52 protein-coding genes and 2 pseudogenes (1 of these 54 only partly in view) are annotated in these 56,142 nt (G+C 73.4%); 31 read left to right on the forward strand and 23 right to left on the reverse strand.

What is annotated here, in order from left to right:
- Positions 1–231 precede the first annotated feature (231 nt).
- Entirely contained in the window at positions 232–1,470 is a 1,239-nt protein-coding gene (locus ABT026_RS14595; RefSeq protein ID WP_351114678.1) for an AI-2E family transporter, read from the forward strand.
- A 117-nt stretch (positions 1,471–1,587) separates the two neighbouring features.
- Here the strand turns inward: ABT026_RS14595 and ahpD are convergent, their stop codons facing one another.
- Together ahpD and ABT026_RS14605 are read right to left on the reverse strand one after the other, a co-directional pair.
- Entirely contained in the window at positions 1,588–2,124 is a 537-nt protein-coding gene (ahpD, locus tag ABT026_RS14600) for an alkylhydroperoxidase, AhpD family (protein ID WP_351114681.1), read from the reverse strand.
- Between the two features lie 3 nt (positions 2,125–2,127).
- A complete protein-coding gene (locus tag ABT026_RS14605; protein ID WP_351114682.1) occupies positions 2,128–2,682 on the reverse strand; it encodes a peroxiredoxin in 555 nt (184 codons plus the stop codon).
- A 307-nt stretch (positions 2,683–2,989) separates the two neighbouring features.
- On the opposite strand from ABT026_RS14605, the gene ABT026_RS14610 reads away from it, so the two are divergent.
- The 3 genes from ABT026_RS14610 to ABT026_RS14620 are packed head-to-tail and all read left to right on the forward strand — an operon-like array spanning position 2,990 to position 5,137.
- Positions 2,990–4,249, forward strand: coding sequence for a hypothetical protein (locus tag ABT026_RS14610; RefSeq protein ID WP_351114683.1), 1,260 nt, complete (start codon positions 2,990–2,992; stop codon positions 4,247–4,249).
- Between the two features lie 48 nt (positions 4,250–4,297).
- Positions 4,298–4,702 carry a roadblock/LC7 domain-containing protein gene (locus ABT026_RS14615; protein ID WP_351114684.1) on the forward strand — a complete coding sequence of 135 codons (405 nt, stop codon included), beginning with the start codon at positions 4,298–4,300 and terminating at the stop codon, positions 4,700–4,702.
- A 9-nt stretch (positions 4,703–4,711) separates the two neighbouring features.
- Positions 4,712–5,137, forward strand: coding sequence for a hypothetical protein (locus ABT026_RS14620; RefSeq protein WP_502967976.1), 426 nt, complete (start codon positions 4,712–4,714; stop codon positions 5,135–5,137).
- 28 nt (positions 5,138–5,165) lie between these two features.
- On the opposite strand, the gene ABT026_RS14625 is transcribed toward ABT026_RS14620, so the two are convergent.
- Both ABT026_RS14625 and ABT026_RS14630 read right to left on the reverse strand, forming a co-directional pair.
- Positions 5,166–5,501, reverse strand: coding sequence for a type II toxin-antitoxin system antitoxin (locus ABT026_RS14625; RefSeq protein WP_351114685.1), 336 nt, complete (start codon positions 5,499–5,501; stop codon positions 5,166–5,168).
- The gene (locus ABT026_RS14630) at positions 5,498–6,463 is read right to left on the reverse strand and encodes an SPFH domain-containing protein (protein ID WP_351114686.1); all 966 of its coding nucleotides are present in this window, start codon (positions 6,461–6,463) and stop codon (positions 5,498–5,500) included. The genes ABT026_RS14625 and ABT026_RS14630 overlap by 4 nt, the downstream gene beginning before the upstream one ends.
- 298 nt (positions 6,464–6,761) lie before the next feature.
- On the opposite strand from ABT026_RS14630, the gene ABT026_RS14635 reads away from it, so the two are divergent.
- The gene (locus ABT026_RS14635; protein WP_351114687.1) at positions 6,762–9,002 is read left to right on the forward strand and encodes a transglycosylase domain-containing protein; all 2,241 of its coding nucleotides are present in this window, start codon (positions 6,762–6,764) and stop codon (positions 9,000–9,002) included.
- Between the two features lie 121 nt (positions 9,003–9,123).
- Here the strand turns inward: ABT026_RS14635 and ABT026_RS14640 are convergent, their stop codons facing one another.
- The 3 genes from ABT026_RS14640 to ABT026_RS14650 form a co-directional block, all read right to left on the reverse strand.
- Positions 9,124–11,265 (reverse strand): ATP-binding SpoIIE family protein phosphatase, encoded by a 2,142-nt coding sequence (locus ABT026_RS14640; RefSeq protein ID WP_351114688.1) that lies wholly within the window; start codon positions 11,263–11,265, stop codon positions 9,124–9,126.
- 192 nt (positions 11,266–11,457) lie between these two features.
- The gene (gene fomD / locus ABT026_RS14645) at positions 11,458–12,150 is read right to left on the reverse strand and encodes a cytidylyl-2-hydroxypropylphosphonate hydrolase (protein ID WP_351114690.1); all 693 of its coding nucleotides are present in this window, start codon (positions 12,148–12,150) and stop codon (positions 11,458–11,460) included.
- A 191-nt stretch (positions 12,151–12,341) separates the two neighbouring features.
- Positions 12,342–13,793: a class II fumarate hydratase gene (locus ABT026_RS14650; protein ID WP_351114692.1), complete on the reverse strand. Its 1,452-nt coding sequence runs from the start codon at positions 13,791–13,793 to the stop codon at positions 12,342–12,344.
- Positions 13,794–14,083: 290 nt separating this feature from the next.
- Between ABT026_RS14650 and ABT026_RS14655 the strand changes: the two genes are divergently transcribed.
- The gene (locus ABT026_RS14655; RefSeq protein WP_351114693.1) at positions 14,084–15,547 is read left to right on the forward strand and encodes a ricin-type beta-trefoil lectin domain protein; all 1,464 of its coding nucleotides are present in this window, start codon (positions 14,084–14,086) and stop codon (positions 15,545–15,547) included.
- Positions 15,548–15,626: 79 nt separating this feature from the next.
- Here the strand turns inward: ABT026_RS14655 and ABT026_RS14660 are convergent, their stop codons facing one another.
- Positions 15,627–17,291, reverse strand: a complete 1,665-nt coding sequence (locus tag ABT026_RS14660) for a fumarate hydratase (protein ID WP_351114694.1) — start codon at positions 17,289–17,291, stop codon at positions 15,627–15,629.
- Positions 17,292–17,535: 244 nt separating this feature from the next.
- Here ABT026_RS14660 and ABT026_RS14665 point away from each other — a divergent pair, with 244 nt between their 5' ends.
- Positions 17,536–18,237 (forward strand): DUF1707 SHOCT-like domain-containing protein, encoded by a 702-nt coding sequence (locus tag ABT026_RS14665; protein ID WP_351114696.1) that lies wholly within the window; start codon positions 17,536–17,538, stop codon positions 18,235–18,237.
- A 108-nt stretch (positions 18,238–18,345) separates the two neighbouring features.
- Positions 18,346–18,735 carry a WhiB family transcriptional regulator gene (locus tag ABT026_RS14670; protein ID WP_351114697.1) on the forward strand — a complete coding sequence of 130 codons (390 nt, stop codon included), beginning with the start codon at positions 18,346–18,348 and terminating at the stop codon, positions 18,733–18,735.
- A 101-nt stretch (positions 18,736–18,836) separates the two neighbouring features.
- On the opposite strand, the gene glpX is transcribed toward ABT026_RS14670, so the two are convergent.
- Complete coding sequence (glpX, locus tag ABT026_RS14675) at positions 18,837–19,871, reverse strand: class II fructose-bisphosphatase (RefSeq protein ID WP_351114699.1); 1,035 nt, start codon at positions 19,869–19,871, stop codon at positions 18,837–18,839.
- A 124-nt stretch (positions 19,872–19,995) separates the two neighbouring features.
- Here glpX and ABT026_RS14680 point away from each other — a divergent pair, with 124 nt between their 5' ends.
- Entirely contained in the window at positions 19,996–20,523 is a 528-nt protein-coding gene (locus tag ABT026_RS14680; protein ID WP_351114700.1) for a DUF4245 domain-containing protein, read from the forward strand.
- A 151-nt stretch (positions 20,524–20,674) separates the two neighbouring features.
- On the opposite strand, the gene ABT026_RS14685 is transcribed toward ABT026_RS14680, so the two are convergent.
- From ABT026_RS14685 to xseA, 3 genes are all read right to left on the reverse strand, one after another.
- On the reverse strand, positions 20,675–21,271 hold the full coding sequence (locus ABT026_RS14685; protein ID WP_351114702.1) for a malonic semialdehyde reductase: 597 nt from the start codon (positions 21,269–21,271) through the stop codon (positions 20,675–20,677).
- 118 nt (positions 21,272–21,389) lie between these two features.
- Positions 21,390–21,656, reverse strand: coding sequence for an exodeoxyribonuclease VII small subunit (locus ABT026_RS14690; RefSeq protein ID WP_351114703.1), 267 nt, complete (start codon positions 21,654–21,656; stop codon positions 21,390–21,392).
- An 11-nt stretch (positions 21,657–21,667) separates the two neighbouring features.
- A complete protein-coding gene (gene xseA / locus ABT026_RS14695; protein ID WP_351114704.1) occupies positions 21,668–22,981 on the reverse strand; it encodes an exodeoxyribonuclease VII large subunit in 1,314 nt (437 codons plus the stop codon).
- Between the two features lie 194 nt (positions 22,982–23,175).
- Between xseA and ABT026_RS14700 the strand changes: the two genes are divergently transcribed.
- Positions 23,176–24,180: a 4-hydroxy-3-methylbut-2-enyl diphosphate reductase gene (locus tag ABT026_RS14700; RefSeq protein WP_351114706.1), complete on the forward strand. Its 1,005-nt coding sequence runs from the start codon at positions 23,176–23,178 to the stop codon at positions 24,178–24,180.
- Between the two features lie 420 nt (positions 24,181–24,600).
- On the forward strand, positions 24,601–25,350 hold the full coding sequence (ppgK, locus tag ABT026_RS14705; RefSeq protein ID WP_351114707.1) for a polyphosphate--glucose phosphotransferase: 750 nt from the start codon (positions 24,601–24,603) through the stop codon (positions 25,348–25,350).
- Between the two features lie 203 nt (positions 25,351–25,553).
- Here the strand turns inward: ppgK and ABT026_RS14710 are convergent, their stop codons facing one another.
- Positions 25,554–26,195 carry a DUF6542 domain-containing protein gene (locus ABT026_RS14710; protein ID WP_351114708.1) on the reverse strand — a complete coding sequence of 214 codons (642 nt, stop codon included), beginning with the start codon at positions 26,193–26,195 and terminating at the stop codon, positions 25,554–25,556.
- Positions 26,196–26,524: 329 nt separating this feature from the next.
- Between ABT026_RS14710 and ychF the strand changes: the two genes are divergently transcribed.
- Positions 26,525–27,613: a redox-regulated ATPase YchF gene (ychF, locus tag ABT026_RS14715; RefSeq protein WP_351114710.1), complete on the forward strand. Its 1,089-nt coding sequence runs from the start codon at positions 26,525–26,527 to the stop codon at positions 27,611–27,613.
- A 109-nt stretch (positions 27,614–27,722) separates the two neighbouring features.
- On the opposite strand, the gene ABT026_RS14720 is transcribed toward ychF, so the two are convergent.
- Together ABT026_RS14720 and ABT026_RS14725 are read right to left on the reverse strand one after the other, a co-directional pair.
- The gene (locus tag ABT026_RS14720) at positions 27,723–28,115 is read right to left on the reverse strand and encodes a type II toxin-antitoxin system VapC family toxin (RefSeq protein WP_351114711.1); all 393 of its coding nucleotides are present in this window, start codon (positions 28,113–28,115) and stop codon (positions 27,723–27,725) included.
- Positions 28,112–28,393 (reverse strand): hypothetical protein, encoded by a 282-nt coding sequence (locus ABT026_RS14725; protein ID WP_351114713.1) that lies wholly within the window; start codon positions 28,391–28,393, stop codon positions 28,112–28,114. Before ABT026_RS14725 ends, ABT026_RS14720 begins: the two co-directional genes overlap by 4 nt.
- 208 nt (positions 28,394–28,601) lie before the next feature.
- Here ABT026_RS14725 and ABT026_RS14730 point away from each other — a divergent pair, with 208 nt between their 5' ends.
- Complete coding sequence (locus tag ABT026_RS14730) at positions 28,602–28,985, forward strand: VOC family protein (RefSeq protein WP_351114715.1); 384 nt, start codon at positions 28,602–28,604, stop codon at positions 28,983–28,985.
- A gap of 338 nt (positions 28,986–29,323) precedes the next feature.
- Positions 29,324–30,313 (forward strand): ArsR/SmtB family transcription factor, encoded by a 990-nt coding sequence (locus ABT026_RS14735; protein ID WP_351114716.1) that lies wholly within the window; start codon positions 29,324–29,326, stop codon positions 30,311–30,313.
- A gap of 45 nt (positions 30,314–30,358) precedes the next feature.
- On the opposite strand, the gene ABT026_RS14740 is transcribed toward ABT026_RS14735, so the two are convergent.
- A complete protein-coding gene (locus tag ABT026_RS14740) occupies positions 30,359–30,811 on the reverse strand; it encodes a VOC family protein (RefSeq protein ID WP_351114718.1) in 453 nt (150 codons plus the stop codon).
- A 211-nt stretch (positions 30,812–31,022) separates the two neighbouring features.
- Between ABT026_RS14740 and ABT026_RS14745 the strand changes: the two genes are divergently transcribed.
- The 5 genes and pseudogenes from ABT026_RS14745 to ABT026_RS14765 all read left to right on the forward strand — a co-directional run bounded on the left by ABT026_RS14745 (position 31,023) and on the right by ABT026_RS14765 (position 38,542).
- On the forward strand, positions 31,023–31,604 hold the full coding sequence (locus ABT026_RS14745; protein WP_351114720.1) for a P-loop NTPase family protein: 582 nt from the start codon (positions 31,023–31,025) through the stop codon (positions 31,602–31,604).
- A 634-nt stretch (positions 31,605–32,238) separates the two neighbouring features.
- Positions 32,239–32,580 (forward strand): annotated as a pseudogene (locus ABT026_RS14750) (DUF3662 domain-containing protein); the annotation flags it as partial.
- A gap of 924 nt (positions 32,581–33,504) precedes the next feature.
- Positions 33,505–34,637: pseudogene (locus tag ABT026_RS14755) on the forward strand (MinD/ParA family ATP-binding protein); the annotation flags it as partial.
- Between the two features lie 165 nt (positions 34,638–34,802).
- Positions 34,803–35,399 (forward strand): NAD(P)H-dependent oxidoreductase, encoded by a 597-nt coding sequence (locus ABT026_RS14760; protein ID WP_351114721.1) that lies wholly within the window; start codon positions 34,803–34,805, stop codon positions 35,397–35,399.
- A 395-nt stretch (positions 35,400–35,794) separates the two neighbouring features.
- Positions 35,795–38,542, forward strand: coding sequence for a helix-turn-helix transcriptional regulator (locus tag ABT026_RS14765; RefSeq protein WP_502967983.1), 2,748 nt, complete (start codon positions 35,795–35,797; stop codon positions 38,540–38,542).
- Positions 38,543–38,634: 92 nt separating this feature from the next.
- Here ABT026_RS14765 and ABT026_RS14770 read toward each other — a convergent pair whose 3' ends face one another.
- Positions 38,635–40,041 (reverse strand): DUF2252 domain-containing protein, encoded by a 1,407-nt coding sequence (locus ABT026_RS14770; protein WP_351114723.1) that lies wholly within the window; start codon positions 40,039–40,041, stop codon positions 38,635–38,637.
- A 218-nt stretch (positions 40,042–40,259) separates the two neighbouring features.
- Here ABT026_RS14770 and ABT026_RS14775 point away from each other — a divergent pair, with 218 nt between their 5' ends.
- The 11 genes from ABT026_RS14775 (at position 40,260) to ABT026_RS14825 (ending at position 48,857) form a co-directional block, all read left to right on the forward strand.
- Positions 40,260–40,688, forward strand: coding sequence for a DUF7144 family membrane protein (locus ABT026_RS14775; protein ID WP_351114724.1), 429 nt, complete (start codon positions 40,260–40,262; stop codon positions 40,686–40,688).
- 123 nt (positions 40,689–40,811) lie between these two features.
- Complete coding sequence (locus tag ABT026_RS14780; RefSeq protein WP_351114870.1) at positions 40,812–42,152, forward strand: diacylglycerol/lipid kinase family protein; 1,341 nt, start codon at positions 40,812–40,814, stop codon at positions 42,150–42,152.
- A gap of 21 nt (positions 42,153–42,173) precedes the next feature.
- Positions 42,174–42,677 (forward strand): hypothetical protein, encoded by a 504-nt coding sequence (locus tag ABT026_RS14785; protein ID WP_502967984.1) that lies wholly within the window; start codon positions 42,174–42,176, stop codon positions 42,675–42,677.
- Between the two features lie 131 nt (positions 42,678–42,808).
- Entirely contained in the window at positions 42,809–43,006 is a 198-nt protein-coding gene (locus ABT026_RS14790) for a DUF8691 family protein (RefSeq protein ID WP_351114726.1), read from the forward strand.
- Between the two features lie 156 nt (positions 43,007–43,162).
- Positions 43,163–43,630, forward strand: coding sequence for an SHOCT domain-containing protein (locus ABT026_RS14795; RefSeq protein ID WP_351114728.1), 468 nt, complete (start codon positions 43,163–43,165; stop codon positions 43,628–43,630).
- A 54-nt stretch (positions 43,631–43,684) separates the two neighbouring features.
- Entirely contained in the window at positions 43,685–44,101 is a 417-nt protein-coding gene (locus ABT026_RS14800) for a DUF7144 family membrane protein (protein ID WP_351114729.1), read from the forward strand.
- Between the two features lie 166 nt (positions 44,102–44,267).
- Complete coding sequence (locus ABT026_RS14805) at positions 44,268–44,573, forward strand: chorismate mutase (protein WP_351114731.1); 306 nt, start codon at positions 44,268–44,270, stop codon at positions 44,571–44,573.
- Positions 44,574–44,672: 99 nt separating this feature from the next.
- Positions 44,673–45,614: a MerR family transcriptional regulator gene (locus ABT026_RS14810; RefSeq protein ID WP_351114732.1), complete on the forward strand. Its 942-nt coding sequence runs from the start codon at positions 44,673–44,675 to the stop codon at positions 45,612–45,614.
- A 96-nt stretch (positions 45,615–45,710) separates the two neighbouring features.
- Positions 45,711–46,589, forward strand: a complete 879-nt coding sequence (locus ABT026_RS14815) for a metal-dependent hydrolase (RefSeq protein WP_351114733.1) — start codon at positions 45,711–45,713, stop codon at positions 46,587–46,589.
- A 65-nt stretch (positions 46,590–46,654) separates the two neighbouring features.
- Complete coding sequence (locus tag ABT026_RS14820) at positions 46,655–47,821, forward strand: PDR/VanB family oxidoreductase (RefSeq protein ID WP_351114734.1); 1,167 nt, start codon at positions 46,655–46,657, stop codon at positions 47,819–47,821.
- 139 nt (positions 47,822–47,960) lie between these two features.
- Positions 47,961–48,857, forward strand: a complete 897-nt coding sequence (locus ABT026_RS14825; protein WP_351114735.1) for an alpha/beta fold hydrolase — start codon at positions 47,961–47,963, stop codon at positions 48,855–48,857.
- A gap of 60 nt (positions 48,858–48,917) precedes the next feature.
- Here the strand turns inward: ABT026_RS14825 and ABT026_RS14830 are convergent, their stop codons facing one another.
- Positions 48,918–49,976: a phosphotransferase family protein gene (locus tag ABT026_RS14830; protein ID WP_351114737.1), complete on the reverse strand. Its 1,059-nt coding sequence runs from the start codon at positions 49,974–49,976 to the stop codon at positions 48,918–48,920.
- Between the two features lie 187 nt (positions 49,977–50,163).
- Between ABT026_RS14830 and ABT026_RS14835 the strand changes: the two genes are divergently transcribed.
- On the forward strand, positions 50,164–51,549 hold the full coding sequence (locus tag ABT026_RS14835; RefSeq protein WP_351114738.1) for a M28 family metallopeptidase: 1,386 nt from the start codon (positions 50,164–50,166) through the stop codon (positions 51,547–51,549).
- Between the two features lie 95 nt (positions 51,550–51,644).
- Here the strand turns inward: ABT026_RS14835 and efeU are convergent, their stop codons facing one another.
- From efeU to ABT026_RS14860, 5 genes are all read right to left on the reverse strand, one after another.
- Positions 51,645–52,511 (reverse strand): iron uptake transporter permease EfeU, encoded by an 867-nt coding sequence (efeU, locus tag ABT026_RS14840; protein WP_351114739.1) that lies wholly within the window; start codon positions 52,509–52,511, stop codon positions 51,645–51,647.
- A gap of 61 nt (positions 52,512–52,572) precedes the next feature.
- A complete protein-coding gene (efeB, locus tag ABT026_RS14845) occupies positions 52,573–53,811 on the reverse strand; it encodes an iron uptake transporter deferrochelatase/peroxidase subunit (RefSeq protein ID WP_351114740.1) in 1,239 nt (412 codons plus the stop codon).
- Between the two features lie 46 nt (positions 53,812–53,857).
- Complete coding sequence (efeO, locus tag ABT026_RS14850) at positions 53,858–55,021, reverse strand: iron uptake system protein EfeO (protein WP_351114741.1); 1,164 nt, start codon at positions 55,019–55,021, stop codon at positions 53,858–53,860.
- Positions 55,022–55,283: 262 nt separating this feature from the next.
- Positions 55,284–55,745, reverse strand: a complete 462-nt coding sequence (locus ABT026_RS14855; RefSeq protein ID WP_351114742.1) for a hypothetical protein — start codon at positions 55,743–55,745, stop codon at positions 55,284–55,286.
- Positions 55,746–55,881: 136 nt separating this feature from the next.
- A protein-coding gene (locus ABT026_RS14860) for an aminotransferase-like domain-containing protein (protein WP_351114743.1) crosses the window boundary here: on the reverse strand, positions 55,882–56,142 show its 3' portion. Its footprint extends 1,215 nt past the window's final position; 261 of the gene's 1,476 nt are visible here — the last part of the coding sequence; its start codon lies off the right edge, out of view — the gene reads right to left on this strand; it ends in the stop codon at positions 55,882–55,884.

Here is a 56,142-nt window from a genome sequence, read left to right on the forward strand (position 1 = left end):
GTGGATCCGTCCGGGCTCGCGGTGTCCATGTCCATGTGCTGGATGCCGGTGCCGTCCTCGGTGAGGTCGAGGCGGGCCACGTGCGGGCCCGGGGGCTTCGCTCCCGGGTCACCGCGCGTTCGTGTGGCAGCCCTTCACCGTCCGACGGTGGGGGGCTGCGGCCATGTACGGTCGTCCACATCAAGCTGACACGCCCGGAGTGACGGGGAGAGACGGGGGCAGAGGACGACCATGGCGCGACTTCCTGACTGGGCGGGCCGGCTCGGCGCCGGACTCAACGCCGCGGGCAAGCGGTGGGAGGAGCGGCGGGCCGAGGTCCGCCGCGACGAGGGCAACGAGTCCGAGCACGAGCCGATCGTCGTGCAGCAGGTCGTGGTGCGGCCCGACCCGGCCCAGGTGGTGCCGTGGGGCCTGCGCGTGGCCGCCGAGGCCGGCTGGCGGCTGCTCGTCCTGGCCGGCACCGTCTGGGTGCTGATGCGGGTGATCAGCTCCGTCCGGCTGATCGTGCTCTCCTTCGCCGGCGCCCTGCTGGTCACCGCACTGCTCCAGCCGCTCGCCGCCCGCCTGATACGCCACGGGCTGCCGCGCGGCGCAGCCACCGCGCTCACCGCCGTGTTCGGCTTCGCGGTGCTGGGCCTGATGGGCTGGTTCGTCACCTGGCAGATCATGGAGAACGCCGACAACCTCTCCGAGCAGGTCCAGGGCGGCATCGACGACCTGCGGCGGTGGCTGCTCAACTCCCCGTTCCACGTGACGGAGGACCAGATCAACGGCATCGCGGAGAACCTCCGCGAGGCGGTCGGCTCCAACACCGAGTCCCTCACCTCGGCCGGGCTCGAGGGCGTCACGGTGGTCGTCGAGGCGCTCACCATGCTGCTGCTGATGATCTTCTGCACGCTGTTCCTGCTGCACGACGGCAAGAAGATCTGGGGCTGGACGCTGAAGCTGGTCCCGGCGGCGGCCCGTTCGGGCGTCGCGGGCGCCGGCCCGATGGCCTGGCGGACGCTCACCGCCTACGTGCGGGGCACGGTGGTGGTGGCGCTGATCGACGCCGTCTTCATCGGCCTGGGCATCTACTTCCTCGACGTGCCGATGGCGGTGCCGCTGGCCGTCGTCATCTTCCTCTTCGCCTTCATCCCGCTGGTCGGCGCCTTCGTCTCCGGGGCGCTGGCGGTGCTGGTCGCGCTGGTCACCCAGGGTGTGTTCGTCGCGGTGATGACGCTGCTGGTGGTGCTGGCGGTCCAGCAGATCGAGGGCCACATCCTTCAGCCGTTCATCCTCGGCCGCGCGGTGCGGGTGCATCCGCTGGCCGTGGTGCTCTCCGTGTCCGCCGGCGGCATGATCGCCGGCATCGGCGGCGCGGTGGTGGCCGTCCCGCTGGTCGCCGTGCTGAACACGGTCGTCTCGTACCTGCACCGGCACGCCCACCGGGCGAGCGGACCGTCCGCCGGGTCGACGGTGGCTCCCTGACCGGGACGGCGGGCGGCGGAAGGACCTGACGGTCTCCTGGCGGGGACCGCTGAGGATTCCGAACGAGTGAGGGGCGGGCGCCGTGTGGCGCCCGCCCCTCCGCGCGCGGGGGACGCGTCAGGAGGACGACATCACGGCCTCGGCCTCGAGGGTGACGGCCACCGCCTGGAGGACCGCCGCGATCTTGGTCGCCTCCTGCACCACCTCGCGGGAGACCCCCGCCTCGCGGAGCTTGTGCTCGTGCGCGTCCAGGCACGCGCCGCAGGCGTTCACCGCGGACACCGCGAACGCCCACAGCTCGAAGTCCGCCCGGTCCACGCCGGGGTCGCCCAGGACGTTCATCCGCAGCCCGGCGCGCAGCGAGCCGTACTCCGGGTCGGAGAGCAGGTGCCGGGTGCGGTAGAAGACGTTGTTCATGGCCATGATGGCCGCGGCCGTCTTCGCCGCCCGGTAGGCCTCCGGCTTCAGGTTCTCCCGCGCCTCCGGCTCGAGTTCGCGCAGCACGAGCGGTGAGCGCGAGGCGATGGCGCAGGCCAGCACCGTCCCCCACAACGCCTGGGCGGGCAGCAGGGAGTTGCCGATCACCGTGCCCAGGTTGAGCCGCAGGTCCTTGGCGTAGTCCGGTATGGCCGACTTCAGTTCCGCGAGCGCCATCGGTCACTCACCCGCCAGCAGGGTGGCCGCGTCCAGGGTGGCCTCGCCCTTGTTCCAGTTGCAGGGGCAGAGCTCGTCGGTCTGGAGGGCGTCCAGCACGCGGAGCACCTCCTGCGGATTCCGGCCCACGGAGCCGGCGGTCACCATCGTGAACTGGATGTCGTTGTTGGGGTCGACGACGAAGACCGCCCGCTGCGCGTACCCGTCCTCGTCCTCGATGCCGAGCGCCCGCATCAGCTCGTGCCGGGGGTCCGCGAGCAGCGGGAAGGGCAGTTCACGCAGGTCGGGGTGGTCCTTGCGCCAGGCGTGGTGGACGAACTCCGAGTCGCCGGAGAAGCCGAGCACCACGGCGTCGCGGTCGGTGAACTCCTCGTTCAGCCGGGCGAAGGCGGCGATCTCGGTCGGGCAGACGAAGGTGAAGTCCTTCGGGTAGGAGAAGACGACCTTCCACTGACCCTCGTAGGTCTTGTGGTCGATCCGCTGGAACTCCCTGCCCTTCTCCAGCGAGACGCAGGCGGTGAGTTCGAATTCAGGGAACTTGTCACCGACAGTGAGCACGGACTCTCCCTTGCGCGGGGGTGGACGTTCCCCGTGATCGTGGCACAGACGGGGGCGTTTCAGGAAATAGGCCAACTCGCGGATTTTGGGGCGTCGGTGTGCCGTGGGGGCGGTGTGAAGATTCCGGTCCCCGATCGGTCGGATGAGCGAAGCATGACGGGTCTCGACTGGCGCGAGCGGTCATCTCGCGTCACCTGACGACAGCTTCGGTCGCATGCGGCCGGTATGCGCCGGGCGGCTGTAGACATTGCCCCCTCAGGGCGACGTGTCAGGCAGATGTGCGACGGCGTATCGGGTCGGGGGTGTGATGACGGGCGTTCTGGACGGGGTGATGGGCGGGGTCCTGGAAGGCGGTGCGCGCGGATCGCTCGACCGGGCCGGCTACGAGCGGCTCTCCCGGTCCCTCGCGGGGTGCGGACGCGAGGAGTTCACCGGGGAGCTGCGCGTGCAGGGCAGACCCGGCGGCAGCTTCCATCTGCGCGGCGGACTGGTCGTCGGGGTGGAGAGCCCCGGCGCGCCCGGCCCGGAGGCGCTGCTGCTGCGGTCCGGCCGGGTCACCGGCGAGCGCTGGACGGAGCTGGTGCGCAGCTCCGGCGGACGGCGCTGGCCGGAGGACGAGCTCGTCGCGGACGGATGCGTGGGGGCGGCCCAGCTGCGGGTGGTCTGCATGCTGGCGCTGCAGGACGCGGCGTTCGCGATGGTGGCGGGGCGGGTGGAGGAGTGCGAGCGGTACGCCCGTGGGGAGGGCGCGGCGGAGCCGGTGGCTCCGGTGGGGGTGGGGGAGACGGCAGGCCGGCTGCTCCAGGAGGCGGTGCGCAAGCTGACCGCCCTGGACGGCATGGCCTGTCCGGTCCGCCCCGAACGCGAGACCCCGGCGGTGACGGCCGGGGCCGAGGCGGCCCTGCGCGAGAGGCTCCTCACCCCGCTGCGTCGTGAGGTCCTGGCCGCCGCCGACGGCCGCAGCACCGCGCGGGACCTGGCCTTCCGGCTGGGCCGCGGGGTCTTCGTCGTCACCGTGGAGGTGGCCCGGCTCCTCGAGGAGCGCCTCCTGCACTGTCCCGGCGGCCCGGCCCCGGTCCGCGTCGGGCCCCTCCCCGGCCTGGGGGTCCTGCCCCGCGTCCAGCTGCCGCCCGCGGGTGTCGCCCCGGTCCCGCCCGCGGACGTCGCCCCGGTTCCGTCCGTGGGCGTTGTCCCGGTCGCGGCTCCGGACCCGGGCCCCGGCGGGTCCCCCACGGCCGCCGGTGCGACGGGTGACGCGAAGCCGCCCGGCCCCGGCGGCGAGGGCACGGCCGGACCACCGTGGGCCCCGGGACCGGTGGGCGGCGGCGACGGGACCCCGGAGGAGGGCGACGGGGACGGCGGCGGGCCCGGGTGGGAGGGCGTGGTGACGCTGGCGCCGGTCACCGAGCCGTCGGGGGTGCGCGCCCGGGCGGACCCCGCGGCCCCGTCCCAGGGGCTGCCGCGGCGCAGGCCCGGGGCCAGCGGGATCACCGAGGCCCTGGGCCGCGGCGGCCGCGGGACGGGCTGGAAAGGGTTCTTCCGCATGGGTGACGAACCCCCGCGATGACGAGACGCGAGACGACGACCACCGGCAACGGGGACAAGGGGAGCGGGCATGGACCACGAGGCGTTGGCCAGGGAGATGCAGGACCTGCGTCGGCAGGTGACCGGCATCACCGACACGGCGGTGGCCGCCGCCGACGGGCTGCTGATCGCGGCGGACACCGCCGCGTCGATCGAGCCGGAGGGCCTCGCCGCCCTAGCGGCCGCGGGCCTCGGCCTCGCCCGCCGCACCACCGACGCCACCGACCGCGGCGTGCTCCGCCGCACGGTGACCTACGGCAGCCACGGCTGCGCGGCCTTCTACGCCGTGGGGGACACGGCCCTGATGGTCGTGCTCGGGGACGAGGGGGTGGACGTCGACCGCCTGAACGCGGCGGTGCTGCCCGCCCTCGACAGGATCGAGTCGATCCTCACCGGCACCACCCGTACCAGCCATTCCACCAGCGCGAGGATGTGACGGAAGAGCATGACCACCAGAACGACGGCAGGCTTCTCGGACCAGGTGATGGGCCTGGTCAAGACCCTGCGCAACGAGGCACCCGAATGCGTCGCGTCCGGCGTCGTCGACATGGCGACCGGCATGTTGCTGGCCTACGAGACCATCGACAACCACCCGCCGGAGGTGCTGGACCTGCTGGCCGGCGCCACCCTGGACCTCTTCCAGGGCCGCACCGTGGTGATGATCGAGGACATCTTCAAGGAGCGCCGCGGGGTCCAGAGCGACAACCACTTCTTCCAGGAGATCCTGGTCAACAGCGACAACCTCACCCACCTGTTCGTGAGGATGACCGAGCAGCAGGACGTGGTCGCCGTCGTCGTCTGCCGCAAGGCGGTCAACGTCGGCATGCTCTTCGCCCAGACCCGCCGCGTCGTGCGCGAGCACGGCCTCTGACCGCCGCCCCGGAGGGCGGCGGCCGCGGTCACTCCCCGCGCGGCCGCCCCCGCCGGGGCATCGGCCCGGCGCCCTTCGGCAGCCGGCCCGCCTCCGCCAGCGCGCGGCGCAGCAGGAACTCGATCTGCGCGTTGGCGGACCGCAGTTCCTCGCCCGCCCACCGCGCCAGCGCGTCGTGCACCAGCGGGTCGAGCCGCAGCAGGACCTGCTTGCGCTCGGCGGTCCGCCGGCGCCGTGCCGGTGGCCGGTCCCCGGAGCCGGACTCCCCGGAGCCGGACTCCTCGGAGCCGGACTCCTCGGAGCCGGACTCCTCGGGGGCGGCTCCGGGCGGCTCCGGCGGACGTTCGTCGTCGCCTTCGCTCACTGGTACAGGGTCCCCGTGTTGAGCACCGGCTGCACGGAGCCGTGGCCGCACAGGACGACCATCAGGTTGGAGACCATCGCGGCCTTGCGCTCCTCGTCGAGCTCCACGATGTCCTGCTCGGCGATCCGGGCGAGCGCCGACTCGACCATGCCGACCGCGCCGTCGACGATCTGCCGCCGGGCCGCGACCACCGCGCCGGCCTGCTGCCGCTGGAGCATCGCGGAGGCGATCTCCGGCGCGTAGGCGAGGTGCGTGAAGCGGGACTCGATGATCTGGACGCCCGCCGCCTCGACCCGCGCGTGCAGCTCCAGGGCCAGCTTCTCGGTGATCTCCTCGGCGTTGCCGCGCAGCGAGAGCTCGCTCTCGCCGTGCGCGTCGTAGGGGTACTCGATCGCGATGTGCCGGACGGCGGCCTCGGTCTGCGTGGAGACGAACTCCAGGAAGTCGTCCACCTCGAACCGGGCCTGCGCGGTGTCCTCGACCCGCCAGACGACCACGGCGGCGAGCTCGATCGGGTTGCCGTAGGCGTCGTTGACCTTGAGGACGGCGGTCTCGTGGTTGCGCACCCGGGTGGAGATCCGGGAGCGGGTGGTGAGCGGGTTCACCCAGCGCAGGCCGTCCTCACGGACCGTGCCGCGGTAGCGGCCGAAGAGCTGGACGACCCGCGCCTCGCCGGGGGCGACCATGTTCAGTCCGGCCATCGCGGCCAGCGAGAGCAGGGCCAGCAGCAGCGCGACCACGATCAGCGCGGCCTGGGCGCCGCCGGAGGCGTTCTCGGCGCCCAGGTAGCCCAGGCCGACCGCGACCAGCACGCCGAGCAGGCCCAGCAGCAGCGCCAGGCCGCCGCCGAGGGAGCGGGCCGGGAACTCCCGGACGCTGGGCCGGGGCATCTCGGGTACGTCGACCGCGCCGAGCGGCGACGGGGCGGGAGGAGGAGTGCCGGGACCGGCGGAATCGGACATGGGAGCCCCCGTTTCGTGTGTGCGTCGCCGAGCGGCGACGATTGATGTTCTATCTAAGTGATATCACTTTTTGCGCGTGACGAAACCCTCCCCGGACCGTCCCGGGCAACCGTTCGGCCGCGTGGGACGTCAGAAACGGTGGAAGTTGAAAGATTCGGGTGCTGATTCTCACGTCCCCAAAAGACCGGATCGACACCCCTTTGTCATGGGGTGCGGGGTACCTTTCGGGACTGGCCGTGCCACCGGCGACCGCCGGGGCCAGGACGACGAACGACGCGAAGCGGGGCGAAAGAGGACCATGGGGCGAGCTGATCTACGACGTGCGCGCCGACCACGGGGCATACGCAGGTTCTTCACCTGGCGGAAGCTGCTCGGCACGTTCCTCGGCGTCTGCCTGCTCGGCATCGGCTCCCTGATAGCCCTGTACCTGCTGGTGGACGTCCCGGACGAGGGCAACGCCCTGGCGGAGAGCCAGAGCAACGTCTACCGCTACAGCAACGGCAAGGTCCTCGCCCAGCGCGGCGAGGTCAACCGGGACGTCGTCGACATCGACGTGGTGCCCGAGCCGGTCCAGCACGCCTTCGTCGCCGCCGAGAACAAGACCTTCTACAAGGACCCCGGCGTCGACATCAAGGGCACCCTCCGCGGCCTGCTGAACACCGCGCAGGGCAAGGGCAAGCAGGGCGGCTCGACGATCACCCAGCAGTACGTGAAGAACTACTACCTCACGCAGGACCAGACCGTCACCCGCAAGATGCGGGAGGTCGTCATCGCGCTGAAGGTGGACCGGCAGATGACCAAGGACGAGATCCTCGCCGGGTACCTCAACACCAGCTACTACGGCCGCGGCGCCTACGGCATCCAGGCCGCCGCCCAGGCCTACTACCGCGTCGACGCCAAGGACCTCACTGTCCGGCAGGGCGCCTACCTGGCCGCGCTGCTGCAGGCGCCCAACCAGTACGACTGGGCGATCGCCTCCAAGACCGGCAAGCGGCTCGCCGAGGACCGCTGGAACTACACGCTCGACAACATGGTCGAGATGAAGTGGCTCGGCGCCTCCGACCGCGCGGGCATGAAGTTCCCGGTGCCCAAGGAGCCGCGCCCCGCGGCCGGCCTCCAGGGCCAGTCCGGCTACCTGGTGCAGCTGGCCAACAAGGAGCTCCAGCGGCAACTGATGGAGACCGAGGGCATCTCCGCCGCCGAGGCCGAGGCCAAGGTCGAGGGCCAGGGCTGGGACGTCACGCTCAACGTCGATCCGAAGAAGCAGCAGGCGCTGGAGAAGGCCGTCAAGCGGCAGCTCACCGGCAAGCTGGACCCCAAGGAGCGCAAGGTCGACGCCGCCGTCCAGGCCGGCGCGGTCTCCGTGGACCCGAAGACCGGACGGATCGTGGCGCTCTACGGCGGCCAGGACTACCTGGAGCACTACTTCAGCAACGCCACCCGCACCGACTACCAGCCCGCGTCGACCTTCAAGCCGATGATCTTCGCGGCGGCGCTGGAGCGGGGCGCGACCACCCAGGACGCCCGGCAGATCACCGCGAACACGATCTACGACGGCACCAGCAAGCGACCTGTCGTCGGCAGCAACATCGCCTTCGCGCCGCCGAACGAGGACGGCGTGAACTACGGCGACATCCCCGTGCAGACCGCGATGAACAAGTCGGTCAACTCCGTGTTCGCCCAGATGGGCGTGGACGTCGGCATGGAAGAGGTGCTGGAGACCGCCGGCCGGGTGGGCATGAACACCGAGAAGCTCAAGCCGCTGCCCGCATACACGCTGGGCTCCATGGGCGCGAGCCCGCTGGAGATGGCCGGGGCCTACGCGACGCTCGCCCGCCACGGCCTGGAGGTCACCCCGACCCTGGTCAAGAAGGCGGAGCAGGGCGGCACCACGGTGGAGATGCCCGACGCCGTCGGTGAGCGGGTCCTCACCCGCAACACCGCCGACACCGTCACCTCGGTCCTGACCGGCGTGGTCGACGACGGCACCGCCCGCACCTCGGTGCGCGACAACCCGGCACGCGCCGGCCAGCAGGTGGCGGGCAAGACGGGCACCTCCGACGGCAACCGGTCGGCCTGGTTCGTCGGCTACACCCCGGACCTGGTCACCTCGGTCGGCCTGTTCGGCGAGGACCCGAAGACCAACGAGCACACGTCGCTCAGCGGGGCCACCGGACTCATCCCCGGCAAGGGACGGATCAACGGCGGCGGCTACCCGGCGCAGATCTGGGCCGACTACACCTTCGGCGTGACCGACGGCTCCGCGCGGTTCGACCTGCGGACCGACCAGGGCGCGGCGGTCGCCCCCACGCCGACCGCGACGCCCTCGCCCACCCCGAGCGAGACGCCGACCGAGACCCCGTCCCCGACCCCGAGCGAGACGGTCACCGAGACGCCGACCGAGACGCCCACCACGGAGCAGCCCTCCGAGCCGGGCCGGCCGACCGACGACGAGACGACGGCCGATCCGCGCCCGGGCCGTCCGACGGACGACGCGGAGGGCCCGGCCGCGGAGGGCGACCTCGGGTTCCTGAGGTAGTGCTCCACAAGCTCCGGCACGACGAGAAGGGCCCCGCCGCGGACAGCGGCGGGGCCCTTCTCGTCGTGCCGCGCAGCCGTCCCGTCAGGGCGGCCGAGCCGGTCAGGGGTGGTTGAGCCGGTCAGGGGTGGTTGAGCTCGAACCAGACCGCCTTGCCCGCGGACAGCCGGGTGGCGCCCCACCGGCGGGCCAGCCGACTCACCAGGTACAGGCCGCGGCCGCCCTCGTCGGTGGCCCGCGCCTGCCGCAGCCGCGGCAGCTGCGGGACGTCGTCGACCACCTCGCAGCGCAGCACGTCGGTGCGCAGCAGCCGCAGCGTGATCGGCCGGTTCGAGTACCGGACGGCGTTGGTCACCACCTCGCTGACGAGCAGCTGGACCGAGTCGGTCAGCGCCTCCAGCCCCCAGTTCTCCAGGGCCGTCCGGGCCAGCCGCCGCGCCTGGCCCGGCGCCGCGTTCTCCGGGTACAGCTCCCAGGACGCCACGTCGCTGGGAGCGATCCCCTCGAACCGCGCGGCGAGCAGCGCGATGTCGTCGTCGCGGTCCCCGGGACCCAGCATGTCCAGCACCTCGTCGCACAGCGCCTCCAGCGGCGGTGCGTGGTCCTGGCCGGTGAGCCGGGCGGTGGCCTCCAGCTTGTCCCGCAGCTGCTCTATGCCGGTCCACACGTCGCGCAGCCGCGACTCGACCAGGCCGTCGGTGTACAGCAGCAGCGTCGCCCCGGCCGGGGCGTCCAGCTCGACGGCCTCGAAGTCGACCCCGCCCACGCCGATCGGCGCACCGGCCGGCACCTCCAGCACCTCGGCCCGGCCGTCCATGTGCAGCAGGACCGGCGGCGGGTGGCCGGCGTTGGCGATGGTGATGCGGTGCGCGACCGGGTCGTAGACCGTGTACAGGCAGGTCGCCATCCGGTCGGTGCCCAGCCGCTGCGCCTGCTCGTCCAGGTGGTGCAGGACCTCCTGCGGCGGCAGGTCGAGCCCGGCCAGGGTCTGCGCCGTGGTCCGCAGCTGGCCCATGATCGCCGCGGAGGTCATCGAGTGGCCCATCACGTCGCCGACCACCAGGGCGACCCGGCTGCCGGGCAGCGGGATCGCGTCGTACCAGTCGCCGCCCACCCGGGCGGTCTGGGCGGCCGGCAGGTAGCGGGAGGCCAGGCGCACCCCGGTCGGGCGGGGCAGGGTCTCCGGGAGCATGGTGCGCTGGAGCTCGTCGGCGATGTACGCCTCACGGCCGTAGAGCACCGCCTTGTCGATGCCCAGCGCGCTGTGCGTGGCCAGCTGGGCGGCGACCAGCAGGTCGTCGCCCTCGAACGGGATGCGCTCGGGGCCGCGCAGGAACACCGCCGCGCCGATCACCCGGCGGCGGCCGCGCAGCGGGGCCAGGATGGCGTGCTGGCCGGTGGCCACCGCGTCGGCGCCCTCGCCGAGCAGCCCGGACAGCGCCTCACGGGCGGACGGCGAGTCGGCGAACACGGGGCGGACCCCGCGCAGCACCTCGTCCAGCGGGCTGCCCGGCGGCACCTCCGCGTCCGGCGCCTCGCCGGTGGCCAGCGCGGGAAGCGCGGGCAGCGGGTCGGGGGCGCCGGACACCCGGTCGGGCGGGATGCGGTCGGTGCGGCGCAGCCGCAGCACCACCGGACCGGCGGGCCGCTCGTCGCCCACCGGCAGCGGCTCGCGCAGGTGGACCAGGATGGCGTCGGCGAAGGCGGGCACGGTCGCCCGGCACAGGCCCATCACGATCTCGTCGAGGTCCATGCCGCGCGCGATGCGCCTCGTGGCCGCGCCGACGAACCGCAGGCGCTCGCCGTCACGCCGCATGGGGACCGGGCCCGAGCCCGGCCCGGCCGCGCGGCCGCTGCGGCGGTCCTTCCCGGCGGGCGCGCCGGAGCCGCCCGGGCCGCCGGACGGGTCGGGCGCGCCGGACGGGGACGACGCGGGCGGAGCCGCCTTCGCCGCCGTGGTCTTCACCGGCGGGACGCCGCGGCCGCTGCCCCGGCCGCCGCCCTTGCCCTTGCCGCCGGAGGCCTGCTTGGCGGACCGGCGGCGGGACGGCTTGGGCTGCGCGGGGATGGAGTCGGGTGCGGGGCGTGGACGCGGAGCGTCGGCGGGGTCGGCGCCCGTCTCCGGCTGACTGTGCTCGGACCGGGCGTCGGCGGCGCCCTGGCGCCGGTCGCGCGGCGCCGTGGACCGGGCCGGGCCTGCGCCGGGGCGCACGGAGGCCGGGGTGTCGGGTGTGGAGTGCTCCGTCACGCTTGTCGAATCCATCCGTCCGGGGCCGCCAAAGGCCAATCCCGTGCTCGCCGGCCCTCACCGGCGCCGCCCTCGCGAACCTTCTCCCTCGTCCCTGCCACCTGGGCCTGACCTGACGTCAACCCCCGGGAAAACACTTGCCGTTGCCCGCCGGGCGCGTACCGGAGGACGATCCTACGGTTCGGCCCCCACGATGCATCAAGGGTCTCACGAGGAGACGTGCGCGGGCGTGCGGTCCCAGTCATCCGGCAAGGACGGAACCGTCCAGGCCGGGTCGGGCCGCCAGTTCTCCCACCCGTCGCAGAACGGCGAGCCCCAGGCGCGCACCACCTCCACCGCCTGCCGCCCCGCCTCCCGGACGCGCACCGCGGTGCCCGCGTCCATCAGCCCGGCGCGCTGCGCCTCGGCGAACTCGTCCTCGTCCTGCCACGCCCAGGCGCGGTCCGGGCCGACGACGACGTCCAGGAAGTGGTCCTCGGAGTCCACACCGCCCGCCCAGCGGGCCAGCGGCTCCTCCAGGTTGACGTACCAGTTCTTGAACCGCCAGCCCGATTCCCAGAACAACCACACCGACCAGGGACGCCCGGGCTGCGCCAGCTTCAGCACCCCGGTGCCGAACCAGTGGGCGCGGCGGGTGGCACGGGGCTTGGTGTAGCGCGACTCCAGCGGCTCCCGGTGGACCGGGGTGCCGTCGGCCAGCACCGGTCTGACGCACTCGGTGTCCGGGGCCAGCCAGACCGCCAGCAGTTCGGCGTCGTCACGGACCACGGTGACGGGCCGGCAGATGTGGAAGCCGCTCCCGGCGTTCTCCCGGTACCGCCACAGGATGTGACTGCCGGGGGACCAGTACTCCGTCGCCCCGCTCCCGTCCCGCCGTGCCGCTCCGCAGTCTGCTGTCATGGGCCGATCCTAGGCGTCGTCCCGGCCCGCCCGCTGCGGTGCGGATCACGCGCGTTCACGCGGCGCGCCGGGGAGCGGCACCCCGGGACGCGCCGCAGGGACGGTGCCTGCGGCGCCGTCGGAGGGGCGGTGCCGGCGGCCCGGGGACGGTCCCTGCCGTCCGGCGGGACCGTCCCCGGGCCGCCGGGAGGTCAGGGACGGGTCATCCGCAGCACGTCCAGGGCCTCGTCCAGCTGCTCCAGCGTGAGGTCGCCGCGGTCCACGTAACCGCCCTCCAGCACCACCTGACGGATGGTGCGCCGCTCCGCGAGCGCCCGCTTGGCCACCTTCGCCGCCTCCTCGTAGCCGATGTACCGGTTGAGCGGCGTGACCACCGACGGCGAGGACTCGGCGTACTCCAGGGCGCGTTCGCGGTGCGCGACGATCCCGTCCACCGTCCGGTCGGCCAGCAGCCGGGAGGCGTTGGCGAGCAGCCGCACCGACTCCAGCACGTTCTTGGCGATCACCGGCAGCATCACGTTCAGCTCGAAGTTGCCCGCGGCGCCCGCCCAGGCGACGGTGGCGTCGTTGCCGACCACCTGCGCGGCCACCATCAGGACCGCCTCCGGCACCACGGGGTTGACCTTGCCCGGCATGATCGACGAGCCGGGCTGGAGGTCGGGCAGGCTGATCTCCGCGAGGCCGGTGCGGGGTCCCGAGGACATCCAGCGCAGGTCGTTGCAGATCTTGGTCAGGCTCACCGCCACGGTCCGCAGCTGCCCGCTGGTCTCCACGACGCCGTCCCGGGCGCTCTGCGCCTCGAAGTGGTCGCGGGCCTCGGTGAGCGGCAGCCCGGTGTCCCGGGCGATCTCGGCGATCACCGCCGCCGAGAAGCCGGGCGGGATGTTGATGCCGGTGCCGACCGCCGTGCCGCCCAGCGGGAGCTCCGCCAGGCGCGGCAGCGAGGCGCGCAGCCGCTCCACGCCGTACCGGACCTGCGCCGCGTAGCCGCCGAACTCCTGCCCGAGGGTCACCGGGGTGGCGTCCATCAGGTGGGTCCGGCCGGCCTTCACCGCGTCGGCGAACTCCTCCGCCTTGCGCTCCAGCGCGCCCGCCAGGTGCTCCAGCGCGGGGATCAGGTCCCGGGTGACCGCGGCCGTGGCCGCGATGTGGAGGGAGGAGGGGAAGACGTCGTTCGAGGACTGGGAGGCGTTCACATGGTCGTTGGGGTGGACGTCCCGGCCGAGCCGCTCGGACGCCAGGGACGCGATCACCTCGTTCATGTTCATGTTGGAGGAGGTCCCCGAGCCGGTCTGGAAGACGTCCACCGGGAAGTGGTCGTCCCACGCGCCCCCGGCGACCTCGGCGGCCACCGCGCGGATCGCCTCGGCCACCGTGCCGTCCAGCACGCCCAGTTCGGCGTTGACCTTCGCGGCGGCGCCCTTGATCCGGGCCAGCGCCTCGATGTGGGCGCGCTCCAGCCGCTGCCCCGAGACGGGGAAGTTCTCCACCGCGCGCTGCGTCTGCGCCCGCCACCTGGCCGTGGCGGGGACCCGCACCTCGCCCATGGAGTCGTGCTCGACGCGCCACTGCCCGGCCTGCCCCTCGGCGCCGGGCCCGTCGAACCCGTCCGCCGCGGCTTCCCGTTCGGTCCCGCTCGTCATCGTCGTCCCTTTCCTCACCCGGGATTCCACCGGCCGGGGCGCCGGCCGGTCCGCCGCACGCCTCCCCCTTCAACCGGTTGACCGGTTCGTCCTCTTCCCAACCGCCCCTACCCGCCAGTACACACCCAAGGGGACATCCGAACGGGACATCGGACCATTCAGGAGGCGTCGTGCACCGCACAGCACCCAGGAACGGCCCCGGCACCGGACACGGCACACGAAGCGGTGGCGGCCACCGCCCAAGACTCGCCGCCCGGCGCGGTGTCGGCCGTGCGGCGGCGGCCTTCGCGGTGGCGGCCACCGCCCTGCTGGGGCTGCCGGCGCCCGGAGCCTCCGCCGCTCCGGCCGCGGCTGCCTCCACACCGCTGCCGTCCGCGCTCGAGGCGATCCGCGCGGCCGAGGCGGTCACCCTCTACGGCGACCCCGCCGAACGCCCCCTCGACCAGCGCAGGACCTCACTGATCTCGCTGGGCGACAGCGAGATCTCCGGCGAGGGCGTCGGCAACTACGAGTCGCCCACCGACGGCCCGGACAACTGGTGCCACCGCTCCAAGGACGCGGCGATCCACCGCACCGGCATCCCCGCCGACGTCACCTACAACGTGTCCTGCTCCGGGGCGAGCACCGTCAACCTGCGCCTCGGCGGCTCCGCGCAGTACGCCGACGAACTCCCGCAGAGCGACAACCTGGCCGTCAAGGCGCGCAACACCAAGGTCAAGATGATCGTGGTCGTGGTCGGCGCCAACGACGACCTGCGGTTCGGCCCGGTGGTCACCGACTGCACGCTGGACTGGCTGCTGCTCCAGGGGCCCTGCTCGCCCGAGCTCCGGGCCGGCTGGCAGGCCCGGGTGGACGGCCTGGTGCCCAAGGTGACCTCGACGGTGAACGACCTGCGCACCGTGATGCGCGACGCGGGCTACGCCGACAGCGCCTACAAACTGGTCCTGATGGGCTACCCCAGCCCGGGAGGCCCCGACATCCGCGACAACCCCGACTTCCCCGGGAAGCTGGCCGGGGGCTGCACCCTGGCCGACGAGGACCTCGCCTGGGCGCGGAACGAGGCGGTCCCCTCGTTCGAACGCGGCATCCGGCAGGCGGCCCGGGCGAGCGGGGCGTACTACCTGGACAACTCGCGGCTCTTCCACGGCCACGAGATCTGCATGGAGGAGACCTGGGTGCGCGGCCTGACGGTCGCCTCCAACCCGTTCCCGCCGGACGAGAACGCGGTGCGCCAGTCCTTCCACCCGAACCACCGCGGCCACACGGCCTTCGCCGCGTGCTTCCGGCAGTTCTACGACTCGGCCTCCCGTGAGGGCAGTTGCGCCGACCCGGCGGGCCCGGCCGGGGTCCAGGTGATCGACGGGGCCTGGGACGACAAGTTCCGTCCGCTGCGCAACGAGGCGACCGGCACCTGCCTGGACGCCGCGAACGTCTCCAGCCGCAACGACACCGCCGTCACCGGATACGGCTGCCACGGGCAGCGCAACCAGGACTGGTGGTACGACGGCACGCGCGGGACGGTCCACACCGCGCTCTCCCACGACCGCTGCCTGGACGTCCGCGGCGGCAGTGTCACGGCCGGGACCCGGCTGGTCCTGTGGGACTGCCACGGGGACGCCAACCAGCGGTTCGTGCGGCAGAGCGGCACGCTGCGGCCCGCCTCGGCCACCGGGCTGTGCCTGACGCTGCCCTCGGCCACGGCCGACCTGGTGCTGCGGAGCTGCACGGGGGCGGCGAACCAGCGGTTCGCCTGAGCCGCGCCCCGACGCGCGCGTGCGGCGTGCACCCCGCTGTTCGGGGCGCACGCCGCACGGCGTGGATGCCGGATCCGGTTCAGAGACCGGGGCCGCGGACCGGGATGGAGGTGAAGGTGGGGGCGGGCGCCGGGTTCTGGAAGAAGTCGTTGCCCTTGTCGTCGACCACGACGAAGGCCGGGAAGTCCTCGACCTCGATCCGCCAGACCGCCTCCATGCCGAGCTCCTCGTACTCCAGGACCTCGACCTTCTTGATGCAGTCCTGCGCCAGGCGCGCCGCGGGGCCGCCGATGGAGCCCAGGTAGAAGCCGCCGTGCGCGGCGCAGGCGTCGGTGACCTGCTGCGAGCGGTTGCCCTTGGCCAGCATGACCTTGGAGCCGCCCGCGGCCTGGAACTGCTCGACGTACGAGTCCATCCGGCCGGCCGTGGTGGGGCCGAAGGAGCCGGAGGCGAAGCCCTCGGGGGTCTTCGCGGGGCCCGCGTAGTAGACCGGGTGGTCCTTCAGGTACTGCGGCATGCCCTCGCCGGCGTCCAGGCGCTCCTTGATCTTGGCGTGCGCGATGTCGCGGGCGACGACCAGCGGGCCGGTGAGCGACAGGCGGGTCTTGACCGGGTGCCTGGTCAGCTCGGCGAGGATCTCGTCCATCGGCCGGTTGAGGTCGATCTTCACGACGTCGCCGGACTGGATGAGGTCCGCCTCGGTGGTGTCCGGGAGGAAGCGCGCCGGGTCCTTCTCCAGCTGCTCCAGGAAGACGCCCTCGGCGGTGATCTTCGCGACGGCCTGACGGTCCGCGGAGCAGGAGACCGCGAGCGCGACCGGGCAGGAGGCGCCGTGGCGGGGGAGGCGGATGACGCGGACGTCGTGGCAGAAGTACTTGCCGCCGAACTGGGCGCCGATGCCGAGCTCGCGGGTGAGCTCGAAGACCTTCTCCTCCAGCTCGGTGTCCCGGAAGCCGTGCCCCAGCTCGGAGCCCTCGGTGGGGATGTTGTCCAGGTAGTGCGCCGAGGCGTACTTGGCGGTCTTGAGCGCGAACTCGGCCGAGGTGCCGCCGACGACGATCGCCAGGTGGTACGGCGGGCAGGCCGCGGTGCCCAGCGAGCGGATCTTCTCCTCCAGGAACTTCATCATGGAGGCCTCGTTGAGGACCGCCTTGGTCTCCTGGTAGAGGAACGACTTGTTGGCCGAGCCGCCGCCCTTGGCCATGAAGAGGAACTTGTAGGCGCCGCCGTCGGTCGCGTACAGCTCGATCTGCGCGGGCAGGTTGGAACCGGTGTTCTTCTCCTCCCACATGGTGATCGGGGCCATCTGGGAGTAGCGCAGGTTGAGGTTGCGGTAGGCGTCGTAGATGCCGCGGGACAGGGCCTCCTCGTCACCGCCCTCGGTCAGCACGTTCTGGCCGCGCTTGCCCATCACGATCGCGGTGCCGGTGTCCTGGCACATGGGCAGCACGCCGGCCGCCGCGATGTTCGCGTTCTTCAGCAGGTCCAGGGCGACGAACTTGTCGTTGGCGGACGCCTCGGGGTCCTCGATGATCTTGCGGAGCTGGGCGAGGTGCTCGGGGCGCAGGTAGTGCTGGATGTCGTGCACCGCCTCCTCGGCGAGCTTGCGCAGCGCCTCCGGCTCCACCTTGAGGAACGTGCGGCCGTCGGCCTCGAAGGTCGACACGCCCTCGGAGGTCACCAGCCGGTAAGGGGTGGTGTCCTCTCCCGCGGGGAGCAGATCGGTGTACGCGAACTCAGGCATCTTCGCCCATTTCCTCACTCGAAAGACGGCCGGTGCCCACCAGCCTAAGACGTGGGCGGGAGGCCGCCGCTGTGAGGTAGGGCTCGTCCGCCGCCTCGGGGTCCCGGGGTCCCGGGGCCCCGGCCCGTCGGCGCTCCCGGCCCGCGGGGTCTTCGGTCGGGCGGGCCGGTCGTGCGAGCCGGTCGCGCGAACATCCCCCTTCCGGAGGATGTTCGCGATACATCGCGACTGCTAGCCTCGGGATGTGGACCTTCACAAGAACCTTGAGCTGCGGGCGTCGGACGCCGAGCGGGACCGTGTCGTGGATCAGCTGCGCGAGGCCGTCGCCGAAGGCCGCCTCACGCCCGAGGAGCACGCCGAGCGGGTGGAGGGGGCGCTCGCCGCCCGGACCCTCGGCGAGCTGGAGGAGTACGTGCGCGACCTGCCCGCCGGGCGGGCCGCGCCGGCCCCGGCGCCGGCCTTCTCCCTCGAGTCCCTCCCCGTGGCGGAGGAGAACGTGACGGCGGTGTTCAGCGCCGCCTCCCGTACCGGCCGCTGGCGGGCCGGCCGCCAGATCAACGCCTACGCGATATTCGGCAGCGTCGAGATCGACCTCAGCGAGGCCGTGTTCGAGCACCAGCAGGTCACCGTCAAGGCCGTCTCCGTCTTCGGCAGCGTCGAGGTCTACGTGCCGGAGAACGTCACCCTGCGCGGCACCGGCGGCGGCGTGCTCGGCAACTTCGAGGTGGACACGGCCGACGCCGCGGACCCCAACGCTCCGGTGATCTACGTGGACGGCTGGGCGGTGCTGGGGAACGTCGAGGCGAGGCCGCGCCGGGGGAGCCTGGTGGCCGACATCCGCGACCGGGTGCAGCGGCACCTGGACCGCTCCCGGCACAAGCACCCCGGCGGCGGTCACGGCTCCGGAGCGCGTCGGCATCTGGGCGGCGGCGCACGGGAGTTGTGACGGCGCCGCTGCGTCGCGAGGCGTGTACGGGGTGCATACGGCACGTGCGCGAGGGGTAGTGCTTGACGCATCGCCGCTCGCTCGCGAAACCTTCGTCAGGAGTAGACCGTGCCGCAGCACACGCGTTCGTCCCTGCAGGTCACCAAGGTCGCACAGGTCCCGGTCCAGCGGAGCGCCCGCAGGGAGCGCGACCAGGAGGCCCCCTGGCACACCGAGGCCGTCTGCCGCAGGGACGAGGCGGGACTCTTCTTCGCCCCGTCCAAGGAGCCCACGGCCGCCCGGCTGTCCCGCGAGGAGGCGGCCAAGCGGGTCTGCGCGCAGTGTCCGGTGATGGTGGAGTGCCGTGAGCACGCCCTGCTGCAGCCGGAGCCCTACGGCGTCTGGGGCGGGCTGACGGCTGCCGAGCGTCGCCTGGTGCTGGCGCGCCGGCGGCGGCGGGACATGGACCTCGGCAAGGCCCGTTCCTCGGCGGGCGGGCGGATAGCGGCCGCGGGCTGAGTACGCCCATGGCCCGGCGCCGGCCCGGAACCCCGAAGGGCGCCCCCGCCGCACCAGGAGCGCCCCTCGTCCGCCGCTGATCGTCGGCCTGGTGGACCGGTTTACTTGGCCCGGTCGAAGTCGATCTTGCTGTACGCCCGGAGCTTGCTCAGCCGGTGCTCGGAGTGGATCTCCCGCACCGTGCCCGACTTCGAGCGCATGACGATCGAGGAGGTCGTCGCCGTCTCGGAGCGGTAGCGCACCCCGCGCAGCAGTTCGCCGTCGGTGATGCCGGTGGCGACGAAGAACACGTTCTCGCCGGAGACCAGGTCGTCGGTGGTCAGCACCCGGTCCAGGTCGTGACCGGCCGCGAGTGCCCGCTCCCGCTCCTCCTCGTCCTTCGGCCAGAGCTTGCCCTGGATGGTGCCGCCCAGGCACTTCACCGCGCAGGCCGAGATGATGCCCTCCGGCGTGCCGCCGACGCCCAGCAGCAGGTCGATGCCGGTCCCCTCGCGCAGGGCGAGGATGGAGCCCGCCACGTCGCCGTCGGAGATCAGCTTTATCCGCGCGCCGGTCTCCCGGACGTCCTGGATCAGCTGCTGGTGGCGGGGCCGGTCCAGGATGACCACGGTGACGCTCTCGGGCGTGGAGCGCTTCGCCTTGGCGATCCGGCGGATGTTCACCGACACCGGGGCGTTGATGTCGACGAAGTCGGCCGCCTCCGGGCCGGTGACCAGCTTGTCCATGTAGAAGACCGCCGACGGGTCGAACATCGAGCCCCGGTCGGCGGCGGCCAGCACGGCGATCGCGTTGGTCATGCCCTTGGCGGTGAGGGTGGTGCCGTCGATCGGGTCGACGGCGATGTCGCACTCGGGGCCGGTGCCGTCACCCACCCGCTCGCCGTTGAACAGCATGGGCGCCTCGTCCTTCTCGCCCTCGCCGATGACGACGACACCGTTCATCGAGACGGTCGAGACGAGGGTGCGCATGGCGCGCACCGCGGCGCCGTCGGCGCCGTTCTTGTCACCGCGGCCCACCCAGCGGCCCGCCGCCAGGGCGGCCGCCTCGGTGACCCGGACCAGTTCCAGGGCCAGGTTGCGGTCGGGGGCCTCGGAGGGGACCTCGAGTTCGGACGGGAGCAGATTGTGCTCGGTCATCGGCACCTTCCCTGTATGACGACGGCCGGATGAGGGTCGTTCGCCCCTGACTCTAGCCTCCGAGTGAAATTATGAGCAGAGGACCCCACGGATGAGCGCGTGGCGCACCTGCGACGATAGGGGCGTGGCAGGTATGAAAGGCAAGCAGTCGGTCCGGGACATGGTTCTCTCCCTGGGCCTCATTCTTCTCGCGGCGGGCGTGGTCTACCTCTTCGTCCCGCACGACGACACCGTGCCGGAGCCGAAGCGGGTGGACTACCGGGTGGAGCTCCTGACGGCGCGCCGTGCCGCGCCGTACCCGGTGGCCGCTCCCGAGGCCCTGTCGGACGGCTGGACGGCGACGTCGGTGCGCTACACGGCCGACCACGCGCACTGGCACCTCGGCTTCGCCGACCCGGACGGCGGCTACGCGGCGGTGGAGCAGTCCACGCGGAAGCCGTCGGAGTTCGTGGAGTCCGCCACCCAGGGCGCCTCGAAGGCCGGCACCGAGAGGGTCGCGGGCCAGGACTGGGACCGCTACGAGGGCGACCGGTACGACGCCCTGGTGCTCAAGGAGCAGGGCGTGACCACGGTGGTGACCGGCAGCGCGGGCATGGAGGACCTCACCGTCCTGGCCGAGGCGCTGCGCACCGAGGAGAAGCCCGCGGAGTAGGCGGGACCCCGGCGGCGCGCCTCCCGCGCCGCTGCGTGCCCTGCCGCGCGTCCGCTGCGAGCGTCCTCTGCGTGCACGGGAAAGGCCCCCCACGATGTGCGGGGGGCCTTTCCTGGCGTTCCTGGCGTTCCTGGCGTTCCTGGCGTCCGGCTCAGACGGTGGTGAAGACCTGCTCGTAGGACAGGCGCGGGGCGCGCGGGTAGTGGGCGCCCTCCTCGGTGGTGGGGTGGCCGATGTTGACGACCATCAGCGGCAGGTGGTCGTCGCCGAGGAACTCCTTGCGGATGCCCTCCATGTCGGCGCCGGTCATCGGGCCCGCCGCCAGGCCGGCCGCGCGGAGGCCGATGATGAAGTAGGCGGCCTGCAGCTGCGCGTTGGCGAGTGCGGAACGCTCACGGACCGGGCGCTCGCTGAAGAACATGTCCTTGGCGTTCGGGATCGCCGGGAGCAGCGTGTCGAGCTCCTCGTGGAACTCGGCGTCGGCGGACAGGATCGCCACCACCGGGGCGGTGGCGGTCTTGGCCTTGTTGCCGTCCATCAGCAGCTCGACCAGGCGGGTGCGGGCCTCGGGGGACTGGACCAGCGTCACCCGCAGCGGCGACTGGTTGAAGGCCGTCGGGCCGAACTTGACCAGGTCGTGGACCGCCTTGAGCTGCTCCTCGGTCACCGGCTCGGAGGAGAACTTCTGGGCGGTGTGCGCCTCGCGGAACAGCAGGTCCTGGGCGGCGGGGTCAAGAACGAGAGACATGCGTCAGCCTTTTCGGGGGTCCGGTGGAACGACTCCACTGTAGGACCGAAGAGGTTGAAATTTCAAATAAGACGCAGGGGAGACGCGGGGGAGACGCGGTGGCGCGCCTCGCTGCGTCTCACTGCGCGGTGTCCTCGCCGGACTCCTCGTCCTCCTCGGCCAGCGCCGCGTCCAGGCGCTTGCGGGCGCCCTCCAGCCAGCGGCGGCACACCTTCGCGAGCTCCTCGCCGCGCTCCCACAGCGCCAGCGACTCCTCCAGCGAGGTGCCGCCGGCCTCCAGCCGCCGGACCACCTCGATCAGCTCGTCACGCGCCTGCTCGTAGCCGAGCATCGCCCGGCCGGCCTCGGTCGCCCCGGCGGACTGCTCGTCGGCCCTGCTGCTCATTGCGTCCGTCCTCATGCTTCGGTGTCGTTGGGGTCGGTGTCGGTGTCGGTGGGGGTGTCGCTGGGGTGCGTGTCGGTGCGGACGGCGGCGGGCCCTTCGTCACCGTCTCCCTCCGCCGGAGCGGACGGCAGGACCGTGAACGCGCCGCCGGCGACCCTGGCGCGCAGTGGTTCGCCCGGCGTCACCTCGGCGGGATCGCGGACGACCTGCCCGTCGGGGCGCTGGAGCACCGCGTACCCCCGGCGCAGCGTCTGCGCGGGGGAGAGGGCCACCACCCGGGCGTGGGTGTGGGTCAGCTCGGACTCCGCCCGGTCCAGCAGGTGCCCCAGGGTGCGCCGGGCCCGGTCGGCGAGCGCCGTGACCTGCTCGGCGCGGTCGTCGATCATCCGGTGCGGGTCCTGCATGACTGGTCTGGCCAGCGCGTTCTGCAGACCGCGCTCCTCCCGCGAGACCGCCGCGTCCACGCACCGGCGCGCCCGGTCCCGCAGTTGCCGCACCCGCTCCGCCTCCTCGCCCACGTCCGGCACCACCTTCTTGGCGGCGTCGGTCGGCGTCGAGGCGCGCAGGTCGGCGACGTAGTCCAGCAGCGGGGTGTCCGGCTCGTGGCCGATCGCGGACACCACCGGAGTGCGACAGCCGGCGACCGTGCGGACCAGCTCCTCGTCGGAGAACGGCAGCAGGTCCTCCACGCTGCCGCCGCCGCGCGCCACCACGATGACGTCGACCTCGTCCATGGCGTCCAGCTCCCGCACCGCCCGCACCACCTGCGGCACGGCGTGCACGCCCTGCACGGCGACGTTGCGCACCTCGAAGCGGACGGCGGGCCAGCGGCGGCGGGCGTTCTCCAGGACGTCGCGCTCGGCCGCCGACGCCCGGCCGCAGACCAGGCCGATCAGCTGCGGCAGGAACGGCAGCGGCTTCTTCCGGTCCGCCGCGAACAGCCCCTCCGCCGCCAGGCTCTTCTTCAGCTGCTCCAGCCGCGCCAGCAGTTCTCCCATGCCCACCGGACGGATCTCCGCCGCCCGCAGCGACAGCTCGCCGCGCGGGGCGTACCACTCCGGCTTGGCGTGCACCAGCACCCGGGCGCCCTCGCCGACGATGTCGGCGACCGCGTCGAAGACCTGCCGGAAGCAGGTGACCTTCACCGAGATGTCGTGCGAGGGGTCGCGCAGCGTCATGAACACCACGCCCGCGCCGGGGCGGCGGGAGAGCTGGGTGATCTGCCCCTCCACCCAGACCGCGCCGAGCCGGTCGATCCAGCTCCCGATCAACCGCGAGACCTGGCCGACGGGCAGCGGGGCCTCGGGGGTCGTGTTCACAGCCATGCGCCCGAGCGTAACCGTCGACTCCGACACGAACGGGGCGATGCTCGGGTCCGCCGGCCGGGGGGTGCCGGGGGAGGTGAGCCCAGGATTCGTCGCTCCAGCGCGAATCCTGGGCTCACCTCCCCCGCCCCGGCCCGGCCGCCGGGGCGGGGCGGCGCCGGGCCGGGGCTCGGGGCGGCCCGTACGATGGGCGCATGACCGAGACTCCTGGCCGCCGCCGTGTCCTGCTCGCCTCTCCCCGCGGCTACTGCGCCGGCGTCGACCGCGCAGTGATCGCCGTGGAGAAGGCCCTGGAACAGTACGGGGCCCCGATCTACGTCCGTCACGAGATCGTCCACAACAAGTACGTGGTGCAGACCCTCGAGAAGAAGGGCGCGATCTTCGTCGAGCAGACGGAGGAGGTGCCGCCCGGCAACATCGTGATGTTCTCCGCCCACGGCGTCGCCCCGACCGTGCACGACGAGGCGAAGGCCGGCCGGCTCGCCACCATCGACGCGACCTGCCCCCTGGTGACCAAGGTCCACAAGGAGGCCGTCCGGTTCGCCGACGAGGACTACGACATCCTGCTGATCGGCCACGAGGGCCACGAGGAGGTCATCGGCACCTCCGGCGAGGCCCCCGACCACATCCAGCTCGTCGACGGCCCCGAGGACGTCGCCAAGGTCGAGGTCCGCGACCCGTCGAAGGTCGTCTGGCTCTCCCAGACCACGCTCTCGGTGGACGAGACGATGGAGACGGTCGGCGCGCTCAAGGAGAAGTTCCCGCAGCTGATCTCCCCGCCCAGCGACGACATCTGCTACGCGACGCAGAACCGTCAGCTGGCCGTGAAGGAGATGGGCGCCGCGTCCGAGCTGGTGATCGTGGTCGGCTCGCGCAACTCCTCCAACTCCGTGCGCCTGGTCGAGGTCGCCAAGCTGGCCGGCGCCTCCGCCGCCTACCTGGTCGACTTCGCCGACGAGATCGACGAGAGCTGGCTGGAGGGAGTCACCACGGTGGGTGTCACCTCGGGCGCCTCGGTGCCGGACGTGCTGGTCGAGCAGGTCCTCGAGTACCTGTCCCAGCGGGGCTTCGAGGACGTGGAGATCGTGAAGGCGGCCGAGGAGTCGATCACCTTCTCGCTGCCCAAGGAACTGCGGCGCGACCTCCGCGAGGAGGCGACGGCGCTGGTCGCCGAGCGCACGGGCGGCACGCAGGGCTGACCCCCGCCTGCCGCCGTTTCCCACCCGTCGGAGGGCCCGCGCCTGCGGAAGGCGCGGGCCTTTCGCGTGTCCGCCGCATGTCCGCCCGCACGTCCGCCCGCGTGTCCGCGGGCGCGCTGCGCGTCCCGCCGCCCTTCTGCCCGCCGGGGCCTCGGCGTGTCCGCAGGCCGGTCGCGTCCGCCTCGTGCGGCGCCGCCCCGGTCACCATCACCCGCCGCCGCCGCCGCCGCCGCCGCCATCGCCACCACCGCCGCCTCCGGCGCCACCGCCGTCACTGCCAGCACGGCCGTCACCACCGCCCCCCGGTGGCACCGGAGTCCGCGCCGAGGGCGCCCCGCACGCCGCCCGCGTGTCTTCAGTGCTCCCTCCCGGTACACCCTTCCGGCGGTGACGGCTTGCCGCGCGTCGTAGCGTGGTGCCATGCAGATCTTCGGTGTGGACATCGGCGGCTCCGGAATCAAGGGCGCGCCCGTGGACCTGACGAGGGGCGACCTGGCGGCGGAGCGGCACAAGGTGCTGACCCCGCAGCCCTCGACCCCTGACGACGTGGCGGAGTGCGTCCGGGAGGTCGTCGACCACTTCAACTGGCACGGGCCGGTGGGCGTGACGTTCCCCGGCGTGGTCACCGGCGGTTCCACCGTCCGCACCGCGGCCAACGTCGACACCGCCTGGGTGGACACGGACGCCGCCGCGCTGCTCGGCGGGCGGCTGGGTGGCATCCCGGTCACCGTGGTCAACGACGCGGACGCGGCGGGGGTCGCCGAGATGAACTTCGGCGCCGGTCAGGGCCGCAAGGGCACGGTGATCGTGCTGACCTTCGGCACCGGCATCGGCAGCGCGGTCTTCACCGACGGCGCGCTGGTTCCCAACACGGAGCTGGGGCACCTCGAGCTGAACGGCCACGACGCGGAGAAGCGGGCGTCCCACAAGGCGCGCGAGGACGGCGATCTCACGTGGGAGCACTGGGCGCGGCGGGTCGAGAAGTACCTGCGGCACGTCGAGATGCTGTTCTCGCCCGAGCTGTTCATCGTGGGCGGTGGCGTGAGCCGCAAGGCGGACAAGTTCCTCCCGCTGATCACCAAGGTGCGGGCGGAGATCGTTCCGGCGCGGCTCCAGAACAACGCGGGGATCGTGGGGGCGGCCATGTACGCCGCCCAGCAGCGCGGCTGACCCGGCGGCCGCGTCTCGGTCCGTTCCCGGCGCGGCCCCGCTGATCCTGTTCCTCTGCTCCTGCGGAACCGACCTCGACGACCGGCCGCCGCCACCCGCACGTCTCCGTTGTGCGCGTGGCGGCCCGTCCTGTTCCGGGTCCGGGTTCCCGCCGGGGGCCCCTCCCCACGGACCCCCAAGGTCCTGCGGGTGAGGGCGGCGGTTCAGCCCTCGCGGTAGGCGGCTGCGGCACCGCTGCCGCCGCCGGCACCGCCCGCGGACGTGAACCGGATCCACCGCCCCGTCGCCACCAGCCCGGTGACCAGTACGCCCCCGTACAGCCACCCGGCCCCCGTGGCCAGCGCCGTGAAGAAGCCCATCGCCTGCCCGCCGACCCCGCTCCCGTCGGCGACGAACAGCAGCCCCAGCGCGTACGCGATCGGCCCGACGATCGGCGCCGTCAGCAGGTCACCCGGCCGCACCCACATCGCCGTGAGCAGGCTGACCGGCAGGAACAGCAGCCCGTAGACCGTGACCGACGCGCCCAGCAGCATGCTCAGCAGCCCCAGCGTCACCATCGCGGCCGTGCAGAACAGTCCGCATCCGAGCCCGGTGAGCCGCGGGTTGGGGAAGCGCCGCAGCCCGTCCGCGGCCGCCGTGCCCCGGTTCGCCGCCGCGGCGATCCACGGGACCCGCGAGCCCCGCGCCGACTCCGCCGCCCGCCCGGTCCACCGGGCCAGCTCGTCCATCGCCCGCCCGGCCCGGTCGACCGCGCCGCCGCGCCCCGCCGTGCCGCGTCCGGACCCGGCGGCCGCCGCACCCGCGGACATGGCGGCCACACCCGCCCCCGCGGCGGCCGGCTGCACACCCTGTGGGTGCCGGGGCCGTGGGGCCCGCCGCTCGCCGCCTCCGGAACCGCCCCCGCGAGCCTGCCCGGGCAGCCCCGTGCGGGCGTCGCGTCGCGACGCCCGCACGGGCCGGGCGGCCGACCGTGATGTTCCCGTCGTCCTGTGATGCTCCACTCGCACAACCTAGGTCTGTTTATGTGCTGAATAGCCCTAATGACACGCCCAGGGGCCGCACTGGTCTGATGTTCGACAGTTACGGGTGCCCCGTCCGGCACGCCGTAGACTGGGGGATCGGTCCGCCTCAGGCCCGCCCGCCCTCTTCACCTCACGTAACGGGAAGTCGCAACGTGTCGCTCACGATCGGAATCGTCGGTCTGCCGAATGTCGGCAAGTCGACCCTGTTCAACGCCCTGACCAAGAACGACGTGCTTGCGGCCAACTACCCGTTCGCCACGATCGAGCCCAACGTGGGCGTCGTCGGCGTCCCCGACCCGCGCCTGGCGAAGCTCGCCGAGATCTTCGGCTCCGCGCGGGTGCTCCCCGCCACGGTCGACTTCGTCGACATCGCCGGCATCGTCCGCGGCGCCAGCGAGGGCGAGGGCCTGGGCAACAAGTTCCTCGCGAACATCCGCGAGTCCGACGCGATCTGCCAGGTCATCCGCGCCTTCAAGGACGAGAACGTCGTCCACGTCGACGGCAAGGTCTCGCCGAAGGACGACATCGAGACCATCAACACCGAGCTGATCCTGGCCGACCTCCAGACCATCGAGAAGGTCCTCCCGCGCCTCCAGAAGGAGTCCCGGATCAAGAAGGACATCGCCCCGAAGGTCAAGGCCGTCGAGGAGGCCAAGGAGATCCTGGAGCGCGGCGACACGCTCTTCTCCCAGGGCATCGTCCAGGGCACCGAGCGCAGCGAGCTGCTGCACGACCTGCACCTGCTCACCACCAAGCCCTTCCTCTACGTCTTCAATGTCGACGAGGACGAGCTGACCGACGACACCTTCAAGAACGAGCAGCGCGCGCTGGTCGCCCCGGCCGAGGCGATCTTCCTCAACGCCAAGCTCGAGGCGGACCTCGCCGAGCTCGATGAGGAGGACGCCATGGAGCTCCTCCAGTCCGTCGGCGCCGAGGAGCCCGGCCTCGCCACCCTCGCCCACGTCGGCTTCAACACCCTGGGCCTGCAGACCTACCTCACCGCCGGTCCCAAGGAGACCCGCGCCTGGACCATCAAGAAGGGCGCCACCGCGCCCGAGGCGGCCGGCGTGATCCACACGGACTTCCAGAAGGGCTTCATCAAGGCCGAGGTCATCTCCTTCGACGACCTCGTCGAGGCCGGCTCCGTCGCCGAGGCCCGCGCCAAGGGCCGCGCCCGCATGGAGGGCAAGGAGTACGTCATGCAGGACGGCGACGTGGTGGAGTTCCGCTTCAACGTCTAGCCGCCGCCAGACGTGCAGCTCAGCGGGGTCGGTCCGGTTTCGGGCCGGCCCCGTCGGCGTTGTGACTCGGCGCGCTTGGCGGCGGCCTTGGCCGCGCCGTGGGTACCGCTCAGATCTTGATGACGGTGATGCCTTCGGTGCAGAGCATCTGGAGGTCCTCGGGTTCGGAGGTGAGGACGGTCGTGGGGCGAGGTGAGGCGCCTGCTGTCGCGGCGACGATGGCGTCCAGCGCGTACTTGTGCCCGTGCAGGCCGGCCGCAGCGAGCAACTTGCTCGCCTGTCGTGCGATGGCCTCGCCGGGCGGGACGACAGTGACGCGCGAGACGGCGTAGTCGAACTGCGCCTGATGGACTCGTGGGTCCCGGGCCTCGACGAGGGTGACCGAGCTGGCCACGACCCGTATGTCCTCCGCGTCGGCAGCCGCGAGCCATTCGGTCAGCTCGGGGTCGCGGCGTACGAGTCTGGAGAGACCTTCGCAGTCCAGAACGAGGGTGCCGCTCATGCGGCGGTGTCCGCCGAGCCTGTCGCGTCCCCACGCAGCAGCGCCCGCTTGGCGTCGACCGCTCGCTGGTCCACCGGGCCGTGCTCGGCCTCCGCGGCGGCGATCAGCTCGCGCAGGCGTTCCCGCTCCAGTTCTCGCTGGATGAGGCCCTCGACGTAGGCGGACATGCCGCGTCGGCCTGTGCGCTGCTTCAGGGCGGCGATGGTGCCCTCGTGCAGCGAAACGGACATGGGGCGGACGGGCCCTTCGCCGGGGGCGGGTGCGCTGTCATCAGCCATGCCGTCAGTTTAACAAAAGTGTTGTTATTCGGCGGGGGCGTCTGCCTCTCCCTGTCACCGATACCCGTTGGTTGCTTCTGTGGTCACCCTGCATTCCTGCTCCTCCTGGGGCGTGTATCGAAGGTGCTGCCAGGTGTCCGAGCTGTATGCGCGATGAACGAGCGCAACTCGATGGCGTCTGGAGGGGAAATCAGGGAGGCTCGCGCGCATGGTCTCGGTATTGCAGAACGTGGCGATCGACTGCGTGGATGCCTACGAGCTGGCCCGGTTCTGGAGCAGGGCGACCGGCCGTCCGCTGCATCCGGAGGACAAACCGGGTGATCCTGAGGTTCAGGTGCTGCTGGCGGAGGGCCCGGTGCTGTACTTCAACCAGGTGCCCGAGTCCAAGACGATCAAGAACCGGATCCATCTGTGTCTGCGCCCAGAAACCTCGCGCGAGCAGGAGGTGGAACGACTGTTGGGCCTCGGTGCCAGCCTCGTCACCGATCACCGGAATCCCGATGGCTCTGGCTGGGCGGTCCTTGCTGATCCCGAAGGCAACGAGTTCTGCGTTCTGCGCAGCGAGTCCGACCGAGCCGTCGTGAGTTCCTGACGCTTCTGCGACCAGCCTGGCCGACCGTGGAGTCGACGTTGAGGTCCCACGTGATCAAACCCTTGGCGTCGGCCCGGGTCATGGAGCGCGGTGAAGATCCACTTTCGATCACCCTCCAGTGGACCGCTCCGAAGGGAGCCCCGACCTGCCGTCGGAGAGCTCTCCCGCCGATTGTCGCTCCGGCAGTGCTGCTACCCGTCCCCTCCGGTCAGAGGTGACAACCTCTGCAGCCCGCACCGGCAGTGCCGGCGCAGGGAAGGCCGACGGAGCCGGTCCGCGTTCGGTCGGTCAAGTCGGGCCGGGTCGGGTCGGGTCGGGTCGGCGGTAGCCTGCTCGGCGTGCCGCAGAAGTACGTCGAGTTCCGCCTCGCTTCGGAGGACATCTCCACCGTCCGGTTCGGCGTGTCGCCGGGGCACGAGATCGTCCACGCCGTACGAACCCTCAGCCGGCCGCAGGAGCAGCCGCTGCAGTGGGGATGGGTCCGGGCCGTGCGCGCCGACGTCCCGCGGGAGACCCTCGACTTGCTGCGCCTCGTCGTGGGCGAGGACGGGTACGCGCCCGATCTGTTCACCTCGGCCGCGTCGTGGGACCTCACGCCCGCGGACGAGATCGAGCGGCTGCGGCAGGCGCCGCTCGAGCCGATCTCGGTGGACCTGCGCAAGCGCGCCGTCCGCAGCGCCGGCGTCGCGCGGGCCGCGCTCGAGAGGATGGCGGACGATCCCGAGAGGATCCGCGCCGTGCTCGTGCGCCACGTCGAGGTGCTCTGGGAGACCGCACTCGCGCCGTACTGGGCGCAGATCGAACGCATCCTGCATGCGGACATCGGCTCCCGGGTGCGACGGATGACCGCGGACGGCCTGGCCGGGATGGCGGCCGACCTCGGCGAAGCGGTCGAGTGGAGCGCCGACACCGGCTTCGACACCGTGCGCGTGCGGATGGAGCGGCACGAGGAGGTCGTCGACTGCCAGGGGCGGGGCCTCGTGCTGGTGCCGTCGTTCTTCGCGCGCCACTGCGCGGTGCTCACGGAGCCGCCCGCTCAGCCGACGCTGTTCCACCCCGCGCTCGGTGTGTCCGAGGTGTGGCACCGTGCCGATTCGACGGACGCGCTGGCGGGGCTGCTCGGGGAGAGCCGTGCCGCGGTGCTCCTCGCGCTCGGCGCGCCGCTGTCGACGACGGAGACCGCGGGAGAGGCCGGGATAGCGGCTTCCACCGCGTCCCATCACCTCGACGCCCTGCGCGCCGCCGGACTCATCGCGTCCCGGCGGGCCGGGCGGCGCGTGCTGCACGCGCGCACGCCGCTCGGCGACGCGCTCGTCCACCGCGTCTGACGCGGCGGACGAGCGCGGCCGGGCCGCGGCGGTGGCCGCAGAGGGTCACCGCCCGGGAACGGGGTCCGGGCCCGTGCCGTGCTCGGCGACGTACGCCTCCGGACCCTGCGAGGCGGCCTGGGGCTCCATGTAGAGGAACTCGAGGATGTTGCCGTCCGGGTCCTCGAGGGAGCGCCCGTACATGAACCCGTGGTCCTGCGCGGGGCGCGGCTCACGGCCGCCGGCGGTGACGCCGGCGTCGACGGTCGTGTCGACGTGCTCCCGCGAGTCGCGCGAGAACGACACCAGCGCCTGGGCGACCTTGTGCGGGTCGGCGATCTCCTTGTCCGTGAACTGGGAGAAGTGTCCGTGGGTGAGCACCATGAAGTTCGTGTTCTCGTCCCAGACGACGCAGGCGGCGTTCTCGTCGGTGAACATGGGGTTGATGTCGCAGCCGAGCGCCGTGTAGAAGGCCTTGCTGCGCTCGAGGTCGGTCGTGGTGAGGTTGACGAAGATCATGACGTCTCCTGATGTCGGACTGGCCGTTCCTGCCGTTGCCTTACGGAGATCAGGCTGGCACCAGAGGCGTGGACGTCCCATCGATTCGACCGACGTCGAAAGGTCACGCGGTTCCGTGCGGCGACTGGTCATGGCCCCAGAGCCGACAGGGGCGTCCGGCGAAGGGCTGGGGCGTCCCTCGGCAGGCGGTCCGGTTGAATGGCACGTCGGAGTGGTGGTCGGGCCGGAGGGGGCGGACGGGGTGCGGCGGGTCTCGGTGGTGGGGTGCTCGGGGTCGGGCAAGTCGACGGTGGCGGGGCGCCTCTCCGACATACTCGACGTGCCGCACGTCGAGCTGGACGCGTTGCACTGGGGGCCCGGCTGGACCGAGGCCTCGGCCGAGGAGCTGAGTGAACGGGTCCGGCGGGCCACGGCCGCCGACGCCTGGATCGTGGACGGCAACTACCAGAGCAAGATCGGCACCCTGGTGTGGGAGCGGGCGGACACCGTCGTGTGGGTCAACCCCTCCCGGTGGCGGGTGCTGTGGCGCGCCCTGAGCCGGACCGTGCGGCGGGCGGCGACCGGCCAGGAGTTGTGGAACGGCAACCGTGAGACGTGGCGCGGTCTGATGTTCTGGCGCGGCGAGGACTCGATCCTGTGGTGGGCATGGACCTCGTATCCGGGCGTCCAGAAGCGTTACGAGGCGGCGATGCGCGATCCGCGGGCCGCGCACCTGGTCTTCCACCGGTTGAGGACGGCGAAGGAGGTCGAGGACTTCCTGGCCGGCCTCGCGAGGGACGGGTCGGAGCGGTAACGCGCCCCGACGGTCCGGTGCCGGGGATGACTCCACGCGACCTCGGCCGGTCAGGGGGCGGCCCGGCCGGCCGGGCCGCTCAGCGGTCCTCGCCGGGCCGCGGGAGTTCCAGTTCCAGCGGGCCGCAGCCGAGGCGGGCGGCCTCGGCCTCGACGTAACGGGGGGAAGAGGTCGCGCACGTCCGCGCTCGCCCCGCTCTCCGAGGCACGGACGACGAAGGCCGTCTCGCCCGTCGGGCAAGGGGCCACGAAGACCAGGTGTCCGCCGCCCAGGTGTCGAGGCCGGTGCCGGCCAGTTCCGTCCCGTGCCTACCCGTGCTCCCCCGGCTCGGGTGACTGCCTCCGGCGGCCGGCCCCGGCTGGTTGGGGTGAGGAGCGGCAGGGCGGGGAGATCGGCGCCGCCTGCGGGGAGCGGCCGGTCCGGGTCGCGTGTGCGGGGCGTCGCCCGGAACGGCGGGTCCCGTCGCCGGGGAGCGGCGCGTGGCGTCGCCCGGGAGGGGTTGGTCCGGCGACCGATCCGGTGAATTACGGCGACACGCCGCGTCTAATCACGCTGTGTGGCTATATCACCACTATCCGCAATCTCTTCGGATCGTCTGATCAAGTCGCGGCGGATCGTCACCCCGGAGGCCGTAGTGGGGGCGTTGAACAAAATAGAACGCAGTTTCGAGACCATGGTGAACGGGGCGTTCGCCAAAGTGTTCAAGTCCCCGGTGCAGCCCGTTGAGTACATCGGCGCGCTCAAACGCGAGTGCGACATCAATGCCAGGATCTGGGACCGCGACTGCGTCATCGTGCCCAACTGCTTCGTCATCGAGCTGAACCCGGGCGATCACGAGGTGCAGAGCTCGTGCCTGGTCATGCTCGGTGAGGAACTGGTGCACAAGCTGCGTGAGTACGCCGAGCAGCAGCACTACTCGTTCGCGGGCCCGCTCAAGGTGCAGCTGCAGCGGACCCAGCGGCTGAAGGCCGGACGGTTCCGCGTGCGCAGCCGCATCGAGGTCCCGCCCGACGTGCAGCGCGCCCTTCAGGCCAACGAGCGGTACCACACCACGTACTCCCTGTCGGCCGGGATGGGCAAGGAGCCGGCCCGCCAGCCGCCCCCGCACGTCGTGCGGGAGGAGAAGCGGGTGATGAGCGTCGAGCAGTTCATATCCCTCGGGCTGACGTTCACCCAGGACGGCATGCTCGCCCGTGTCTACCCCACGAGCGCTCCCACCGGCTCGGTGAAGCCGCCGCCACGCCTGCTGGAGGCCGGTGCGGACCACACGGGGGTGGCCGTGGTGGCGCGAGGGGGTCCGGAACCGCGCGCCCTCCCTCCCGCGTACGGGGTGCGTCCCGCGCTCGCCCCCGCGGATGTCGGCGGTACGCCCTACCGGGGGCGGGAGGCCGGCCTTCCGGGCCTCGCCGACTCGTCCGGGCCGTGGGGCGGGCGCCTGACCGCGGGGAGGCCGCCCGCCCCTCACGTGGCCCTCGACGGTCCGCCCCGCACGGACACCGCACGCCCCCGGTCCGGCCGCCGGACGCTGCCGCCGGCCGGGGAACAGGGCCGTCGTCATGCCGCCGACCCTGCTCCCGGTCGTCATGCCGCCGGCCCTGCCCCCGGTCGTCATACCGCCGACCCTGCGCCCGACGGATCTCCCACCCATGTGAAAGGACCCACCGTGACCAACGATCGCGACGCCTCCGGCGGCAGCCCCACGCCCGACGCGAGGCCGGAGGGGTCCGACGGAGCCGACCTCGTGCCCACCCCCGCGCAGGCCCCGGCCGAGGAGCACCCGAACACCGTGGGGCAGGCGCCCCCGCCACCCGGCGGGGCCCAGCAGCACCACGCCGCGCCGGCCGCGCACGGCGGCGACCCCCGCAGCGGCCCGGGCGTCGGCCCCGGCGTGGAGCACCTGCCGCCGCCACCGCACGCCCCGCAGGCGGGCTGGGGCGGGTACGCGCAGTCGCCGCACGGGGCTCCGGGCGTGCCGCAGTCCTACGGGCCGCCGGCCCACTACGGTCAGGCGCACTGGCCGGCGCCGGACCCGGCCGCCCGTGCCGGGGGTCTGGGGCTCAGTGCCGCGCTCGAGCTCTCCGCCGACCGTCTGCTGCGCAAGCGGGCCGGTGAGCGCCGCGGCCTGAAGGGCCTGCGCCTCGGCGGCAGGAAGACGGAGCGGGAGCGGGAGCAGAAGCTGGCCGTCCTGCGCACCCCGGTGACCCAGTGCCACAAGATCGCTGTCATCAGCCTCAAGGGCGGGGTCGGCAAGACGACCACCACGACCGCCCTCGGAGCCACCCTCGCCACCGAGCGGCAGGACCGGGTCGTCGCCATCGACGCCAACCCGGACGCCGGAACCCTCAGCCGGCGGGTGCGCTGCGGGACCAGCGCCACCATCCGGGACCTGGTGGCCGAGATCCCGAACATCGACAACTACATGGCCGTCCGGCGCTTCACCTCCCAGGCGCCGAGCGGGCTGGAGATCCTCGCCAACGAGGCGGACCCGGCGCTGTCCACGGCGTTCAGCGAGGAGGACTACCGCCAGGTGATCGGCTGCCTCGGCCAGCACTATCCGATCGTGCTCACCGACTCGGGCACCGGCCTGCTGCACAGCGCGATGCGGGGCATCCTGGACCACGCGGACCAGCTGATCCTGGTCGCCACGCCAGTGTGGACGGCGCCACCAGCGCCAGCACCACCCTGGACTGGCTCAACGCGCACGGCTACGAGGACCTCGTCCACCGGAGCATCACGGTGATCTCCGAGGCCCGCCGCAAGAGCAGGAACGTGCGGGTGGACGACGTCGTGCACCACTTCCACGCCCGCTGCCGTGGCGTCGTGACCGTCCCGTTCGACGAGCACCTCGCCGCGGGGTCCGAGGTCGACCTGGAACAGCTGAAGTCCCGGACCCGCGAGGCCTACTTCGATCTGGCGACGCTGGTGGCCGCGGACTTCCCCCGCACCCAGCCGGAGCCCGTCGGCTGGGGGGCCTCCTACCCGCACGCGGGGTACAGCGCGGCCAGCATGTTCACCGCCCCCGCCTGGGGCTGACCCGACGGCCCGTCACCGACGACGGCCCCCGGACCCGCGCTCACGGCGCGCTCCGGGGGCCGTCGTGTGCCGGCGGCGGGCCCGTTGTGGCGGCGCTGCCGCAGTGGAACAGTCGGGCCCGACGACGAGGGACGACGACCGACGACGAGGAACGGGGGAGTGGCGATGCGGGCAGGGGTGTACCTGGCTCATCCGCGGGCGGGGAGCTTCAACCACGCGGTGTTCGACGCGGTGGTGGGGGAACTGCGGGGCCGCGGCTGCGAGGTCGTCGCGCACGATCTGTGCGCCGAGGGGTTCCCGCCGGTGCTGTCGGCGAGGGAGACGGGGACGGTGGAGACCGGCGCCGCGGACGACGGCGACGGGCAGGTCGCGCTGCACCGCGCGGAGGTGGCCACGCTGGACGTCCTGGTCCTCGTCCACCCGAACTGGTGGGGCATGCCGCCGGCCGTGCTGGCCGGGTGGGTGCAGCGGGTGTTCGTGCCGGGCGTCGCGTACAAGCTGGGTACCGCGGAGGGCGAGCCGGACGGCATGCTGCGGGCCCGCCGGGCGCTGGTGCTGAACACCTCCGACACCCCCGCCGAGAGGGAGGACGCCGTGTTCGGCGATCCGCTGGAGCGGATCTGGGCGGCGTGCGTCCTGCCGTACGTGGGGGTCGAGGACGTCCGCCGGGTCGTGTTCCGGACGGTCACCGGCTCCGACGACGCGACCCGTGAGGCCTGGCTCGGGGAGGCACGCCGGCACGCGGCCGCCCTGCTGGAGTGACGCGGCCCCGCGGGCGGGTCCGGTGCGGCCGGGTCGCCCGGCGGGCGTCACGCGCCCTCCGCCCGACGCGCACGTCGCGCGCGTCGGGCGGAGGGCTGGGATGCTGGACGGGTGGCCGGGCGGCCCATGCCCTGCGGACAGTGGTGGTGAGCGCTGTGGCAGCGAAGCGGAGCGGGACCGGGGGCGGAAGCGAGTACGGGGCAGGCGCCGGCGGTGAGCCCGGTGCCGGGGGCGGTGCCGCGGGCGGTGCCGGGACCGGGGCCGGCGGCGAAGGCGGGTACGGGACCGGCAGCGATGCGGGCCTCGTGCCGGACCTCTCGGCCGAGCCCGAGCCCGAATCGGAGCCCGAGCCCGAACCGGAGCCCGAGCCCGAGCCCGCGCCGGCGGATCCCTCCGTGGAGTCCCGGGCGGAGCCGACCGGGCGGACCGGGCCCGCCGGGTCCACCGGGCCGACCGGGCCCACCCGGCCGGCCGGGGAACCGCCGGCGGACCCGTTCCTGCGGACCCGGATCGTGCCGCCGGTGCGGCCCGCGACCTACCTGCCGCGCCCGCGGCTGCTGCGGCACCTGGACCGGGCGCTGCGGACCCCGCTCACCCTGGTCGACGGGCCGGCCGGCGCGGGCAAGACCCTGCTGACGGCCGACTGGGTCGCCGGCCTCCGGGAGCCGGTCGCCTGGCTCACCGTCGAGGCGGGCGACGAGCGGCCGGGCGTGTTCTGGGCGTACCTGCTCAGGGCGCTCCGCGGCTGCGGCGCGCTCGGCCCCGGGCCGCTCCCGGCGGACGCCGCCCAGATGGACGGCAGGCTGCTGGCGGCGCTGGCCGCCGAGCTGGACGAGAGCGGGCGGCCCGTGGTCGTCGTGCTCGACGAGTTCGACCGGGTGGACGCCCCGGAGGTCGCCGAGCAGCTGGAGTTCGTCCTGCACCACGCCGGACCCTGCCTGCACCTGGTCCTGGTCACCCGCACCGAGCCGCTGCTCCCGCTGCACCGCTACCGGGCGGCGGGCGAACTGACCGAGATCCGGGCCGCCGACCTGGCGTTCACGCCCGAGGAGGCCGTCTCCCTGCTGGAGCTGCACGGACTGGGCCTCACGGTGCCGACCGCGCGCGCCCTGGTGGAGCGCACCCGCGGCTGGGCGGCCGGGCTCGGCCTGTCCGCCCTGGCGGCGCGGGAGAGCGCCGACCCGGAGGGCTACCTGAAGGAGTTCGAGGCGGGCCACAGCGCGATCGCGGACTTCCTGCTGGCCGAGGTGCTGGAGGGGCGGACGGAGCGGACGCAGGACCTGCTGCTGCGGGTCAGCGTCCTGGAACGGTTCTGCCCCGACCTGGCCAACGCGCTGACCGGCCGGGTCGACGCCGAGCCGCTGCTCGTCGACCTGCACCGGGCGAACGCCTTCGTCGAGGACCTCGGACACTCCTGGTACCGGCTCCACCCGCTGTTCGGCGAGATCCTGCGGGCCCACCTGCGGGTGCGCCTGCCCGGCCTCGAACCGGAGCTGCACCGGCGGGCCGCACGGTGGCTGCACCGGTCCGGGTTCCTCCCGGAGACCCTGGCCCACGGCGCCGCGGCGGGGGAGTGGGACTTCGCGGCCGGCGCGCTCGTCGGCGACCTCGCCATCGGCCGGCTCTTCACCGGGCTGCGCGCCGGCGACCTGACGGAACTGTTCTCCGGCATGACGCCCGAGGCCCGGACGCCCGCGACGGACCTGGTGCGGGCGGCCCGCGACCTGTCACGGTGCGACCCGCAGCGCGCGGTGGCCCGTCTGCGCCGCGTCGAGGCGGGCCTGCCCGAAGGGCGCTTCCCCGAGGAGTGCCTGGCCGACGGCACGCCCGACCCGGCCGCCGCACGGCTCAGCCGCGCGCTGCTGGAGGCGCTGGCCGCCCGGCTGTCCGGCAGCCCGGCGCGCGCCGAGGAGGCCGCCCGGGCCGCCGACGCGCTGCGGCGGGAGGTCCCGGAGCGTCTCCTGGAGGAGCACCCCGAGCTGACCGCCCTCCTGCTCACCCACGTGGGGTCGGCACGCCTGTGGGCCGGACGGTTCGAGGACGCGCGCGCCGCCCTGACCGCCGTGGTGCGCACCCCCGCCGGCCCCTCCACCGCGCTGCCCCGGGAGGACGCGCTGGCACACCTGGCGCTGCTCGACCACCTCACCGGCTGGACCGGCCGGGCGGAGCGCAGAGCCTTGGCCGCGCTGGCCGAGGAGGAGCGGGCGGGACTGGCCGGGCCCTCCGGCTCCGGCCTCGCCCGGCTGGTGCTGGCCGCCGTGGCCGTGGACCGTCACGAGCTGGACCGGGCCAGGGAGCTGCTCGGCACGGCCGACCCGGCGTCCGGCCACCTCGGCGCGGGCGCCCGCGACCCGGTGCCGGCCGCCGCCAAGGCCCTTGCCACCGCCCGTCTGCTGCTCGCCGAGGGCAAGGCCCGGGCCGCCGCCGAGGCCGTGGAGGCGCCGGTCGCCGCCGTCGAGGCCTCGCCGTGGGCGTCCGGGCACGCGACGGTCGTCACCGCCGCCGCCCACCTGGCCGAGGGGCGCCCGGACGCGGCGGCGGCCCTGCTCGACGGCGTGTCCGGCGACCAGCCGGCCTGCGTCGTGGAGGCGGCGGCGGTCCAGCTCGCCGCCGGGCGCGCCGGCGCGGCCACCGGCCTGCTCGACTCTCTGCGCACCCAGGGCGGGACGGGCCCGGCGGTGGCCGTGCGGGCCGCGCTGGTGCGCGCCCGGGCCGCGGACGCCGCGGGGGACGGGGCCACCGCGCGCAAGCTGGTCGAGCGGGCCCTCCTCGACGCCCGGCGGGAGCAGCTGCGGCGCCCCTTCCTCGACGCGGGGGCGTGGATCCGGCCCCTCCTCGCCTCCGGCGGGACCCGCGAGCTGGCGGCGGGCTGGCTCACGCCCGGCCCGTCGGCGGCCCGACGCGGGGAGCGGCCGTCGCCCTCGGCCTCCCCGTCCCCGGACCTCGTCGCGGCCGAGCTGAGCGGGCGGGAGCGGGACGTGCTGGTGCGGCTGGCCGGGATGATGTCGGCCGTGGAGATCGCCGCCGACCTCCACGTGTCGGTCAACACGGTGAAGTCGCACCTCAAGAGCGTCTACCGGAAGCTGGCGGTGAACCGGCGCGGCGACGCCGTGCGCCGCGCCCGCGAACTCGGGCTGCTCTGACCGCCGTCACCGGACCGCCGTCACCGGGCTGCCGCCGCCGGACCGCCGTCACCGCGCCGCCGCCACCGGACTGCCGTCACCGGGCCGCCCCCTCACAGCTGCCGTGCGGGGAGGCGGCCCGAGGCACAGGCGGCCCGGAGCGCCGCGTAGTCGCGTTCGTTCTGGTCGGCGTAGGCCTGGGCGAACTCCGCCAGGGCCCGGTCGAAGCGGTCCCCGCCGCCCAGGTAGGCGGCGACGGCGACGGGATCGCCGGAACGGGCGTGGGCCCGCGCCAGGCAGGCGCCGCACTGCCGGGCGAACAGCACGAGCAGCTCGGGATCCATGGTCTCCGGCCGCGCGATGCCCTTCCAGTCCCACAGCTGGCGGACGTAGAAGTCCCGCTCCTGCCCGTCGAGGCCCACGACGTGCGTCCAGCCGAGGAAGATGTCGCTGGTCGTCTGCATCAGGTGCTGGCCGGTCACCACCCGGCGGCCCTGGTTCTCGTGACGCTCGCCGTCCACGTGGTCGGCCAGGACGGACTCCTGCGCCTCCTTGGCCTGCAACAGCAGGGGATCGTCGTCGTCCCGGCCGAGGAGCAGCACCACCCAGCAGCGGGTGCCGACGCTGCCGACGCCGACCACCTTCCTGGCCATGTCGACCAGGTGGTAGTGCCGCAGCAGGTGCCGGCGCTCGGGCGGCAGGGACGCCGCGTACCCGTCCAGGACAGCCCGCATCTCCTGCGCCCGCGCGGCCTCCGAGGGGCGGTCGCGCAGCTCGTGCAGCGGGGTGAGCAGCGGGGGGTCCGAGGCGATGCGGCGGCCCTCGTCCGTCATTCGGGTCAGCTTCGCGAAGGCCTTCAGATGGGTCCGGGTGCGGGCCCGGTCGGCGGCCTCGGCGGTGCGGCGGCCGGCCTCCGCGTCCGCCGTCGAGGCCAGCTCCCGGATCCGGTCGGCGTCGTCCTGCGCGTACCAGACGTCCAGGGTGCGCATGCCGGCGAACTGCCGCATCCGCTCCCGGTAGGCGCGCACACAGGCCCGCACGACCTCGTCCTGCCGCCGGACGGACAGGCCGTTCGCCCGGGCCGCCGTCACGAACCCGGACGCCAGCCGCTTCACGTCCCACTCGAACGGGCCCTGATGGGTCTCGTCGAAGTCGTTGACGTCGAAGACCAGCCGCCGCTCGGGGGAGGCCAGCAGCCGGAAGTTGAGCGGGTGGGCGTCACCGCACAGCTGCACCCGCAGCCCGGTGTCGGGCAGGGGCCCGAGGTCCGCCGCCATGATCGCCGCGGCCCCGCGGTAGAAGCGGAACGGCGACTCGAGCATGCGGCCGTAGCGGATCGGCACCAGCTCGGCGACCCGGGACCGCGACTGCTCCTCCAGCAGGCGGATCGGGTCGAAACGCCCCTTCGCCGGCTCGTACCGGCCGTGGCCCGACCGTGGGGCCCGGGCGCGCGCGTCCCTTCCGCGGGCCGCGCGCTCGGCGGGGGACAGGGACGGGGTGAAAGCGCTGGACTCGGTCATCGTCCGGCCTCCTGGTGGTGCGGACCGTGCGAACCGTGCGGACCCCTTCGGACCTGCGCGGACCCGTGCGGACACGGCGACTGGCCCTTCCATGGCACCACCCGCGGGTCCCGCACGGCTCACCCCTGCCGGGTGAGGCCCGAGCGGGGTCCGCCGGTCCACGCTGACCTGGTACCCACCGGTCGCCGAGCGTCCGGACCACACGAAAGAGGTGCACGATGAGCGCGTCCCACACCACTCAGACCCGGTCGGCGCACACGGCCAAGCAGGGTTGGGCGAGCGGCCTGACCGCCTTCGCCGCCGTGATGCTGTTCCTCCTCGGCCTGCTCAACCTCTTCCGGGGGATCATGGCCATCGCGGAGGACGACGTCTTCGTCGCCACTCCGAACTACGTGTTCCAGTTCGACCTGACGGGCTGGGGCTGGATCCACCTGATCCTCGGCGCCATCGGGATCCTGCTCGCCCTCGGGCTGTTCAAGGACGCCACCTGGGCCCGGGTCGCGGGCGTGGCCATCGCCGCGCTGCTGATCATCGCCAACTTCCTGTCGCTGCCGTACTACCCGATCTGGTCGCTGGTGATGATCGCCATCGCGGGCTTCGTCATCTGGGCCCTGTGCGTCCATCGCGACGCCGGATTCGACCGCTGAGGGCCCGTGTCCTCCGCGGAGAAGGCGGGACGACCGGTGACACGTGACGGCGGGAACGGGGACCGGACCGAGGCCGGACGGGAACCCGCGGCGACGGGGGCGGCGACAGCCGCCCCCGCGTTCGTGGGCCCCGCGGCACGGGCGCGGCTCGCCGTGCTCGCCCTGCTGGCGAGCGCGGTGGTGCCGCTGGTCGCCGCGGGCCTGCGGAGCGTGCTGTGGGCGCTGCTCGGCCTCGCCGGCCTGGCGCTCGCCGCGGCCGGCCTGTGGTGGGTGCTGGCGCACACCGGCGTCCTGCGGGCCCTCGGGGCGCTCCTCGCGGTGGCCGCGCCGGTCGCCGTGCTGGTCCTGTTCGCCGTCGTCGGCATGCTCCTGCCCGCGCTGCTGTCCCTCGCCCTGTGGGCGCTGGCCTCCACGACGGCGCGCACCGCCCTGGGGCCCGGAGCGGCCGCCCCCGCCGCACGGCAGCGGGGGCGGGCCGCCACCGCGGCGCCCCGCGCGCCCTGGGTGCTGATGAACCCGCGCTCCGGCGGGGGCAAGGTGGGCCGCTTCCACCTCGTGGAGAGGGCCGAGGCGGCGGGCTGCCGGGTCGTCCTGCTCGACGGGAGCCAGGACGTCACCGCACTGGCCCGGCAGGCGGTCGCCGACGGGGCCGACCTCCTCGCGGTGGCGGGCGGCGACGGCACCCAGGCCCTGGTGGCGGAGGTCGCCGCGCGCCACGACGTGCCGTTCATGGTGATCCCGGCCGGCACCCGCAACCACTTCGCGCTCGACCTCGGCCTGGACCGCGAGGATCCGGCGGGCGCGCTCGACGCGCTGGCGCACGGGACCGAGATCAGGGTGGACCTGGGGTTCGCCGCGGACCGGGTCTTCGTCAACAACGCCTCCTTCGGCGTGTACGGGTTCGTCGTCACCGACCCCGCGTACCGCGACGCCAAGGCGGGCACCACCCTGCGCGCCCTGCCCGCGCTCCTCACCGGCGAGGACGCGCCCCGGCTGCGGATGCGGGCCGGCGACGTCGGCGTGGACGGGCTCCAGGCGCTGCTGGTCAGCAACAACCCGTACGGGCGCGCCGTCGACGCGGCCAGTCCCGGGCGCCGGGAACGGCTCGACACCGGGCTGCTCGGCGTGGTGTGCGTACGGGTCACCAACGCCGCCCAGGCCGCCGGCCTCGTCCGTGGCCCGCACGCGGAGGGCCTGGTCCGGCTTACCGCGGAACAGGTCGTCGTCACGTCCGCCACGGACACCGACCTGCCGGTCGGCATCGACGGCGAGCACGCCGTCCTGCCGTCGCCGGTGGTGTGCCGCGTCGAGCCCGGCGCGCTCCGGGTCCGCGTGCCGCGCCGGCGCCGGCTGCGCCCGTCCCGCGCCACGGTCACCGACTGGCGCGAGGTCGCCCGGCTGGCCCTGGGCCGCGGCCGGAAGACGGACGACGACGGTGACGGTGACGTACGGGGACGATCCTGAAGGGAGAGGCCCGTGTCCACGATCGCAGGCACCTCCGGAACACCGGACGGGGCGGGACGGACCCGGCAGGACTACACCGGCGGCATCCACGGATCCCTGCTCGCCGCCTCGGTGGTGATCGGCGCCGGCAGCCTGGGCCGGTTCCCCCGCCTGCACCTGGTGCTGCTCCTGCTGCTCACCGGCGTGGTGTTCTGGACCGCTCACGTGCACGCCCAGCTGTTCGGGGCGCGCCTGGCGCGGCACGCGCCGGACCGCCGGACGGTGCTGCACGTGTGCCGGGAGGAGTGGCCGATCGTCAAGGCCGCCGTCCCCCCGGCCGCGGCGGTGGCGGTCGGCGGGCTGCTGGGCCTGGACGTGCAGGGCTCCCTGTGGCTCGCGGTGTCGGTGGCCGTGGCCGGGCAGGTGGGCTGGTCGGTGGCCGCGGCGCGCAGCGCGGGCGCCCCCTGGCGTCTGGTCGCGGTCACCGCCTCGGTGAACCTGCTGCTCGGGCTGCTGATCATCTCCTTCAAGGTGATCCTCAAGTGACCGGCCCGCGGACCGGGCGACGGTCACCTTCGAGGGGTGAGGCACCCGGGGGAGCGGGGGAGGAGCATCGCGGAGAGAGGGAGGGCACCGTCGGACCTGCCGGAGACGCCCGATCCGGGGAAGGACACCTCGTGCGCTACGAGATCCGAGTCGAGGGACACCTGTCGGAGACGCTCGCCGGCACCTTCCAGGAGCTGGACCACGTGGTGATGGCCGGGCAGACGGTGCTGTACGGCCCCGTCGTCGACGAGGCCCACCTGTACGGCCTGCTGGCGCGCTGCCGGTCGCTGGGACTGCGGGTGGTGGAGATGCGGCAGCTCCCGGAGTGACGCGACGCGGCCGCAGTGACGTGGCGCGGCCGGGCGGCCGCCGAGTCACCCGTGCCGGGTGAGGCCGGACCGCCGCCGCCGCGCGCACCCTGAACACCGGTACACCTCCGCTGCCGGGAGAACCCCTTCCGGAGCGGCGAGGGACGGAGGACGGACATGAACACCCCCATCTATCTGGCCTACGACTATCCCCTGCTGGGCGCCCTGTGGACCATGTTCGTCTTCTTCGTCTGGGTGATGTGGTTCGCCCTGCTGTTCCGGGTGGTCCTCGACATCTTCCGGGACGACGCGATGAGCGGCTGGGCGAAGGCCGGCTGGCTCGTGGTGTGCACGTTCGTGCCCTTCCTGGGCGTCTTCCTCTACGTGCTGATCCGGGGCAAGGACATGGGCCGCCGGGAGCGCGACCGGGCGCGGGCCCAGCGGGAGGAACTGCGGGAGTACTTCGCGGACGGCGGGGACGGCGGGCGGCGCAGCAGCGTGGACGAGCTGGCCCGGCTGTCGGAGATCCGCGCCAAGGGCGACATCACGGACGAGGAGTTCCGGCGGGCGAAGGAACTGGTCCTGAGCGGCCACGGCCCGGCGGCCCCCGGCTCTTCCCCGTCCTCCGGGACCCCCGGTTCCTGAGCGTCCGGACACCGCGTCCCGACCGTCCGCCCCCCGCGCGAAACGAGGCACACCATGACCCGGAAGCACGACCGGCAGGCCCGCACGGCGGGAGCGGGAGCCCCCGACGGCCTGTGGTTCTTCGCCGCCGTGATGCTCCTGCTCGCCGCAGTCCTGGACCTGCTGCGCGGCGTGATGGGGATCGCCGGGGACGACGTCTTCGTCGCGGCGCCGCACTACGTGTTCGGGTTCACCCTGACCGCCTGGGGCTGGATCCACCTGGCCCTGGGCGTGCTGGGCCTGCTCGTCGCCCTCGGGCTGTTCCGCCGGGAGCGGTGGGGGCGGGCCGCCGGGGTGGCGGTCGCCGTCTTCCTGGTCGTCGCCTCCTTCCTCTCCCTGCCGTACTCGCCCCTGTGGTCGGTGGTGGTGATCGTGCTGGCGGTCTTCGTCGTCTGGGCCCTGTGCGGGGGCGGACGGCCCCGGGGGCACTGACCCGGCGGCCCCGGCCCCCGACGGCACCGCTTCCGGCACCGCCCGGGAGCGGTGCCGTCGTCCTGCCCCGTGCCCGGACGGCGGCAGCCACCGGACGGAACGGGGGAGGCGCCCGGCGTGTGGCGAAAGCGCCCCGCCCGCGGGCGGGGGCTGGAAGCATGGGCCCATGCCGCAGCCCGGAACTCCCGCCTCACTGGACGAGATTCGCGACCGCATCGACGCGCTCGACACCGAGATGGTCGAACTGCTGGCGCGGCGCGAGGAGTTGGTCCGTGCCGCGGCCCGCTTCAAGAAGGACGAGCAGGCGGTGCGGGCGCCCGACCGCGTCGAGCGCGTCGTCGCGGCCGCACGGGCGGAGGCGGAGCGGGCAGGGCTCAGCCCGCAGGTCGCCGAGGCGGTCTGGCGGGCCATGATCGCCGCCTTCGTCGACCTGGAACTGACCGCCCACGGCCGGCTCCGGTCCCACCGCTGACCGTCGGCCTGTTCCCTCCGAAGGCTCGGTGTCGGCGTTCCGGCCCTCGCGGGCACGGGGCTTGAGTCTCCCGTGGGGGGAGGCGCGAAGGTGGGGGACATGAACGGCCACACGCTCCACTCGATCGGCGAGCTGGCCCGGCGGACCGGCGCCACGGTCAAGACCGTCCGGTTCTACTCCGACCGCGGGCTGGTGCCGCCCACCGACCGCAGCCCGGCCGGCTACCGCCTCTACGACCACCGCGCCGTCGCCCGCCTGGACCTCGTCCTGACCCTGCGCGACCTGGGCCTGGACCTTGCCGCCATCCGGAAGGTCATGGACCGGGAACTCCCGCTGTCGGAGGTCGCCGCGACGCATGCCGAGGCGCTGGACGTGCAGATCCGCGTCCTGCGCCTGCGTCGCGCGGTGCTGAGCGTCGTGGCGCGGCGAGGAGCCACACCCGAGGAGACGCATCTGATGCACAGGCTCGCGACGCTCACCGAAGCCCAACGCCGACGGCTGATCGCCGACTTCCTCGACGCCGCCCTCGGCGGTGCGGGAATCGGTCCGGGCGTCGAGGGGATCATGCGCTCGATGACCCCGCAGCTGCCGGACGACCCCGACGCCGAACAGCTCCAGGCGTGGGTCGAGCTGGCCGAACTGGCCGAGGACCCGGGTTTCCGGGCCCATGTGCGACAGCTCGCGCGGGACGAGGCGGCGGGGCGCACCCCGGGCACTCCTCCCAGCCGGCACGACGATCTGGCCGCGATCGTGCGCGACCGGACCGCCCCGGCCGTGGCAGCCGGGATCGAACCGGCCTCACGCCGAGCCGACCCGGTCGTCGCGGCCCTGACGGCCGGCTGCGCGCACCTCTTCGAAGGCCGGGACGACGCCGAGTCCCGCAGGCGGCTCCTGACGCGGCTGGAAGCCATGAACGACCCCCGCAGGGAGCGGTACCTCGCGCTGCTCGCCGTGATCAACGGCTGGCCGGGTCCGGAGAGTCTCCACCCGGTGCTCGGCTGGTCCATCGACGCACTGCGGGCCCGGGGGTCGCGGAGGTGAACTGCGCAGGCCGGTCCTATTGACAGGAATTCGACAACGCTTACCGTTGGTAACTCCGGAGATCGACCGGCGGGCCGCCCGCCCAGGAGCTGCCTCATGAAGAAGCGCGACGAGCACGACGACCTGGTGCTGACGCCCCGCGACGTCCGGTTCGACTGGGACGGCCTCCCGCTGCACTGGATCCCGGGCGAACCCTTCGCCACCCACGTGGTCAACGTGCTGCACATGCTGCTCCCCGAGGGCGAGCGCTGGTTCGTGAAGGTCTTCCGGCAGACGATGCCGCTGATCACCGACGAGGAGCTGCGCTCCCGGGTCCTCGGCTTCACCGGGCAGGAGGCCGTGCACGCCGAGGCCCACCAGGGCGTGCTCGACCATCTGGCCGCCAAGAAGGTGCCCATCGGGCCCTACGTCGCCCAGATCGAGTACCTTTTCCGCAAGGTGCTGGGCGACCGGCCGGACCTCGCCCCCGACCGGGAGCGGCAGTACCTGATCGAACGGGTCGCGATCATCGCGGGCATCGAGCACTTCACCGCCTTCCTCGGCGACTGGATCCTCAACGCCGCAGCGCTGGACCGCGCGGGCGCCGACCCGGTCATGCTGGACCTGCTGCGCTGGCACGGCGCCGAGGAGGTCGAGCACCGGGCCGTCGCCTACGACCTGCTGCGCCACCTGGACCCCGGCTACCTGCGCCGGGTCCGCACGATGGCGATCGCCACCACGGTGCTGGTGCAGCTGTGGGTGCGCGGCGCCCGGTACCTGATGTCCGTCGACGCCCAACTCGCCCCCGGGACCAAGGCGCGCTGGCGGGACGTGCCGAGGACCACCCGCCGGGGACTCATGCCGAGCACGGCGAAGCTGTTCGTCTCCGTGGCGCGGTACTTCAGCCCCCGCTACCACCCCAGCCAGGAGGGCTCGACGCCGCAGGCCGTCGCGTACCTGGCCACCTCGCCCGCGGCCCGCGCCGCCGCCCACTGACACCCCTGCCCACGCCGCCGCCCACCGCGCCGCCGCCCACCGACATCGCCGCAGGAGAACGCAGCATGCCCACCCTGCCCCCGGGGACCCCGCCGCCCGGCCTGTACGGGAGCGGACGCCCCTCCCGGCTGATGGCCGGCCTGGAGCGCGTCACCTCCTGGTACGTTCCGCTGGCCGGCCGCCGCGGCACGTACCGCCCGCGCCCTGCGCGGGACGAGCGCCCCGGCGAACTGGAGGTCGTCGGGCGGCAGTTCGCCGCACCCGACGTCGTGGCGCTGCGGCTGGCCGCGCCGGACGGCGCCCCGTTGCCGCGGTGGCAGCCGGGAGCCCACATCGACCTGGACCTGCCCTCGGGGCGCCGGCGGCAGTACTCGCTGTGCGGCGACCCGGCCGACCCGTCCGCCTACCGGATCGCGGTCCGGCTGATCCCCGGCGGGCAGGGCGGTTCCGCCGAGGTGCACCGCGAGCTGACCGAAGGCGCCCGGGTCCGGGTCGCGGGGCCCCGCAACGCGTTCCCGTTCGCCCGCGAGGAGCGGGTCCTGCTCCTCGCGGGCGGCATCGGCATCACGCCCGTCCTGCCGATGGCCCACGAGGCGGCCCGCCGCGGACTCGACTGGACCCTGGTCCACACCGGCCGCAGCCGCGCCTCCCTGCCCTTCGCCGAGGAGACCGAGGCGCTGGCCCGCCGGCACCCCGGCCGGGTCGTGGTGCTGGCCGACGACGAGGACGGCCGCCCGGACGCCGCGGCGTTGCTCGCCCGCGCCTCCGAGGGCGCCGCCGTCTACTGCTGCGGGCCCGCGCCGATGCTCGACGCGGTGCGCCGGGCCTTCCCGGACAGCGGCGCCGCCGGGCTGCACTTCGAACGCTTCACCGCCGCGCCGATCGTCGACGGCAGGCCCTTCACCCTGCTCCTGCGCGACGGCAGACGGCTTCCGGTGCCCGCCGACCGCAGCGCGCTCGACGTGCTGCGGTCGGCGGAGCCGGCCACCGCGTACTCCTGCCACCAGGGGTTCTGCGGGGTCTGCAAGGTCCGGGTGCTCTCCGGCGCCGTCGACCACCGCGACCGCAGGCTCACCCCCGCCGAACGGGAGGCCGGCGACATGCTGGTCTGCGTCTCCCGCGCCGAGGAGGGAACCCTTCTCGCACTGGACGTGCCGGCCCCCGGCGTCGTCCCCGCTCCCGCCGTCATCCCTGCCGCTGCCACCGACGAAGGCGAGACCCCGCTGCCATGAGCACAGTCACCGCACGGCCCCTCCCGGCGCCGCCCGCGTTCCCCGCGTTCCCCGTGTCCTCAGCGTCCTCCGCGTTCCCCGCCGACGAGCCGGCCGCGGCGGGCCGCGGCCGGAGCGCGTATCCCTCGGCGGTGGCCCGGTGAGCGCCGCCGCCGAGGTGCGCCACAGCCGGGTCACCTCCGGCGATGTCTCGTTGGCCGTGTACGAGCAGGGGGACCCGGCCGCGCCGACCGTGCTGCTCGTCCACGGCTACCCGGACACCCACCGCGTCTGGGACGAGGTGGCCGAGGTGCTCGCCGCCGACCACCACGTGGTCCGCTACGACGTGCGCGGCGCGGGCGACTCCGGGGTCCCGGCCGACCGGGCGGGATACCGCCTGGAACTCCTCGCCCAGGACCTGTTCGCGGTCGCCGACGCCACCAGCCCCGGGCGGCCCGTGCACGTCGTCGCCCACGACTGGGGGTCCATCCAGTCCTGGGAGGCGGTGACCGAACCGAAGGCTCCCGCGCGCATCGCCTCGTACACCACGATGTCGGGCCCCTGCCTGGACCACATGGGGTTCTGGCTGCGCCGCAGGATGCGCCGGCCGACCGCGCGTCACCTGAGGCAGCTGGTCGTGCAGGGGGTGTCCTCCTGGTACATCTACCTGTTCCACCTGCCGGTGCTGGCGCCCGCCGCCTGGAGGTTCGGGCTGGCCCGCCGGTGGGGCACGGTGCTGCGGGTGTTCCAGGGGGTCAGCCCCCGTCCCGGCCACCCGGCCGCCACGATCGCCTCCGACGCGGTGCGGGGCATCGAGCTGTACCGGGCCAACATGCGGCAGCGGCTGCGCAGGCCCCGCCGGCGGCCCACCGAGGTGCCGGTCCAGCTCGTCACCCTCACCAAGGACGCCTTCGTCAGCTCCGCGCTGAGCGAAGGGCTGGAGGAGTGGGTCCCGCACCTCGAACGCCGGGAGCTGCCCGCCACTCACTGGTCGGCCCTGCTGAACCAGGCCCCCGAACTCGCGGACCTCGTGCGGAAGTTCGCCGCCGGAAAGTAGCCCGGTCGGCCCGCCAGGCGCGACTCGCCGGGCGTGACTCGCCGTACGCGGCCCGGCGGGCTAGTACCAGGGGCGGGTGTCGTGCGCCGGCAGGGGCCGCAGCCGTGGCCAGCGTTCCAGCAGGCGGCCGGCCAGGGCCGTGCAGAGGCGGCCCAGGGTGTGCAGGCGGTCGTGGTCGCGGGTCAGGCCCGCGACCACGCCCAGACGGTGGACGAGCCGCTCACGGGCCGAGACGTAGCCCCACTCGAAGTCCTCGACGGGCACCCGCGCGAGCTGGTCGGCCGTCCCCCGGTGGGCCCGCTCGACCAGCGCGTCGCCCTGGATCAGCCAGCCCGCGCACGCGTCGGCGAGGTCGCCCGGCACGTCCCTGCCGGTGAGGCCGCGCCAGGTGGCGCGGTAGACGTCCTCGACCTCCGTCAGCGGGGCCGCGGCGACCGACATCGCGCACCAGCAGGTCGGGAAACCGATGCGGAAGTAGGCGAGTTCGACCAGGCCGTTGCCGAGCGAGGCCCGTTCGAAGTCGACGAACCGGACGCCCTCGGCGGTGCGCAGGTCGTTGCCGGGGCAGGGATCGCCGTGCAGCAGCGCGTGGTGCGCGGCGGGCTCCAGCCGCTCCAGCAGGCCGGCGAGTTCGCCGGGGACCCCGGACGGCACGGCCACGTCCAGCGCCCCGGCCAGGGCGAGGAAGGACTCCGCGTCGGCCGCCGTGGGGCCCGGCCAGGGCGGCAGCGCGCCCGCGTCGGCGGGCCCGGTCAGGGCGTGCAGCCGCGCGAGCGCCTCGGCGTACCCCGGCATCCAGTCGTCCGTCCTGCCGAGGTCGTCGACGTGCTCCAGGACCATCAGCCGCGAGGACGGGTCCACGGCGAGCACCGCGGGGGCCACGGCGGGCCCGGCGGTGCGCCCGGCCAGGCGCAGGCCGGCGACCTCCCGCGCGAAGCGGGTGTCCGCGTCGGCGCCCGGGTCCCCGCCGTCGGTGATCTGCTTGACGACCACCGTCTCCGGGCCGGCCAGTCGCACCCGCCACACCCATGACCGCGGGCTGCTGTCCAGGAGCTCCACCGTCCGGGGAACGCCCACGGTGGACAGCAGCGCCTCGTCGAAGGGAACGCGCATCGCCATGCCGACGAGCGTAGCCCCGGCTCCCCGCCCGCGGGGGCGTGTGGCCGGGGAGCGACGTGACCCGTCCGGAAGCGGTATTGACGGGACACTGACAACTCGGTGAGCATCGGGGCCGCACAGGGCCCACCCGGCCCTGACCCCCCGTCCGGACACCCTCCGGATTCCTCGACGAGAAAGAGCGGCCCTCATGACGAGCTACCAGGCCGGCCCGCCCCGATCGTTCCGCAGACGCACCGCGACCGTCGCCGCCATGGCGGTGGGAGCGCTGCTCGCCGTCACCCCCTCCTCGTACGGCAGCACGGCGGGCGCCTCCACGGCCTCCGTCCCGAGCACGGCCTCCGCCCCGAGCACGGCCACGCAGGCGGCCGCTCTCGCCGCGCCGGACATCCCGCTGGCGAACGTCAAGGCGCACCTGACCCAGTTCCAGTCGATCGCCACCGCCAACGGCGGCAACCGCGCCCACGGCCGCACCGGCTACAAGGCCTCCGTCGACTACGTGAAGGCCAAGCTGGACGCCGCCGGGTTCACCACCACCGTCCAGCAGTTCACGTCCTCCGGCGCCACCGGGTACAACCTGATCGCCGACTGGCCCGGCGGCGACACCAGCCAGGTCCTGATGGCCGGGGCGCACCTCGACTCGGTCTCCAGCGGCGCGGGCATCAACGACAACGGTTCCGGCTCCGCGGGCGTGCTGGAGACCGCGCTCGCCGTGTCGCGGGCCCAGCTCCAGCCGACCAAGCACCTGCGGTTCGCCTGGTGGGGCGCCGAGGAACTCGGCATGGTGGGCTCCAAGTACTACGTCAACAGCCTCACCAGCACCGACCGTTCGCGCATCGCCGGGTACCTCAACCTGGACATGATCGCCTCCCCGAACCCGGGCTACTTCGTCTACGACGACGACGCGACGCTGGAGAAGGTCTTCAAGGACTGGTACGCGGGCATCGGCGTCCCCACGGAGATCGAGACCGAGGGCGACGGCCGCTCCGACCACGCCCCGTTCAAGTCCGCGGGGATACCCGTCGGCGGCCTCTTCACCGGCGCCAGCAGCGTGAAGAGTTCCGCGCAGGCCACCAAGTGGGGCGGGACGGCCGGCCAGGCCTTCGACCGCTGCTACCACTCGTCCTGCGACAGCACCTCGAACATCAACGACACCGCCCTGGACCGCAACACCGACGCCCTCGCGCACGCGATCTGGACCGTGGGCACGCAGGCCCCGCCGGCGCCCGGCACCACCTTCGAGAACACCACGGACGTCGCCATCCCGGACGGCGGCGCCGCGGTCACCTCGACCATCGCCGTCACCGGCCGCACCGGCAACGCGCCCTCCACGCTGAAGGTGGGCGTCGACATCAAGCACACCTGGCGCGGCGACCTGGTCGTCGACCTGCTCGCCCCGGACGGCACGGCCTACCGGCTGAAGAGCTCCAGCGGCTCCGACTCCGCGGACAACGTGATCGCCACCTACACGGTGAACGCCTCCACCGAGACGGCCGACGGCAGCTGGCGCCTGCGGGTCCAGGACGTCGCCTCCCAGGACACCGGCTACATCGACAGCTGGAAGCTGACCTTCTGAGTCCGTGGCCCCGCGTCTCCTGTCCTGGCGCCTGTACAGGCGAACGGCCCCGTCCGCGTGCAGCGGGCGGGGCCGTTCGGCGTGCGCGGTGCGGGTCAGCCGCGGTCGGCCGTGGCGGACCCGGTGGGCGCCGGCGCCTCGGGGGCGGCGGCCACGGCGGGGCGGCGGCGCTCCGGGGCGAGGAAGAGGGCCATCGCGGGGACCAGGTAGAGCAGCCAGACGACGAGCTGCAGGACGGTCGGGTCGGGCTGGAAGTTGAAGATGCCCTTGAGGAGGGTGCCGTACCAGGACTCGGGCGGGATCGTCGTGCTGATGTCGAAGGCGCGGTCGCCCAGGCCCGGCAGGAAGTCGGCCTCCTGGAGGTCGTGGACGCCGTAGGCGAGGACGCCCGCCGCCACCACGACCAGCATGGCGCCGGTCCAGCGGAAGAACTTCGACAGGTTGATCCGCAGCGTGCCCTTGTAGAACAGCCAGCCCAGCGCCACCGCGGTGGCCAGGCCCAGCAGGGCGCCCACCAGCGGGCGGACGCCGTCGCCGCTGGCCTGGACGGCCGTCCAGATGAACAGGGAGGTCTCCAGCCCCTCCCTGCCGACGGCGAGGAAGGAGGTGACCACCAGCGCGCCGGTGCCCAGGGCGAGCGCGGCGTCCAGCTTGCCGTGCAGCTCGCGGGCCAGGTGACGGGCGGTGCGCCGCATCCAGAAGACCATCCAGGTGACCAGGCCGACGGCCACGATGGACAGGGTGCCGCCGAGGGCCTCCTGCGCCTGGAAGGTGAGGGTGGAGGAGCCGAACTGGAGCGCCGCGCCGAAGGCGAGGGACAGCGCCACGGCGACGCCCACGCCCGCCCAGACCGGCCCGAGCCGGTCCCGGTTGCCGGTCTTGACCAGGTAGGCGATCAGGATGCAGACGACGAGGCTCGCCTCCAGCCCTTCACGCAGGCCGATCAGGTAGTTGGCGAACACGCCGGTTCCTTTCTTCCGAGCGGTGACGAACAGGGGTCGAGCGATGGAGCCGTGCGGCGCGTCAGGTGAACAGCGCCCGGCCCCACCAGTCGTCCTCGCCGCGGACGCCCGGGGGGACGGCGAACAGTGCCGAGCCCACGTGCTGGATGTACTCGTTGAGCGCGTCGGAACGCGCCAGGGCGGTCTGGACGGGGACGAACCCGGTCCGCGGGTCGCTCTGGTAGGCCAGGAAGAACAGGCCCGCGTCCAGGCGGCCGAGGCCGTCGGTGCCGTCGGTGAAGGAGTAGCCGCGCCGCAGCATCGCCGCGCCGCCGTTGGAGTCCGGGTGCGCGAGGCGCACGTGGGAGTCCGGCTTCATCGCCTTCAGGAACGGCTCGTCGTGCTCCTTGCTCTTCCCGACCGCCGCGCCCCGCTGCTTGTCGCGGCCGAAGACGTCCTCCTGCTCCTGAAGGGAGGTGCGGTCCCAGGTCTCGATGTTCATGCGGATGCGGCGGGCCACCAGGTAGGAGCCGCCCTCCATCCAGCCGGCGCCCGCTCCGCCCGCCCAGACGTGCTTGTCGAGCGAGGCGGTGTCGGTGCCGGCGATGTTGCGGGTGCCGTCCTTGAAGCCGAACAGGTTGCGCGGGGTGTGCGCCTCGGGCGTGGTGGAGGACGTCTTGCCGAAGCCCAACTGGGACCAGCGGATCGCGACCGTGCCGAAGCCGATCCGGGTCAGGTTGCGGATGGCGTGCACCGCGACCTGCGGGTCGTCGGCGCAGGCCTGGACGCACAGGTCGCCGCCGCTGCGGGCGGGATCCAGGTTGTCGCCGGGGAACTTCGGCAGGTCCGCCAGCGCGTCGGGGCGCCGCCCGGCCAGGCCGAAGCGGTCGTCGAAGAGGGACGGGCCGAAACCGACGGTCAGGGTCAGCCGGGACGCCGGCAGACCCAGGGCCTCGCCGGTGTCGTCCGGCGGGGCCTCCGGTATGCCGCCGTAGGCGCCCTCGCCCACGGTACGGCCGGCCGTCATCCGCTCGGCCGCCCGCGTCCACTCCTTCAGCATCCGCACCAGTTCGGCGCGGTCCTTCGTCTTCACGTCGAAGGCGGCGAAGTGCAGCCGGTCCTGGACGGGCGTGGCGATGCCCGCCTGGTGCCGGCCGTGGAAGGGGACGACGCCGTCGGGGGCGGACTGCTCGTCCTCCCCGACGCCGGCGACGGCCACGGTGCCCCCCACCGCGGCGGCGCCGAGCGCGGGCCCGGCGCCGCCCCAGCCCAGCACCGCGCGACGCGAGGGCGCTGCGTCGCCGTGCGGCTTCTCGGACATGTCTCGCTTCTCCCTGACGGTCGTGCGGGCGGGGTGCGCCTGCCGGTTACTTGGCGACGGCGGCGGACAGCTTGGACAGCGGCTCGGCCAGGGCGTTCACGCCGTCGGAGAGCTCCTTGCGGTCCGCCTTGCCGACCTTGTCGTAGGAGACGTAGGTGTAGGAGTCCTGCTCCTCGCCCTTGTCCGTGCGGTACCGGTCCAGCAGCTCGGTCAGCGCGGCGAACCGCTCGTCGAGCGTCTTGACCAGCTCCGGGTCGTTCTTCTCCGCGACGGGCTTGAGCAGCTCGTAGGACTTCGACGCGCCCTCGAGGTTGGCCTTGAAGTCGACCAGGTCGGTGTGGGAGTAACGCTCCTCCTCGCCGGTGACCTTGCCGGTGGCGACCTCGTCGAGGAGCTCCTTGGCGCCGTTGGCCATCGAGGTCGGGGAGATCTCGGCCTTGCCGACGCGCTGCACCCAGTCCTCGAGGTCGGTCATCAGCTGGTCGGCGAGCTCCTTCTCGCGGTCGCCGATCTTCCCCTCGTCCCACAGGGCCTTCTCCAGGCGGTGCCAGCCGGTCCAGTCCTTCGCCGGGTCCTGGCCCTCCTCGAGGCCGTCCTCACGGACATCGACCTTGGGGTCGATGTCGCCGAAGGACTCCGCGACGGGCTCGGTGCGCTCCCAGCCGATGCGGGACGGGGCGTAGAGCTCCTTGGCCTTCTCGACGTCGCCGGCCTTCACGGCGTCGGCGAACGCCTGGGCCCGGGGCAGCGTCTGCTCGGCCTGGGCCAGCACGTAGGAGCGGAAGGAGGCGACCGCGGCGTCCGCCTCGGCGCTGCGCGCGGGCGCCTTGTCGCCGCCGGTGGCCTTGACCTTCTGGCGGATGCCGTCACCCTTCATGCCGGGCTTGCAGGCGATCTCGTAGTCGCCGGCCTTCACCTCGGCGACCAGGGACGCCTTGGTGCCGGGGCCTATGTTCTCGCGCTCGGCCACGATCCGGTCGTCGGGGAAGAGGAGGTACACCTCGGTGACCTTGGACCCCTTGTTCTCCACGTTCAGCGTGACGTGGCCGGCGGGGAAGTCCTTCGCGGAGACCTCGCAGGCCGAGTCGGAGGCCGTCACCTGGAGGGCGTCGTCCTCGCTCGCGGCCTTCTGGGTGCAGCCCGACAGGGCCACGACGGCTGCCAGCGCGGTGCCGGCGCCGAGAAGAAGGGGGCGAGTACTGGCGGACATGGTTCCTCGATTCACGCGGGTGGGTCGTGGCACGGGCATGACCGTCCGGCCGGAGCGGAGTCTATGCACTCGCCCTGGAGTAAGGAAAGGCTGCCCTTATCAGGCTTTGGTCAAGTATGCGGGACGTCCGGGAGGCGGTCGTCGTCGCGGGTGCGCGACGACGGTCCGGAAAGCGGGCGAAAGCGCCCCGCGCGGAGGGACCGCACGGGGCGCTTTCGCATACCCGGAGCCGGCAGCGGGCTGCCGCTGCGGCCGGGCCCTCCTAGCGGACGCGCGGGCGGCCACTCGGGCGGTCGCTCGGGCGGCTGCGCAGGCGGCCGCGCAGGCGGTGGTACAGCATGAAGATGCCGATGCCCAGGATGATCGCGCCGCTGCCTGCGGGGAGAACCCATGTCGTGACGTCGTCGACCACGACGGTGGTCGCGTTCGCGTCGTCCGCCTTGGCGGCCACCGGCGCGGTGGGCTCGGAGTCGAGGGCCGGGAACATCTTGGTGTAGGAGATGGTGAACGACTTGTCGTCCGCCGTGAACGAGCCGGTGCAGGACCAGCTCTCGCCGCCGCTCCGGGACTGCCTGCTGTCGCAGTGGTAGGCGGTGAACTCGCCTGGGATGCCGGTGAGTTGGGTGTTCATGCTCGTGATGCTGTGGCCGAGCAGAAAGGCGCCGGTGAGCAGGGGGACGGCGAGCAGCAACACGAACCGGCGCGGACCGAGCAGGTGTTCCACGGGACCCCCTGGGGCGTGATGCGGATGAGGCGCGTGCCGCTGCGGATCCCTGAGGGAACGGCCGCAGGGCAGCGTAGGCGACCCCACGTGCCGATGTGCGGGGAATTCGATCACGCGTTCGTTGCGGCTCGGCGCCTCAGGCGTCCGCCCCCGCGGGCCGGCCGCCGGCCGGTCCGAGTGCCTGGGCCAGCCGCTGGACGCCGTCCTCCAGTTGGGCGGTGCCGGGCGTGCCGACGTAGCTGAGGCGCAGGTGGGCGGCGGCCGGCCCGGCGGGGAAGTACGGAGCGCCCGGGGTGACGGCCACGCCCAGGCGCAGGGCGGCGGCGGTGACGTCCCGCTCGTCGAGGCCGCCGGGCAGGCGCAGCCACAGGTGGTAGCCGCCGTGCGGCGGGCGCGC

This window comes from Streptomyces sp. NPDC002734, from assembly GCF_040295685.1.
Taxonomy (GTDB): Bacteria; Actinomycetota; Actinomycetes; order Streptomycetales; family Streptomycetaceae; genus Streptomyces.

Coding starts and splice junctions, on each gene's coding strand:
- ABT026_RS14595 (WP_351114678.1), top strand. CDS start 232: ATGGCGCGACTTCCTGACTGGGCGGGCCGGCTCGGCGCCGGACTCAAC.
- ahpD (WP_351114681.1), bottom strand. CDS start 2,124: ATGGCGCTCGCGGAACTGAAGTCGGCCATACCGGACTACGCCAAGGAC.
- ABT026_RS14610 (WP_351114683.1), top strand. CDS start 2,990: ATGACGGGCGTTCTGGACGGGGTGATGGGCGGGGTCCTGGAAGGCGGT.
- ABT026_RS14615 (WP_351114684.1), top strand. CDS start 4,298: ATGGACCACGAGGCGTTGGCCAGGGAGATGCAGGACCTGCGTCGGCAG.
- ABT026_RS14620 (WP_502967976.1), top strand. CDS start 4,712: ATGACCACCAGAACGACGGCAGGCTTCTCGGACCAGGTGATGGGCCTG.
- ABT026_RS14630 (WP_351114686.1), bottom strand. CDS start 6,463: ATGTCCGATTCCGCCGGTCCCGGCACTCCTCCTCCCGCCCCGTCGCCG.
- ABT026_RS14635 (WP_351114687.1), top strand. CDS start 6,762: ATGGGGCGAGCTGATCTACGACGTGCGCGCCGACCACGGGGCATACGC.
- ABT026_RS14640 (WP_351114688.1), bottom strand. CDS start 11,265: ATGGATTCGACAAGCGTGACGGAGCACTCCACACCCGACACCCCGGCC.
- fomD (WP_351114690.1), bottom strand. CDS start 12,150: ATGACAGCAGACTGCGGAGCGGCACGGCGGGACGGGAGCGGGGCGACG.
- ABT026_RS14650 (WP_351114692.1), bottom strand. CDS start 13,793: ATGACGAGCGGGACCGAACGGGAAGCCGCGGCGGACGGGTTCGACGGG.
- ABT026_RS14660 (WP_351114694.1), bottom strand. CDS start 17,291: ATGCCTGAGTTCGCGTACACCGATCTGCTCCCCGCGGGAGAGGACACC.
- glpX (WP_351114699.1), bottom strand. CDS start 19,871: ATGACCGAGCACAATCTGCTCCCGTCCGAACTCGAGGTCCCCTCCGAG.
- ABT026_RS14685 (WP_351114702.1), bottom strand. CDS start 21,271: ATGTCTCTCGTTCTTGACCCCGCCGCCCAGGACCTGCTGTTCCGCGAG.
- ABT026_RS14690 (WP_351114703.1), bottom strand. CDS start 21,656: ATGAGCAGCAGGGCCGACGAGCAGTCCGCCGGGGCGACCGAGGCCGGC.
- xseA (WP_351114704.1), bottom strand. CDS start 22,981: ATGGCTGTGAACACGACCCCCGAGGCCCCGCTGCCCGTCGGCCAGGTC.
- ABT026_RS14700 (WP_351114706.1), top strand. CDS start 23,176: ATGACCGAGACTCCTGGCCGCCGCCGTGTCCTGCTCGCCTCTCCCCGC.
- ppgK (WP_351114707.1), top strand. CDS start 24,601: ATGCAGATCTTCGGTGTGGACATCGGCGGCTCCGGAATCAAGGGCGCG.
- ABT026_RS14720 (WP_351114711.1), bottom strand. CDS start 28,115: ATGAGCGGCACCCTCGTTCTGGACTGCGAAGGTCTCTCCAGACTCGTA.
- ABT026_RS14725 (WP_351114713.1), bottom strand. CDS start 28,393: ATGGCTGATGACAGCGCACCCGCCCCCGGCGAAGGGCCCGTCCGCCCC.
- ABT026_RS14730 (WP_351114715.1), top strand. CDS start 28,602: ATGGTCTCGGTATTGCAGAACGTGGCGATCGACTGCGTGGATGCCTAC.
- ABT026_RS14740 (WP_351114718.1), bottom strand. CDS start 30,811: ATGATCTTCGTCAACCTCACCACGACCGACCTCGAGCGCAGCAAGGCC.
- ABT026_RS14760 (WP_351114721.1), top strand. CDS start 34,803: ATGCGGGCAGGGGTGTACCTGGCTCATCCGCGGGCGGGGAGCTTCAAC.
- ABT026_RS14770 (WP_351114723.1), bottom strand. CDS start 40,041: ATGACCGAGTCCAGCGCTTTCACCCCGTCCCTGTCCCCCGCCGAGCGC.
- ABT026_RS14775 (WP_351114724.1), top strand. CDS start 40,260: ATGAGCGCGTCCCACACCACTCAGACCCGGTCGGCGCACACGGCCAAG.
- ABT026_RS14795 (WP_351114728.1), top strand. CDS start 43,163: ATGAACACCCCCATCTATCTGGCCTACGACTATCCCCTGCTGGGCGCC.
- ABT026_RS14800 (WP_351114729.1), top strand. CDS start 43,685: ATGACCCGGAAGCACGACCGGCAGGCCCGCACGGCGGGAGCGGGAGCC.
- ABT026_RS14805 (WP_351114731.1), top strand. CDS start 44,268: ATGCCGCAGCCCGGAACTCCCGCCTCACTGGACGAGATTCGCGACCGC.
- ABT026_RS14810 (WP_351114732.1), top strand. CDS start 44,673: ATGAACGGCCACACGCTCCACTCGATCGGCGAGCTGGCCCGGCGGACC.
- ABT026_RS14815 (WP_351114733.1), top strand. CDS start 45,711: ATGAAGAAGCGCGACGAGCACGACGACCTGGTGCTGACGCCCCGCGAC.
- ABT026_RS14820 (WP_351114734.1), top strand. CDS start 46,655: ATGCCCACCCTGCCCCCGGGGACCCCGCCGCCCGGCCTGTACGGGAGC.
- ABT026_RS14830 (WP_351114737.1), bottom strand. CDS start 49,976: ATGGCGATGCGCGTTCCCTTCGACGAGGCGCTGCTGTCCACCGTGGGC.
- ABT026_RS14835 (WP_351114738.1), top strand. CDS start 50,164: ATGACGAGCTACCAGGCCGGCCCGCCCCGATCGTTCCGCAGACGCACC.
- efeB (WP_351114740.1), bottom strand. CDS start 53,811: ATGTCCGAGAAGCCGCACGGCGACGCAGCGCCCTCGCGTCGCGCGGTG.
- efeO (WP_351114741.1), bottom strand. CDS start 55,021: ATGTCCGCCAGTACTCGCCCCCTTCTTCTCGGCGCCGGCACCGCGCTG.